Raw genomic sequence first — 57671 nt, 5'->3', positions numbered from 1 at the left:
GAACGGCCTGAACAATGGTTCTGGATGCATAAACGTTGGAAAACCAGACCTGAATAGGTTCTCATACACACAAACAAACGCGCTGGTAGCCATCATGGCTACCAGCGCGTTTGTTTGTGTACGTGTTTGCAGAGGAATGGTTTTGATGATCACTCATCATCCTCATTCTTCCGGAACAGGTCCATGATCAATCCTTCATCCTCGGGGGAAGCCTCCTTGCCCAGATCCTTGGCCTTGCCGAAGCAGGCAAATCCGGTCTCGGTTCGTTTGATGTACCCGGCAGACAGGATGGTCGAATAGGGAATCTGCTTGCGAAGTTCATCATGGGCAATACGGTTGGGAAAGATGATGGGCAGAGGATTTCCGGAAAAATCTTCAAACATGATGTATTTCATGGTGCCTCCTTATGGCAGGGGTTCTGAATATACGTTCATATGGCGGGCAGCGGGAAACAGGCTGGCAGCAGCAACTGGGACGTGAATCCGACGGTGTTACCATCAGAACAGGGGCAAAGGCAGGGAGTGTTCCCTTTTGTGCATGCCTTCGGTCACCGATGCGATACGGGTTCGGGCGGCCTCTTTCTGGCTCTTGCGATCGGATTGCTTGAGTACCGTGGTGTACAAGCGTTTGGCTGTCTCGAAGTTTCCCTGTTGTTCATAGATCAGTCCGGCCCGGTACAGGGCGGTGACCGCCCAGATATTTTGTTTGGGATACGCCCACGCCAGGCGCAGATAGTAGGCAAGGGCCTGGTCAACCTTTCCCTGGGCCTGGGCTCCCTCGCCCAGCCAGAACAGGATCTCGGCCTTGACGGGTTCCTTCAGGTTTGCTCTGCGCTCCCAGAGGGATTCAAGAATGGTCTGGGCCCAGGTCCATTGTTGCTTCTGTTGGCCCAGAAGAGCCAGTTTGAGCTGTTTTTCCGGAGGAATCCGTTCCGGGCGTTCTTGCATCAGCACGGTATAATCCTTGAGGGCGGCATCTTCATAGCCCAGTTCCATTTCCATGCCCGCCCGGGCCAAAAGAAATTCGATGCGATCTTCACTGTCCAGATGGCGTGTTTGAATGGTCTTGAGATAGGACCAGGCCAGGGCGCGATGTCCCTTGTGGTTGGCTGTCTTGGCCAGATGGAGCAGGGCTTTCTGGGCCGCAGGAGACTGGGGATAGAGAAAGGCCAGTTGGACGGATACGGTCCGGTCGGGCCCGGTGGCAACGGCTGTTGCCAGATCCTGGTACTGGGCAAGGTAATCCAGGGGATAGGGGTGTGTGGAGTTGTCCGTGTTCCAGAAATCCGCCATCACCATTCCCGGGTGGTGTAGTCCGGCAGCCGCCAGGAGATAGGCGGTCAGGGTTGCCTGAGGGATCTGTTGGGGTCTGCCAGGGTGACCTCCCAGAACGCTGTAGGCGATGCGCAAGAGAAGGGGAGGGGTGTGCTCCTCCGTATCCAGCCCGGTCCAGGCCTGTTCCAGCTGCTGCAGCGATCCCTGTTCAAGGTTCAGGGCAAAGGCGCACAGGTCCAGGGTTCGGCGAATGGATTCCTGCAGGAACAGGGAATCCCGCTCAGCAGTAACCATCTCCAGTCCCTGCCGGGGGTCCATGGATTGCAATCGTTGGGAAAAGGACGGCCAGACAGGTGCTTCCGGCGGGGTAAGGATCCAATTGGTGTACGCGCGGATGTCCGGTGCAAAAAGGGTGAAAAACGCTTTGATGCGAGGGTTTGTCAGGCTATTGGTACCCTGGGTACGTGCCGGATGACCGATCAACTCGGCAAATCTGTACCAGAAATCAACCACATGGGGCGAGGAAATCTGTTGCAGGAAGTGATCTCCCTGTTCCCAGAATCCCAGGGACCAGGCGGCCAGGGTTTTTCCAATGAGGGTCCTGTCCAAAGGTAGAGAGGCCGACAAGGGGGAGGCTGGAGGAAACAGATCAGTGATGTCGGCAAAAATGGCGGGAACCTGCTTCCAGAAGGTCTGGGTCGGCCAGACTGATTGGCCGATCTGTATCATCTGATCCAGGGTGGGCTTGCGGGTGTCAAAAAGCACGGGATTCTGGGTGAAAAAGGATTCCCAGAACCATTTTTTCCAGACGTTTTCAAAAAGCAGGTCCAGTCCGGACTCTGCTCCCATGACCTTGTGAACATCCTTGCTGTCGGCATTGCGGGCAAAGGCCAGCCAGTTGAAGATGCATGCCTGATAGTCTTCGACCAGCCTGTTGGCCCTGGCGAGCAAGACCAGGCGTTTGTTCTCCTGGGCCTGATCCCCCAAAGCAGTTGCCAGCAACGAGATGACCTTTTCGGGTTTGTTGAGTCTGAGCAATGTTTGGGCCCGATCCAGAATATTGTCCGGACTGCTTGCGCGGGCGGCCAGTTCCTGTTCGTACACGTCCCAGGCATGATAGCTTTCGAGCCAGGCCGCAAAGCTCTGGCTGGAAGCCCTGTTCTGGGCCGCATGGACAGGGGTGCAGCAAAATTCGGCCAGAAGACAGGTTATCATGAATATATGCAGGGTGATACGGAATTGTGGCATGGCATAAAGGGGTTGGTGTGTAATGAAGAAGATGGATGAAGAAGACATCATCGGACAACGATCAGATGAGTGTATCCCGGCGTCTCCAGGGGAGAGTATGAAGCATGCCGGGATACAAAAGTTTACATAATTATCATTATGGGCTTTTCATTCCGGTCGCTTTGCGATGCGCTCACGGAGCAACCGGACCCATCGGACCCGGATGACCGGGTTTGGGGGCTTTTCTGAACCTTTACATCCGTTGGTCGGATCATTGCGACTTGTCTGTCTGCTGTTTCTTCTCCCAGTCAGCCAGAAAGGCCTTGAGACCCTTGTCGGTCAAGGGATGGGCGGTAAGCTGATTCATGATCTTGAATGGGATGGTCACAACGTGGGCACCGAGCATGGCTGCTTCCAGCACATGGGTCATGCTGCGCACACTGGCCACGAGCACCTGGGTGTCGAACATATAATTGTCATAAATGGTCAGGATCTGTGATACCAGTTCCATGCCTTCATGCCCCACATCATCCAGTCTTCCCACAAAGGGACTTACGTAATGGGCACCCGCCTTGGCTGCGGCAAGGGCCTGCAAAGGTGAAAAGACCAGAGTCATATTGGTGGCAATGTTCATGGAATTGAGTTGGCGCACCGCCTTGATGCCTTCCAGGGTCATGGGAATCTTGACCACTACGTTGGGACCAAAACCAACCAGATCCCGGGCTTCACGGATCATGCCCTCGGCGTCCTGGGCAATGACTTCAAGGCTTACCGGGCCGTCGATTTCAGCACAAATGGCTGCGGCCACTTCCCGCCAGTCGCTGGCTTCCCGGGACATAAGGGTCGGATTGGTGGTCACCCCGTCGACCATGCCCAGGGCCTTGGCCTTGCGTATTTCTTCCAGATTTGCCGTATCAATGAAGAATTTCATGGGCTTGTCTCCTTTGCTGTGGTTGGTTACCCAACGGATTTGTTTTCCTGTCCAGCCTGGAGTTGTTCAACATATTTGTCCCGACACTCGTAACTGCAAAAACAATGCACATCCTCGCCGTTCTTGACCCTGATATCCGTATCCTTGGGTACAAAGGTCCCGCAGATGGGATCCTTGACCATGACGCCGTCGGCAGCAAGATCCCTGTTCTTCTGCTGTTGGGTGGCGGCTTTTTTCTTTTTGTCGCCGGTCACCAGTTTGAACAATATATATGCGGCAATGGCCATAATGACAAATTTCAACATAATGATTCCTTTTTTGATGAAGTCCAGATGGTGTTGGAAGAGACAGTATGCGTGGGCAGCCAGGACGATAAAGCGTGTCTTGTTTCACGGCAAGGCAGGAAGGTATGGGTTCATTGGAGGACGTTGCCCATCCTGTCATGAACAGAGCTGCCCTGCTCGTGCCCTGGGCGTCATGGTTCATTTGTCGTCTGCCAGATGGTGTCTCCTTCAATGGTATGGGAAATGGCATCCAAAGCCTGCGATGCCCTGGTCCCGTCAGGCAAAACCAGTTCCGGTTCAATCTCCAGCAGGGGAATGAGTACAAACGCCCTTTCAAGCATCCGCGGATGGGGAAGCGTGACCCGGGGATCATGGCAAACCGTATTGCCAAACAAAAGCAGATCCAGATCAATGACCCTGGGGCCCCATCTTGTGGTTCGCACCCGACCCAGTCTGGTCTCCAGGGCCAGAAGGGAGTGCAGGAGGTCCGAAGGGGTCCACGTGGGGCTGCAGGCCACCTTGATCACCTGATTGGCGAACCAGGGTTGTTCCCTTACCCCCTGGGGTTCGGTCCTATATATTGTTGAAGCCTGCATCAGGGAAAGGCCATCAAGGTTGCTGATGGCATCCAGGGCCTTGTCAAGATGGGCCCGGGTGTCTCCCATGTTCGAACCCAGAGATATGTAGGCAAATGTATGAGGCATGATTACGGGGTCTTGTTGACTCCCCTCTTGCGCCGTTCCATGTGAATGGTCAGAATTTTATTCTTGAGGGTCTCCAGGTCCTGCCCCCTGTCCCGGATGATGTTGATCAGGTTTTGCATCCTGTGGGGTTCCTCTTGTGCAAAGGCGGACAGAACATCGATCTGTTCGGGTGTCAATCCATTTGCCATGGCCTTGTCTCCTTGTTTCACGGTGGTTCACGCGCACGAGGTGATACTCCTTTGAAGGATGCTACCCTTTTCCTCTTGTGCCTGCAAGCATGGAGGTATATATAGGCATGATCATTGTCGAAGTCGAACCCCCTGCCCGACGGAGTGCCCACCGTGTCCCTGCCGCTTTCCGATCAGCAAGACCTGGATCGGTTTCTCGAACATCTCATTGTGGTCAAGGGGCTGGCCGAGAAAACCATTGCTGCCTATCAGACCGATCTGCGCTCCCTGATGCGTTTTCTTCATGTGCATGATATGAACATCCAGGACGTGCGGGAAGACACGCTTCTGGTCTATCTGCGCCATATGTCCAACCGGATCGGATCGGCCAGAACCCTGGCCCGCCATCTTGCCTCGTTGCGTGCCTTTTTCGGATACGCCCATGAGCAGGGACTGATTGCGGACAATCCGACCCTGATTCTGGCCAACCCCAAGATCGCCCGGACCATCCCGGATGTCCTGACCCAGGAAGAAACCTTCCGGCTGCTGGACATGCCAAACCCGAAGACCAAGCTGGGACTCCGGGACAGGGCCATCCTGGAAGTCCTGTACGGGGCCGGTCTGAGGGTTTCCGAACTGACCAGCCTGCGCCCCCAGGATTATGATGCCCAGACGGATATCCTGCGCATCTGGGGCAAAGGGGGCAAGGAACGGATCGTTCCCCTCAATGAAACAGCCGCCCAGGTGCTCACCAGCTACCTGAAACAACGCAATGCCCTTTTTAACCCGCAGCAGGACGCTGTTTTTCTGAACCGTTCAGGCACCCGGCTCACCCGCCAGGGAGTATGGAAGCTCATCAAGCGCTACGGGGTCAAGGCCGGGATCACCAAGACCATCTCCCCCCACACCCTGCGCCATTGTTTTGCCACCCATCTTCTCGAGGGCGGCGCAGATCTGCGTACCGTCCAGATTCTCCTGGGCCACGCCGATATCAGCGCCACAGAGATCTATACCCACGTGCAGACCCAACGTCTCATGGAAATCCACACCATGTATCATCCCCGATCCACGCCATCATGACCAAACAACCAGCCCACACCATTATCACGTCCCACGCCAATGCGGATTTTGACGCGTTAAGCGCCATTGTTGCTGCCGGCAAACTGTATGAAGATGCCGTGCTCATTTTCCCGGGATCCCAGGAACGCAATCTCAAAAATTTTTTCATCCAGAGCGCCACCTACCTGTTCAATTTCAAATCGGCCAAGGAGATCGACCTCTCGTCTGTTCGTCGTCTGGTTCTGGTGGACACGCGTCAGAAGGACCGCATTCTCCATGTGGCTGCTGTGCTGGACAATCCCCATCTGGAAATCCACATCTATGACCATCATCCCGATTCGCCCGAAGATCTGCATGGCCAGCACAACGTGGTCAAGCCGTGGGGATCGGCCACGGCCATCATTGCCCTTATCCTCAGGGAGAAAAAGGTGGTGCTTTCTCCAGACGAAGCCACCATCATGGGGCTTGGGATTTATGAAGACACGGGGAACTTTACCTTTTCCTCGACAACGTTTCACGATCTGGAAGCAGCCGCCTGGCTTGCCCGGCAGGGCATGGATTTCAACATGGTGGCCGATCTGGTCAATCGGGAGCTCAGTGCCGATCAGATCTTCATCCTGAACAGCCTGCTCGAATCAGCCAATACCCACACCATTCACGGCATTGACGTGGTTGTGGCCGATGTTTCCCTGGATCGCTATGTGGGCGATTTCGCCCTGCTGGCCCACAAGCTTTTGGAGATGGAAAACATTCGCGTGCTCTTTGCCCTAGGCAGAATGCAGGATCGGGTTCAGGTGGTGGCCAGGAGCAGGACCGCGGATGTGGACGTGGGAACCATCTGTACCTCCCTGGGCGGAGGCGGCCATCCCTATGCCGCATCTGCCTCCATCAAGGACAGGACTCTTGAGCAGGTCAAGGACGAACTCTTTGCCCTCCTCTACTCCCAGATTACCCCGGACTTTGATGTGCGTTCCCTGTGCTCCACTCCGGCCGTTGTCATTGAAAAGAACAAGACCCTGCACGAGGCTGCCGATCTCATGACCCGCTATGGCCTCAAAGCCATCCCGGTTGTGGAACCGGGTACCTTTACCTGCGTGGGCATCCTGGATCACCAGCTTGCTGAAAAGGCCATTATCCACCATCTGGGAGATGTCCTGGTCAAGGAATACATGCTCCGCGATTTTGCCACTGTTACCCAGGACATGGACCTCTACCCGGTCATGGAGATCATTCTGGGCCAGGGGCAGCGATTGGTACCGGTTCTGGATGACCGGGGCGATTGCTCCGGAGTGATCACCCGCACGGATCTGATCCACACCCTGGTCAGCGAACCGGCCCGCATACCGGAGACCCTGATACCGGAACGACGTCGGGAACGGCAGATCAAGCATCTGCTTCGGGAACGGCTTCCCCGCAAGCTGTTCGATTTTCTGGTCCAGGTCGGTGAGCTGGCCAGAGACAAGGGGGTCAATGTCTATTGTGTGGGGGGATTTGTCAGGGACATTTTGCTCCATCTGCCCAATTTTGACGTGGATTTCGTGGTGGAAGGCGATGCCATTGCCTTTGCCCGGGCCATGGCCCGAACCTTTGGCGGGCGCGTCAGGGAACACCGCAAGTTCAAGACTGCTGTGGTTGTGCTGGAGTCCGGGGAAAAGATCGACGTGGCCACGGCTCGGCTCGAATACTATGAATACCCTGCGGCCTTGCCCACGGTTGAACTCTCGTCCATCAAGATGGATCTCTTTCGCAGAGATTTCACCATCAACGCCCTGGCCGTGCAGGTCAATCCGGATCAATTCGGGCGGCTGGTGGACTTTTTCGGAGGGCAAAAAGACATCAAGAACAAGACCATCCGGGTGCTCCACTCCCTGAGTTTTGTGGAAGATCCCACCCGGATCATCCGGGCCATCCGCTTTGCCCAGCGGTTCGGCTTTTCCATTGGCGGCCAGACCGAACGGTTGATCAAGAACGCCGTGGAGCTGAACATCTTTCACAAACTTTCCGGAAGCCGCATCTTTCATGAAATCCGGCTCATGCTGGCGGAAAACAAGCCCGTGGCCTGCCTGAAGGAAATGGCCCGGTTCAATCTGCTCAAGGCCATCCATCCCATGCTGACCATGGACCCGGCCAAGCAGCAGATCCTCGAGGAAATCGAAAAAGTGGTTGCTTGGTATAGGTTGCTTTATCTTGAGCCCTCTCCCTGTCCCTGGCTGGTGTACCTCCTTGGCCTGTGCGCCGGATTCAATGATGCCCAGGTTCAGGTTCTGGTACGCCGGCTCAATCTGACCAAGAAGCAGGCCTGCCTGCTGACCAGTCTCAGGCATTCAATCCGGAAGGCCATTGAGGATCTGTTTCGTTGGGAACAGGGAAAACAGGCCACAAGCGAACTCTTTTTCATTCTCGAACCCCTGGCCCTTGAAGGAGTTCTCTATCTCATGGCCAGGAGCCGGAAGGAAAGCATGCGCAAGCATATTTCGCTCTTTCTGACCCAGTTGAGAACCCAGACCATCGACATCACGGGCAAGGATCTTCAGGCATTGGGTATTGCTTCAGGACCCATCTACGGCCAGATTCTCAGGGCCGTCACCGCTGCCAAACTGGATAACGACTCCCTGAGCCGGGAGGAACAGCTGCGCATGGCCCGGGAAATGGCTGCCCGCAGCAGGTGATGCCCTGGGTCCGGCTGCCCCGCTTTTCTTGACCTGACCTCCGGAATAACCTAAAAACTCGAATTTTATGCTACTACCATTTTGCGAGGAGGATCGCACCATGATGAAAAAAGCTTTGTTCACGCTGGCTGCTGTCTTGTTTTTGTCCAATGTGGCCGTGGCCAAGACCATTGTTTTTGCTTCCGACGCCACCTGGCCCCCCATGGAGATGGTTGACGCCAACAAGAACATTGTGGGGTTTTGCCCGGATCTGGTCAAAGCCATTGCCAAGGCCGCAGGATTTACTGCCGTGATCAAAAACACGGCCTGGGACGGTATTTTTGCAGGACTGGCCGCTGGAAAGTACGATGCCATTGCCTCCTCAGTGTCCATTACGGACAAGCGCAAACGGGTTATGGATTTCAGTGACCCCTACTTTGAGGTCAAGCAGGGCGTTGTTACCCGGAAAGGCGCGGGCATCAAGAGCATTGACGATCTCAAGGGCAAGAAAATCGGTGCCCAGATCGGAACCACCGGGTATTTCGCCTCCAAGAAGATCAAGGGTGCCAAGCCCGAATCCTATGATGAAGTGGGTCTGGCCATCGAGAATCTGAACAATGGCCGCATCGACGCGGTCATCTGCGATGACGCCGTTGCTGTTGGGTATGCTTTGCAGAACAAGAACTATGTTGATTCCCTGTCCCTGGCCTTTCTGATCGTTCCCGACGAACCCGAATATCTTGGTATTGCCGTGAACAAGGGCAACACAGAGGTTCTTGAACTGATCAACAAGGGCCTCAAGGCCGTCAGGGCCAGTGGAGAGTACGACGCCATCTTCAAGAAATGGTTCCCCACGGAAGAATAATCAAATCGAAGAATTATCAGGAACAGGAAGCCGCAATAGCGGCTTCCTGTCCTTTTTGGCAACGTCCAACGTCTATTACCGCATCACGGTCGATCGTTTCTCATTAAGGCATTCTCATGAGCAAGAAAGAAGTTAACATCCATGTTGGTGACGGTGCAGCCATTCCTTCGAAAAAAGACCGGGGCCTTTTCAGTGCCTGGTGGATTTCCTTTATCGGAGCCGTGGCCATCATTATCTATTTGTGCATGACCGAACCAGATCCCTATCTGGATATTCTCAAGTTCCTTCCGGACGGCATTCTGGTCACCTTCCAGGTAACCATCTACTCCATCCTTCTCTCCCTTGTCATCGGGCTGGTGACAGGACTCGGTCGCCTGTCCCGCAACAGGTTCTTCAACCTGATCGCGTCCACGTATGTGGAGATCATCCGGGGCATCCCCCTGCTGGTCCAGCTTTTCTACATCTATTATGCCCTGGGGAAGTTCGAGCTTTTCAGCAATCTTCCTCCTCTTGCGGCTGCGGTCATTGCCATGGCCATCTGTTACGGGGCTTACATGGGCGAGGTTTTTCGTGCCGGTATCGATTCCATTGATCACGGCCAGACAGAGGCTGCCCGAACCCTTGGATTCAACCGATCCCAGACCATGTTCCTGGTTGTTCTGCCGCAGGCCTGGCGGACCATCCTGCCACCCGTGGGTAATGAGTTCATTGCCCTGCTCAAGGACAGTTCCCTGGTTTCCATCCTTGCTGTTGCCGACATCCTGCGTCGGGGCCGGGAATTTGCCAGTGAATCCTTTTATTATTTCGAAGCCTTTACCATGGTGGCCCTGGTCTACCTGGTCATTACCCTTATTCTTTCAAAGGGCGTAAGCCGCATGGAGCACAAGCTGAACTATTATGAACGCCATTGATCCCATCATCCGCATAGAAAACGTCTACAAATTTTTTGGTACCCTCAAGGCCCTGGACAACGTTTCCCTGTCCGTCAATCCCGGGGAAAAGGTGGTCATCATCGGACCCAGCGGTTCGGGTAAGTCCACCCTGCTGCGATCCATCAATCGTCTCGAATCCATTGATCGCGGCAGGATCATCGTGGATGGCAAGGACGTCAATGCCCGCGAAAATGACATCAATGCCATCCGCCAGGAATTGGGCATGGTTTTTCAGAGCTTCAATCTGTTCCCGCACAAAACCGTACTTCAGAACCTGACCATGGCACCCATACGGTTGAAAAAGATTCCCCAGGCCCAGGCCGAAAAAACCGCCATGACCCTTCTCGACAAGGTCGGTATCCCCGACAAGGCCAACGTCTACCCTGCCATGCTTTCGGGCGGGCAGCAGCAACGTGTGGCCATTGCCCGGGCCCTGGCCATGAATCCCAAGATCATGCTTTTTGACGAACCCACGTCCGCCCTGGATCCGGAAATGATCGGCGAGGTTCTGGACGTCATGGTCAAACTGGCCCGCGAAGGCATGACCATGGTTGTTGTGACCCATGAGATGGGTTTTGCCAAAGAAGTGGCCGACCGGGTCATTTTCATGGACGGGGGAGTGATTGTGGAACAGGGGACTCCCGAGCATTTCTTTGAAAATCCCGAACATCCGCGAACCAAAAAGTTTTTGAGTCAAATTTTGTAGGAGGGCTGCCATGAAAACCTTGTGGGCCCCATGGCGGATCGATTACATCCTTGATGAAAAACCCGACAGTTGCGTGTTCTGCATTCCTCAACACACGCGAGAGGATGCCAAACGGCTTGTTTTGTACCGCGGCGAACATTGTTTCGTGATCATGAACAAATTTCCTTATTCCAGTGGACATCTCATGGTCACTCCGTATAGACACGTAAGCATGCTCACGGATCTGACGGCTGAAGAAGGCCACGAGGCCATGGACCTGCTGCGGGCCACCAGCGATATCCTGACCCGGGTTTTTCACCCCCAGGGAATCAATATGGGCCTCAATCAGGGTGAAGCAGCCGGGGCCGGGATCGAGGAACACCTCCATTTTCACCTTGTTCCCAGGTGGGTGGGTGACCACTCCTTCATGGCGGTCAGCGCGTCCACCATGGTTGTTCCGGAACACCTTGAAACGACCTATGCCAAGTTGCTGCCCCATTTCAAAGTCCTGGGCGGCGGCAAGAGTCAGGCGTAAAAGCTTTTCGGGCAAGGGGCCGCGACGGGGCAATACCCTCACCGCTCCTTCCGGTCAGGGACAAAAGGTAAGCTTTTGCCCTCTCCTTTTCTCCTGCACTCTTTATCCGGATCGCCCTGTGGTGTATCCAGTTTTTTCCCTCTATGTGAACGGCCGTGAACTTGCACGGTCCTGAATACAACAACCGTTTTCAGCAAGGAGTGCTAGCATGCGTTATTTGAAGGTTCTGTGTCTGGTTGTCCTGTTTTTCGTGTCCATGCTTTTTTTCGTGCAGAACACGGACGTTTTGGTCCAGACCCTCATTCTTCAGCTCGGGCTTTTTTCCTGGAGCGTTACCAGTGCACCTGTTCCGCATTATCTCCTCATTCTGCTCGCCTTTGTTGCTGGCGCCATCTTGCCCATGATTTATTTTCTGTGTGAGAAAATCCGCTTGTCCAGGGAATTGCGCACGGCCCGCAAGACCATCAAGCAGCAGGAAGAAGAGCTCAATTCTCTGAGGAACATGCCCATCGAGGAAACCGACTATCAGACCGAAGCCGTTACTGCTGACGTCGAACCCGAACAGGCATAATCCGGCTGTTCCCGGGCGTGCTTTCCCTTTGGGGTGGGTACGTTGTTTTCCAGGCCCTGTTGGTCCTTTTCAAGGGACCACAAGGCAGATTTCTGTTTGTCCAGGCCAATCCCAATCCGGTTGATCCCCGCGCGTGTCCGGGATATTTCCTAACGGAGTTATGAGATCCTATGACGCTGTGGAACACGATTCGCTCCATGTTCAAAGGAAAGCCATCACGCACCAGTGGTTCGCTTTTTCCCCTTGAGCTCGGTGACAGTTTGTCGGACAGGGATACCCTGGCCGCCATTGGCGAGCTCAGTCGGGTCGTCAAGAACAACTCCGACAGCGTAGAAACCTATCTGGCCCTGGGCAATCTGTACCGTTCTCAGGGAGAACTCGAACGGGCCATTCAGATCCGTCAGAATCTGATCATTCGTCCGGGCCTGGACAACGATTTCAAGGGACGGGCCTATCTCGAACTGGGCAAGGATTACAAACGGGCCGGGTTCATGGACCGTTCGCTGGCGGCCCTGGAAGAGGCCCAGAAGCTGTGCGGCAAGGATCCGCGCATTATTCTGGAGCTGGTTGATCTGGCCGCCAAGACCAATGAATTCCAGACCGCTGCCAGACATTGTGCCGCTCTTAAGTTTCCTCAGGGGCAGGCTCATTACCTAGTTTTGCATGCCCGGTCTCTTCTTGCGGACACCACGAATCAGAACCGTGATGAAGCCCTCAAATGGCTGAACAGGGCCATCAAGATCTATTCACCTTCTCCTGAAGCATGGTTGGAACATTTGCTTTGGGAGTATGACCGGAGAGACTGGAAGCGGTTCAGCAAACGCCTTGATGCGGGCTTGAAAAACGTCGCCCGGGAGCTTCGGTTTGTCCTTCTGGAAGGACTGATCCAGCACGGAATCAAAACGGGTTCACCTGATCCGCAACCCCATGTTCATCCCGAGGCCTGTGCCCGGGCCCTCGAGTGCATCGAGCCCTATACCGATGACCTGCTGCTCTATTATTACGGGGCTCTTCTGCATATTCAGGCCGGGGACACCGCGCAGGCCAAAACCTGGCTGGAAAAATCACTGTTTCTTGATCCGGATTTCTGGCCGACCCGCTTGGAGGTTTTGCTTCTGTCCCTGCCAGAGCAATCCCTGAATCCGGTTTTCAGCGTGCAACTGGAGTTTTTTCTCAAGCGGGCGCAGCAGGTCAAACGGTTCGTGTGTTCCCAGTGCGGGCTCAAACGCGAACAGATTTTTTATGTCTGCCCCAGATGCCGGTCCTGGCATTCCATCCGCTTTCGAAAGTCCCTCAACGATTGAATCTTCCGGCATGAGCAAACCCAAACTCACCCCCATGCTTGAGCAGTACCTGCGCATCAAGGAGGAATATCCTGATGCCCTGCTCTTTTACCGCATGGGTGATTTTTACGAACTTTTTTTCGAGGATGCGGAAAAGGCGTCTCGTGAACTGCAAATCGCTCTCACCTCGCGCAATCCCCATGCCGACCATCCCGTGCCCATGTGCGGGGTACCGCATCACGCCAAAAATGAATATCTCAAGCAGCTCCTTGAAAAGGGATTCAAAATTGCCATCTGCGATCAGGTGGAAGACCCCAAGGAAGCCAAGGGGCTTGTCAAACGGGAAGTGACCCGCGTGCTCACTCCCGGAACGGTTGTCGAAGATCTGGTCCATGATCAGGGAGAAAACCAGTTTCTGGCCGCCCTGTTTCTGGATGATCAGTCAGGTGGTGGACTGGCCTGGGCCGACTGCACCACCGGGGAATGGACGGGTTTGGTATCCAGGGACCCTGATGTTCTTTGGCAATGGGTGGGCAAGGTCGCTCCCCGGGAACTGCTGCTTCCCAGGGACTGCCGCATCCCGGCCGGTCAGGGACAGATGACTGCTCGGGTGACGCATGTTCCCATTGCAGGCTATTTTGATCCCAAGGGTGCCCAGGACCGAGTGTTGCGGGCTCAACAGGTTGCCAGCCTCGATGTCCTTGATCTGGCTGACAAGCCTCTGCTCGTTAGGTGCTGCGGGGCCATTGTCGCCTATCTGACCCAGACCCAGAAACAGGATCTGACGTGCCTGGCTCCGTTTTCACCGCTGCATCTTTCCGGTCAGGTCATGCTCGACGAGGTGACCGAACGCAATCTGGAATTGTTCACCCGCATGGATGGGCGCAAGGGCAAAGGCACCCTGCTCCATGTCATGGATCAGACCATGACGCCCATGGGCAAGCGGTTGCTGGGAAAACGTCTGCATCAACCTTTCAAGGATCTGGCGCCCATAGAGGCCAACCAGGAAGTTGTCCGGCTTTTTTTCAATGATCCTGAACTGACCGACAAGGTGCGCGCGGCTCTGGACACGGTGTATGATGTGGAACGGTTGAGCACCCGGATTTATCTCAATCGGTGCACACCCAAGGATTTTGTAGCCCTTCGCCAGAGTCTGTCCCGGTTTCCCCGGTTGCAGGAGCTGCTTCAGGAGGTTGCCCAGCCACCCCGGTTGCTGAAAAAGGTTCTTGCCGGGTGGGACAATCTGGAGGCCCTTGGCGAGCTGCTCCAGCGAGCCCTGCTTGACAATCCCAATCATCTGATCACTGAAGGCGGTCTTTTCAAGCAGGGCTTTGATGCCCAGCTGGACGAACTCATCGAGTTGACCGAACATGGTGAAGCTACCCTGACCAGGCTCAGGGACAAGGAACAGCAGGAAAACCATCTTTCCAAACTCAAACTCGGATTCAACCGGGTTTTCGGATACTATTTCGAACTGAGCAAGGCGAGCAAGGAACCGGTTCCCGAGCATTTCATCCGGCGTCAAACCCTGGTGAACAGCGAACGCTACATCACCCAGGAGCTCAAGGAGCTGGAAGAAAAGCTCCTTTCCGCCGCACAGAAGCGCAAGAGCCGGGAGTATGATTTGTTCACCCGTCTCAGGGAACAGGTCGCTGCCATGCGCGACAGGTTCATGGCCATGGCCGGAATTCTGGCTCAGATTGATTACTGGCAGGGCCTGGGGCATGCGGCTCGCCGATGGTCCTGGGTGGCGCCCCGCCTGCATACAGGGCTGGAATTGTCCATCAAGGGCGGCAGACATCCCGTGGTGGAGGCGGTACAGGGAAGCGCCAGTTACATTCCCAATGACCTGCACATGGGCGAGGACGGCAAGGTGCTCCTGGTTACCGGGCCCAACATGGCTGGCAAGTCCACGGTCCTGCGGCAGACCGCCTTGATCATGATCATGGCCCAGATGGGCTCGCTGGTTCCTGCGGAACAAGCATATCTCGGATTATGCGACCGGATTTTTTCCCGCGTGGGGGCTTCGGACAACCTGGCCCAGGGTCAATCCACCTTCATGGTGGAGATGAGTGAAACAGCAAGAATTCTTCGCCAGGCCGGCAAACGAAGCCTGATCATTCTTGACGAGATCGGCCGCGGCACCTCCACCTTTGACGGGTTGTCCCTGGCCTGGGCCGTTGTGGAAGAGCTGGCCCGACGCCAGGGAGGCATCCGGACCCTGTTTGCCACCCACTATCATGAATTGACTGGGCTGGAGGGGGACATTGATCAGGTCAGGAATCTGAATATCGCGGTCAAGGAATGGAAGGGAGAGATCATTTTTCTGCGTCGTCTCGTACCTGGGCCGGCGGATCGCAGTTACGGCATCGAAGTGGCCCGACTGGCCGGGGTTCCCATGCCGGTGGTGCAACGGGCCAGGGAGATCCTGGAGCAACTGGAGAAATCATCCAAACGCCAGCACGGCCAGGCCGTCCGGGAAATGGTCACCAGAGAGCCCTTGCTGCCGGGATTGGCCGGGACACAGGCCGATGATGCTCCTCATGCGCCCCAGTCCCCTGACCTCCACCCCATTGTCCGGGAGTTGCAGAACATGGATATTGACGGTCTTACTCCCCTGGAGGCCCTGACAATTTTGAGCAAATGGAAACAGCATGTACACAACAGGTAGCAAATACGCATTGTGGGCGTGTATCGCCCTGCTTGGTATCCTTTTGCTGACCACGGGCTGTGGCCTCAAGGTCTGGCCTTCTCCACTGGCCCAAGAGGATGAATTTTCCTGGAAGGAGGTCAGCTTTTCCTTTTCAGACACCTGCCTGACCATCCGGGCCACGGTTGAAGGGGCCTATGACAATCTGGCCCGTGTGGATCTGGAATGGGCTCCCGGCGACGAAGACTGCCCCTCCTGTCCTTTTCAGGCCCGGGAGACCAGGTCCTTTGCTATGAGCGATCCTGAAATCACCCGGCAGGGGCAGACACTGACCCTGCTTTTTTGCCAGCTTCCCCCCCATACGGGATTTCGGTGGAGGATTGTTGGTCACAATGTGCATGCGTCCCTGCAGCCTGTTGCATCGCATGTTATGTATGTGGGAGAGGACGAGTGAGGCAACGGCGTACAATGCGTTGCACCAAGGGTGCTTGAAGCCGGACAGCCTCGGTGCAGGGTATTGGCTGCAATTTTGAAAAATGCATCAAACAAGCATGGAATACATAAACTGCGTACTGCGCATGTGGAGAGAATATCATGAATTATTTCAAGTATAAGGACGGAGAACTCCATGCCGAGGACGTCCGGATCAGGGAACTTGCGGAAAAGTACGGCACGCCTTTGTACGTCTATTCCGCCAAGACATTGCAACGCCATTTCAAGGCCTTTGATTCGGCTTTTGAAGGAATCAATCACCTGATTTGCTATTCGGTCAAGGCCAACTCCAACCTGAGTATTCTGAACCTGCTCAAGCAGGAAGGATCGGGCGTTGACATTGTTTCCGGCGGTGAACTGTTCAGGGCCCTGCGGGCGGGGATCGATCCCAAGAAGATCGTGTATTCCGGTGTGGGCAAGTCGGTGGCCGAAATTCAGGAGGCCCTGTTTGCGGGTATTCTCATGTTCAATGTGGAATCCGAACAGGAACTGGAACGGATCAGCAAGGTGGCCGTGGAATTCGGCTTTGAGGCCCAGGTAAGTCTGCGTATCAATCCTGATGTGGATCCCAAGACCCACCCCTACATTGCCACTGGCCTCAAGAAGAGCAAGTTTGGTATCCCCATGGACCAGGCCCTGCCCATCTATGTGAAGGCCAGGGATCTTCCCGGGGTCAACCCCGTGGGCATTGACTGCCATATCGGTTCCCAGCTCACCACCATTGAGCCCTTTTTGGAAAGCATTGAACGCCTCAAGAAACTTCATGGACAGCTGGCAGAAAAGGGAATCATGATCAAATACCTGGATCTGGGCGGCGGTCTGGGCATCACCTATGACGAAGAGGAACCGCCCCATCCCAGGGAATTTGGAGAGGCCCTGAAAAAGGCCCTTGCGGGCATGGATCTGACCCTGATTCTCGAACCCGGTCGGGTCATTGCCGGCAACGCGGGCATTCTGGTCACCCAGGTCGAGTATATCAAACAGGGAAGCACCAAGGATTTTGTCATTGTGGATGCGGGTATGAACGACTTGATCCGTCCGTCCCTGTATGGCTCATTTCATCGCATTGCCGAGGTCGAGCCCAAGGGGCGTCCGTCCAGAAAGGTGGATGTGGTCGGTCCCATCTGCGAATCCGGCGATTTTTTGGCCCAGGATCGGGAGCTTCCCCAGGTGCAACCTGGCGAACTTCTGGCTGTTCATTCTGCCGGGGCCTATGGGTTTGTCATGTCCTCCCAGTACAATTCCCGCCCCCGGGCTGCCGAAATTCTTGTGGACGGTGCAACAAGCCGGGTGATCAGAAAACGGGAGCAATACCAGACCCTGGTGGCCCTGGAAGAGGATGCCTTGGAAAAGTAGGCACGGTTTGCCATGGAAGATTGTTTGAAAAACCTCGCTCTCATGCATGAGAACGGGGTTTTTCTTTGACTTTTCAGACGGGTTGAAGAAAGAGCCTTTGAGGACTTGTTGGCCCTTTATATCCCCTTTTGCATGCAGGAGATCGGATGAAACTTGATGAACATACCAGTAAACAGCTTTTCGCTCAGGTCGGCATCCCCGTTCCCAGAGGGCATGCCCTCACGACCATAACCGGGAATGAAGACCACATCACTGCCATCGGTTTTCCCATGGTGGTCAAGGCTCAGGTGCTTACCGGTGGTCGGGGCAAGGCCGGCGGTGTTCGCCTTGTCAAGGACATGCAGGAGCTGGAACAGGTCCTTCCCGTCATCTTATCCATGCGCATACGGGATCTTGCCGTCCCTTACGTGCGCATCGAGCCTGCAGCCTCTATCAAGAAAGAATACTACCTGAGCGTGTTTGTACAGCGTGAGACCCGATCCCTTGTCCTGGCCTGCAATGCATGTGGCGGGGTTGATGTGGAAGCATCCTCCAGGGACACCCTCATGACCGCATCAATTGATTTTTTGACCTCCAGTTATGAGCACCGCATCCAGGACGCCTTTTTCCATCTCGGCCTTCCCCGGACAACCTGGTCCACCTTTCACGCCCTGTGCACCTCCCTGATCAATCTGGTCACCACCCACGGGGCCTTGCTGGCGGAAATCAATCCCCTGGCATTGACCGACCAGGGAACCCTGGTGGCCCTGGACGGCAAGGTGGATCTGGATGACAGCAAGATGGCATTGCTCCCCGAGGTCAAAAAGGCTCTCAGCCGTCCAGAACACCAAAGCCCCGACGAAATCAGGGCCCGGACCGCCGGACTGAGCTACCACCGCCTCAAGGGGTCCGTGGGCATGATGGTCAACGGGGCCGGGCTGGCCATGAACACCATGGATATTTTGAACAAAAACGGGCTGGAACCGGCCAATTTTCTGGATCTGGGCGGGGGAGCAGATATCCCCAGGATGCGCACCGGCCTGGAACTGCTTGTGGAAGACGATCGGGTCAAGGTCATTTTTATCAATATTTTCGGGGGAATTCTTTCTTGCGCCCATGTGGCCGAGGCCCTTACCGCCACCCTGGACAAGGTGGAGCTGACCAAGCCCTGTGTGGTCCGGTTCTCCGGCTACATGGCTGATGACGGCCAAAAGATTCTCAAGGCCCTGAACCATCCCCGGCTCTGCCTGGTGGAGAACATGGAATCAGCTCTTGCCGAGCTGGCCGGGATCATCCACCCTTCAGCAGCACGCAAGAATGTGGCCGAGCCAACAACCATCTCCATGCCGGATCAGGTGGTGCAACCGGACGGCAGGGTTTCTCTTCACCCTTCCGGTCCCCTGTCCGCTCTGAACCGGGAAACCCAGGTGCTGGTTCAGGGAATAACCGGCAAGACCGGCAGATTGCACACGGGGCTCATGCGCTCTTTTGGCACCCGGGTTGTTGCCGGCGTGACCCCGTTCAAGGGAGGAACCCGTGTTGACGACATCCCGGTCTATGACACGGTGCGTCAGGCCTGTGCCCATCATGACATCGGCGCCACCGTGATTTTTGTGCCCCCGGCATTTGCACCCGACGCCATTCTTGCGGCTGCCGCCGAAAACATTCCCTGGATCATATGCATCACCGAATCCATTCCCCAGGCGGACATGCTGCGGGTTTTGCACGCCATGTCCTCGTCCACTTCCCGGCTCATCGGCCCCAACACCCCGGGTCTGGTCATCCCTGATGAGATCAAGCTGGGCATCATGCCCGGGATGATTTTCAAACCCGGTCCGGTGGCTGTTTTTTCCCGAAGCGGCACCCTGACCTATGAAACCGTTTACGGCCTGACCCGGGCCGGGATCGGTCAGTCCATCTGTGTCGGCATCGGGGGTGATCCGTTCATCGGGTCGGGCCTTACCGACATGCTGGAACTCATCAGAAATGATGGCACAACCCGGGGCGTTGTTGTGCTGGGAGAAATCGGTGGCAATGAAGAGGAAAAACTGGCCGCGTACATCAGGTCCACGGGGTTTGATCTTCCGGTTGTGGGGTTCATTGCCGGGCAGACCGCTCCTCCCGGCAAGACCTTTGGTCATGCCGGAGCCATTCTGAGTAAGGGGCACGGCGAGATCGACGCCAAACTCACGGCCATGCGCGATGCCGGGATTTTCGTGGCTTCCTCCCTGGAAGACGGGGTCGAGCACATAGCAAAACTGCTGGGGTGATGGATGGCTGGCAGGCACACGCAGAACGGGGCCATGTTGCAGGACGTCAGGCTGGCTTTCAAGCATGTTTTTCAAGCATTCCCTGCTGTTGGATCTGTTTTTGGCATGAAGAAAAGCCCGGGCATGTCCTTTTGGCCTTATCCGAAGAATGCTGCCTGTGCATCAGGATGATCCCCAGATGAAAAACATGTGAAATATTCGCGGCAAACCCATTGCCATTTCATGACGGCTCGGCTACGCGCACACAGGTGGACCACCGGGTATGACCGGGCGGGCGCTAGGCTTTTCCCGCCTCATAACATCAACTTTTCAGTCAGGCAGAGGCATAATCAGATGGCCAAAAGCAAAGGGCAAACCAGGGTGCGGGTCTTTTCCGACTGGTGCAAGGGGTGCGGCTTGTGCGTCGCCTTTTGTCCCGGAAAGGTCTTTGAGATGGGAAAAGACGGCAAGGCATGCGTGGTCAGGGAAGAGGAATGTTTGAATTGCGGGTTTTGCGAGATGCATTGTCCGGATTTTGCGGTTTCCGTGCGTCCCAGGGAAGAATGTAACGGGGCGGTGCATAACGGCTACCCTGCGGGAACCGTTTTCAAGGATGTCTCCGGAATAGCGGCACAGGCAAAGTCTAAGAACGTCAAACAACCGGAAGCAAAACCGGTTGAAGCAGTGTGCACGGAGAGCTGATGTCTTCCAGGAAGAAAAAACACAAGGAATTGTTTGCCCAGGGCAATGAAGCGGTTGTCGAGGGCGCGTTGCTGGCCGGCTGTGATTTTTTCGCCGGATACCCCATCACCCCGTCCACGGAAATCGCCGAGGAAATGTCCCGACGTCTGCCCCTGCTGGAAAACGGGGTTTTTTTGCAGATGGAGGACGAAATCGCCAGCATGGGGGCAATCATCGGTGCTTCCCTGGCCGGGCGCAAGGTGCTCACGGCCACGTCGGGTCCGGGCTTTTCCCTGATGCAGGAGCATATCGGGTATGCCTGCATGGCCGAGGTTCCCCTGGTCATCGTCAATGTCATGCGGGGCGGACCGAGCACCGGGCTGCCCACCAACCCGGCCCAGGGTGACGTCCAGCAGGCCAGATGGGGGACCCATGGCGATCATCCCATCATTGTGCTTTCTGCGGTCAATGTGCGCGAATGTCTTGAAATGACCGTGACCGCGTTCAATTTTGCGGAAAAGTATCGCACTCCGGTGATCCTGCTCATTGACGAGGTCACCGCCCACACCCGGGAAAAGATCACCCTGCCCGATCCATCCACCTTTCAGATTTTTTCACGGGTCGCGCCATCCATGCCCTTTGACTGGTACACGCCCTTTGAGGAGACCATGAAGGGGGTTCCCTGCATGCCGCCCATGGGAACGGGCTACCGGTTTCACACCACCGGCCTGACACATGACAGCCAGGGATTTCCCACTTCCAAGCCCCAGGAAGTGGAAGGACTCATGAATCGGCTTTTCCGCAAGATCGACCAGCATTATTACGATATCCAGATGGTTGACGAGATCCAGTGCGAGGATGCGGAAATCGCCATTGTGGCCTACGGCAGTGTGGCCCGTTCCGCGGAACTGGCTGTTGAACTGGCCCGGGAACAAGGGGTCAGGGCCGGGCTGGTCAAACTCAAGACCCTGTTTCCCTTTCCCCGACGCATTGTGGAACGGGTGGCCCGCCAAAGCAAGACCCTTGTGGTCCCGGAAATGAACATGGGTCAGATCTCCCGGGAGGTAAAACGGGTCAACAACGGCATGGCACGGGTGGTGACCATGAATAGGGTGGATGGCCAGATCATCACCCCGTCCGAGCTCCTCAAAACCGTGCTCGGCAGTGTTTCACGGTAAGCCACCGGGCGGTTCCATAGGCAACTGACGGGTCCGAACACGGACCTGGATCACCCGGCAAGTTCCCCTTGTGCTCGACTCCTTTCCAGGGGGGTGTGAACCACCAATCCTCTTATACCAATGCAGGATACCATGGCAGAGATAACACATATCATTCACGAGTATCTTCGGCATAACAAAAAGTTCCCCCATGTCTACTGTCCCGGATGCGGTCACGGCATTGTTCTCGGTTCCCTGATCCGGTGCGTGCATGGTCTGGGACTTTCCAAGGATGAAGTCGTTCTGGTGGCCGGTATCGGATGTTCCGGTCGCATGGCCGTGTACGTGGACTTCAACACCATCCATACCACCCACGGCCGGGCTCTGACCTTTGCCACGGGCATCAAGATGGCCAATCCCCGCCTCAAGGTCATTGTGGTCATGGGTGATGGCGATGCCCTGGCCATTGGCGGAAACCATCTCATCCATGCGGCCCGGCGGAACATCGGGCTCACCGCACTCATTCTGAACAACAATATCTACGGCATGACCGGAGGCCAGAAATCCCCCACCAGTCCCGAAGGAACCGTGTCGGCAACAACCCCCTACGGCCAGCTGGAACAGGCCTTTGATGTCATTGATCTGGTGCGTGCGGCCGGGGCCCCCTTTGTGGCCCGCAGCACGGTCATGCACGCTCATCTCCTGGACAAACTGCTGGTCAAGGGGCTGACCAATCCCGGGTTCAATCTCATCGAGGTCATGACGCCCTGTCACACCCAGTACGGCCGCAAGAACAAGTTCAAAACCGTGGTCGACATGTACAAATGGTACAGGAAACAGGCCCTTTCCGTTGAAAAGTACAATGCCCTGCCTCCGGACAAGCAACGCGACAGAATACCCATTGGCGTCTTTCAGGACAAACAGATTCCCGGGCTTGAAGAACGGTATGCTGCCATGCGCAACCAGTTGAGGGAGGCACGCGGTGAACAATAACAACCATCTGACACGTTTTGAAATTCGACTCTCCGGTCTGGGGGGCCAGGGCATTTTGACCCTTGGCAAGATCATGGGCCAGGCCCTGGCACTTGATCACGGGTACGAGGTCTGTCAGACCCAAAGCTATGGGCCCGAGGCCCGGGGCGGTGCCAGCCGGTCGGACGTGGTGCTGAGTTCAGATCCCATCAGCTATCCCAAACCCGTGGGACTTGATCTGCTGGTGGCCCTGAGTCAGGAAGCCTGCAACATGTATTACAACTCTCTGAAAATGCATGGCCGGCTGCTTATTGATTCCTCCCTGGTGGATCAATCCCCCTCAAACATTTACTGGGGCCTGCCTTTTACGCAAATGGCCAAGGAAAAGATCGGCGTGGTCCAGACAACCAATGTGATCACCCTGGGAGCCCTGACCCATTTGCTGCCCTTCATGAATGCCCAGGCCGTCAGAAGACGGCTCAAGGCCGCCCTGCCCGCCAAGATCCAGGAGATCAACAAAAAGGCCTACAACCTGGGGCTTCGCGTGGCCCGCAAACAATATCCCGACGCTCCCGCACAAATGGCTGATCTGCTCTGGGGAACCGAGGAAAATTCTGCTTCTCCAGCCTCCGCCGCATCAAACGAATCCCATTGAAACACCCATGGTTTTCAGGGGACGACCACCTGGTCGTCCCCTGAAAACTGTATTGTGCATCCTTCTTGACTGCCCCCAAAAAGGTATTAATCTCATGGAGATCAAGGCACCCCCGCTCTCACGGGAGGGTACGGATACCTTGAAAGGCAAACCATTACCAAGGAGGACATGATGAACATTGAAAAATTGAATCCATGGAATTGGTTTAAGAAAGAAGAAGAGCACGGAAGCACGGTCATTCCTGTTGCACGCGGACGTGTTCAGGAGCATGATTTTGCCCATTCCCTGAATCAATTTCACCAGGAATTTGACCGGCTCTTTGAGCAGGCCCTGCATCGTTTCGGCCTGCCGTTCTGGGGGCAGGAGACTTCTCCGGCCGCACGCCTTTCCGGGGGCATGTTCAAGCCCAGCCTGGATTTGGGTGTCACGGACAAGGAATACTCCATTGCGGTGGAGATTCCCGGAGTGGACGAGAAGGATATCAAGCTGGAGATTGTCAATGATACCCTGATGATCCACGGCGAAAAGAAACAGGTCTCCGAGGACAAGGGCAAGAATTTTTACAGGCTGGAACGGTCCTATGGCTCGTTTCAGCGGATGCTCTCCCTTCCTGAAGATGCGGATCAAAACGGCGTCAAGGCACGTTTCAGCAAAGGAGTATTAACGGTTACCTTCCCCCGCAAATCCGTGCCTGCCTCCCAGGTCAGAGAAATCGAGGTTACAACCTCTGATGATTGATACACCCCCAACGGATGGTTCAGCTCTTATGGATGGTTGAACCATCCGTTTTTGTTGTGGTTTTTCCGTACAACGTTGGTCACAATACCATTCGCAATGATTGTCCCATGCGAATTGATCCCCCCGGCAGTTTCAGCCGTTCTCCACCGCTCTGTTTTTTCCCTTTGGTCAGGATGTGAACCATCCCCTGACCTGCATGCTTTTTCCCTTTTTGAAATGTTTCCCTTTGCAACCCCCATTTGTCTTGAGGAAATACATTGATGATGATTCATGTTGAGCATCTGACCCGGCGTTACGGCGAGTTCATCGCGGTAAACGATGTCAGTTTTTCCATTGGGAAAGGCGAGGTGGTGGGTCTGCTCGGTCATAATGGAGCAGGCAAGACAACCATCATGAAAATGATCACGGGATTTCTCGAACCCACCCAGGGCAGTATCGTCATAGACGGCCTTGGCATTGACACCGACACGGCCGCCATTCAGTCCCGCATAGGCTATCTGCCTGAAAACTGCCCTCTCTGGCCTGAAATGACGGTCATTGATTACCTGATGTACCAGGCAGGGTTGCATGGGGTTTCCCCTCATCTGCGTCAGGATGCCGTTGCCAGGGCAATCCGTCGCACGGCACTGAAGGCCAAGGCAACAGCACCCATTCACACCCTGTCCCGCGGCTACAGACAACGGGTGGGCGTGGCCCAGGCCATTCTTCACGATCCCGACATTGTCATTCTTGATGAGCCTACCAATGGCCTTGACCCCACCCAGATTTTCCACATGCGCAACCTGATCACCGAACTTGCCGAAACAGCCACAGTGTTGGTTTCAACGCATATCCTCCAGGAGGTCCAGGCCGTGTGTGAACGGGTTCTGATTGTGCGCAGCGGCCGGCTTGTGGTGGATGCGGACCTGGACACCCTGCAGCAGAGCCATGCGCTGATTGTGGCGGTCGACGGCGATGCCGGCAACATCCTTTCCGGCATTGAAGGGGTGGCCACCAGCACGGAACTTGGAAGTGAAAACGGACTGTGGCGGTATCGGGTGGCAGCAGAACCAGCAACGGCTCCCCGCATTGCCCATACCCTGATGCAGGCTGGATTTGCCTTGCACCAATTGCAACCGGAACATCAGAATCTTGAAACGGTTTTTGCCCAGGTCAATGAGGAGGTGGCCCATGCGTAACACCCTTGCCGTTGTCCCTTGTGTTGCCCGCAAGGAATTTCGAAGTTTTTTCGCATCCCCTGCTGCCTACCTGTTCCTGGGAGGGTTTCTGGCCACCAATTTGTTCATTTTTTTCTGGGTTGAAACCTATTTTGCCCGCAACATCGCTGATGTGCGTCCCCTGTTCCAGTGGATGCCCATTCTTTTGATTTTTCTTGTGGCCGCTTTGACCATGCGCACCTGGGCCGAGGAACACCGGGGAGGCACCCTGGAAAACCTGCTGACCGCTCCCGTCAACCCCCTGGGCATTGTCCTTGGCAAATTTTGTGCGGTCATGGGACTCATTGTCCTGGCCCTGGTGCTCACTTTGCCCCTTCCCCTGACGGCCTTTGTTCTTGGACCGCTGGACTGGGGACCGGTGCTGGGCGGCTATGTGGCCACTCTTTTTCTTGCAGGGGCCTATGTGGCCATTGGTCTCTACATGAGTGCCCGGACCGATAATCCCATTGTCGCCCTGATGCTCACGTCTGTGGTCTGCGGGGTGTTGTATCTTCTGGGTTCCTCAACCCTGACCCGCCTTTTCGGGTATGACATGGGAAAATGGCTTGCCCTCATTGGTACGGGATCACGATTTGATTCCATTACCCGCGGTGTTCTTGATCTGCGGGATCTCTACTATTATGTTTCCATTGCCGGTGTTTTCCTCTGCCTTAATCTTTTTTCCCTAGAAAGATTGCGCTGGGCAGGCAATCCCCTCACCAAAAGACACCTTGTTTGGGGGTGGATGGTGGGTCTGGCCATGGCCAATTTCGTGGCAGCCAACTTCTGGCTGCAACCTGTCAGTGCCGCCCGCGTGGACATGACCCAGGGCAACATCTATTCCCTTTCCCAGGCCACCAATCATCAATTAAGCCTGCTTCGTGAACCCCTTTTGATTCGCGGGTATTTTTCCGACAGAACGCATCCGTTACTGGCTCCCCTGGTTCCTCGCCTCAAGGATTTGATGGAGGAATATGCCATTGCCGGAAACGGCAAGGTCCGGGTGGAAATGATCGACCCCACGCGCGACAAGAACGCCGAAGAAGAAGCCGCATCCCGGTTTGGTGTTCGCCCCACTCCCTTTCAAACGGCAGACAGATACCAGGCCGCAGTGGTCAATTCCTATTTTGACGTGGTCATTGCCTATGGCGATCAGTATGAAAAGCTCGGGTTCCAGGACCTCATCGAGGTCAAGTTTCGCGGGGAAGAGGATGTGGACGTTGTCCTGAAAAATCCGGAATACGCCATCACCCGGGCCATAAGGAAGGTTGCCGGAGCGTGGCAGGCCGGGGGCAATCCCTTTGAAAACATGCAGGATCCCGTGACCCTGAAGGCATTCATCTCTCCGGACAAACGACTACCCGAAACATTGCGCGCACTGCGGAACGATCTGCATGAGCTTGTTGAGGAATACCGTACCCAGGCCAACGGGAAACTGATCGTCCAGGTGGAAGATCCCGACAGCGGCAACAGCGACCAGGCGGCATCCTTGCGCCAACGCTACGGCATTGGCCCGCACATCGCCAACCTGTTCAACCCCCAGCCGTTCTGGTTTTCCCTGATCCTTGAAGGAAACCATGAAACCGTGCCTGTTCCCCTGCCCGAAACCCTGGACAAGGCAGGCCTTGAAAGGTCCCTGAAGGCAGCATTGCAACGTCTGACCCCGGGCGTCCTCAAGACCATTGCCCTTGTCAAACCGGCCCCTTATGGACCCCATGCCCGCCGGTACACGGATCTGGAAAAGGTCCTGGCCGAAAATGCCCGCTTAAAGGAAACCGATCTCAAGGAGGGTATGGTCCCTGATGACGCGGACCTGCTGCTGGTGCTGGCCCCCAGCAATCTGGATGACAGGCAGGTTTTTGCCATTGATCAGTTTCTCATGCAGGGAGGCAGTGTGATCATGGCCACGTCGCCGTTTGATGTGCGGATCAGCAATACCATCCTTGCCCAGCCCCATGAAGCCGGACTGGAGGATCTTCTTGCCCATTACGGTCTGTCCATGGATAAAAGCATGGTCCTGGACCGGTACAATGCGGCCCTGCCTGTTCCGGTGGAGCGGTATGTGGGCGGCCTGACCCTTCGCGAAATACGGATGCTGCCCTATCCCCACTTTCCTGATTTGCGGGGGACCGAACAGCTGGGGGACAATCCCATCACCTCGTCTCTGGGTCAGCTCACCCTCAATTGGGCTTCTCCCATCACGGTGGACAAGGAAAAGAACAAGGATCGCCATGTAATAGAACTTCTCCACAGTTCACCGGAAAGCTGGACCAGTGATGATCTGGATGTCATGCCCAATTATCGCTTATATCCTCAAACCGGATTTGCCGTGACCGGCACCCCAAGCTCCCATGTACTGGCTGTGGCCATCCAGGGGCGTTTGGATTCCTTTTTCAAGGGCAAAAAATCCCCCCTTCTGGCAACCACCGAGGCAGAAGCCCAGGAGGAAAACCCCAAGGGTGACCAAAAGGGTACCCAAGAGGATGAAGAGAGCCGGCCACGCATCACAAGCATCATCGACCATTCGCCCGGGACTTCGCGTTTGGTACTCATTGCAAGCAATGCCTTTGCTTCGGATACCAGCATTGATCTCATTTCCCAGGGATTGGGCACCCACTATACCAAGCCCTTGGATTTCATCCAGAATGCCGTGGACTGGTCCCTTGAGGATCGCGGCCTTTTGGCCTTGCGGGGTCGAACCCAGCTGGCCCGCACCCTCTACCCCCTGCCCCAGGGAGGGCAGCGGATGTGGGAACTTGGCAACTATTGCTTTGCCCTGTTTGAACTCCTGCTCATCTGGTTGTGGCGCCGGTGGGTGACGGCAAGCGATGGCAAACGGTATGAACAGGTTCTTGCGGAGGTATAATTTCATGAACACGAAGATCAAACTCCTGGCCGTATTGCTTGGTGTGCAGATCCTGCTGGCCCTTGGTTTGGGGTTATCCGATTGGAGATCAACCACCCCGACACAGGCAAGGCTTGTTCAGGGGGTCTTGAGGGACACCATAGACACCATCACCCTGGAAGGGCCGGACAAGGAAAAGATCGTTCTGGCCCGCAAGAACGGTGCGTGGGTCCTTGCCCAGCGTGGTGATTTTCCGGCTGATACCCATCGCGTCAACGCCATGCTGGATCGCCTCCTGGGCCTGCAAACCGGGACCCCGGTTGCAACCACTCGGGAGGCACGAGCCCGATTCAAGGTGGCTGAAACATCCTTTGAAAAACGCATCTCCCTGGCATCAGAGGGTAAGCCCCGAGTAGTCGTGTATCTGGGAACATCTCCTGGTCTGCGTCAGGTTCATGCCAGGGTTGATGATGAAGATGCCATCTATGCCGTGCACATGGCATCATATGATGTGCCCCTTCGCCCGTCCCAATGGGAGGACAAAACCGTCCTGCAGTTTCCTGAAAAGGAAATAGCAGGTGTGCGTCTGGGCGAGGTGCATGTGAGAAAAGAATCCAAAACCATGAGCGGGCAATCTGCTGCCGTCAATGCCACCAATGCTTCTACAGTGACCGTATGGCATCTTGAAGGCGATGAAGATGGGCAGGAGGTCAATGCCACATCCGTGGACAAACTGATCACATGGCTTGCGTCCATCCGTTTTGATGAGGTCTTTGATACGTCCTCCGGACAGGAGGATGCCCTGGAAAAGCCTGTTGTGCAGTTTGAAATTGAGGGGGCACATGGTCAAAACAGAATGTATCGCCTGTTCCATCTTCCGGAACAGAAAACATACGTGATGACCCATTCCGACAGACCCGAGTATTTTCGTCTGTCCACAAACACGGCAGAGCAGCTCATGGAGGCATGCGAGCAGGAAACATGGGTCGTTGATCCGGCCAAGCCATCCCACAAGACGGTGCCTGCTGGCGCGTCTCCCCGGGAAAAGACCACGTAATCGATTCCCTGGTGGCACCATGACTCCTTTGTGCCGGTGCATGACCATGTGAAAAGGTCCCTTGCCGGGTTGCCGGCAAGGGACCTTTTGGGTTTAGCTCAATGACACCAGAAAAGCGTTCTGCAGTCAGCCAGGTTTCTGCACGGCTGGCGCCTATGTTCTCTCATGCACCTCCCAGCTTTCGACTTCACCCTCCTCGACTTCTTCCCACCCGCTGAACATGGCCGCAATATGGGCGGTCAGGGTGTGCCCGGTGGTGGTCATGTAGATGTGGACAATGACAAAGGCCAGAATGGCAAATCCGCACAAAACATGGATGGCCGCAAGCACTCCCAGATCCAGGAACCCGTCGATTCCCCAGGCTTTCCAGTCATTGTACGTATAGTACAAAAAGCCCGTGAGCATCTGCAGGCTGAGCAAGACCGCGGTGAGTCCCAGATAGGTCAGCCGTTGCAAGGGATTGTGCTTGGCTCCTCTGGTTTTTCTGACCGGATGAGGCTGTCCCTTGAATATCCCCGAGGAGTAGTACCGGATGACCTCGAAGAGCTTTTTGGTGGTTGGAACGTATTGCCTCCATTCTCCGGTGGTGAACAACCAGAAGATGAAGAAAATGAACAGGATGATCCAGGTGATGCCCAGGAGGTTGTGCAGGGAGACCGCCTTGGCAAAGCCCATAAGACCAAAGGTCCCATGGATTTCGAAACCGGTCAGCAGGAGCATGAAGATGAAAAGGGCCTGCACCCAGTGCCAGAAACGTTCGAACCGGGTGTACAGATATATTTTTTTCATGGGTTTTCTCGTCATTCAGTCCTCCTTGTTCCGCAGCCGGAACGAAAACATCCGGGCCAGGGCGTGGATGATCACACCCATGATGGATGCCACCACCAGTGTCCATCCGCCCATGTCCAGGGCGGTGATCCGGTCACGACCGGGCATGTAGAATCCGGTCAGATTGGCCAGACGTCCCTTCCGGGCATGGCATTCACCACAGGGCACACTGTCTGTTTTGGGAGCGACCATGTGACTGATGGGAAAGGCATACACGCTGTCCAGAAACCCGTACTCTCCGCTGAAGGGCAGTCCCGTATAGGCCATGCCCGCGGTGATGGCCTTTTGCCAGTCGTATTCCTGCCAGTAGGCCCCGGTTCCCTTGGCCCCGAACAGCTTGGGAATGACCAACGTGTTGTTGATCTTGTCATAGGGTGTCTTGCCCTGATGGACCTTGAAGGGAAAGATGCGCGCATTGTCCATGTTCCGGTCCCCCACGGGCCAGGTCAGCCTGACAGTTCCGGAAGGATCAATGGTTTCTTCAGCACTTACTATATGCATGGCCCCGTTGTACCAGTGGTACTCGGGCACCACGTTCTTTTCCCAGACAAAGGTTCCCTTTTTGGTATCGTAGACATTCTTGCCGTAAGGCCCTTTGACCGTATACGGCTTGCCATCCTTTTTCTGACCCGCTGTGGTCCAGTCCCAGACCATCTTGGTGGGATTGACCCGGGCAAAGGTCGGAATATGGCAGGCCTGACAGGCCACCTTGTCCGTATGGTCGTTGGGCTTGGTCCCCTGTTTGTGGGGCGTGGCACTGTGGCAGGATTCGCACATGATCTTGGCACTCAGGTCATCTTCAAGCAGACTTTTGCGATGCGTGGCCGCCGGGGTGGAATAGACCCGTCCGGCAATATTGTGCAGCCTGGTGGAATGGCACCGGGTGCAGGTGAAATTCTGCCCGTCCAGGCCCATGTGCACGTCGAGTTTCTTGTTGGGTTTTATCAGTGATGAATCCAGATCCCCGTGTTTGACGCCGTCTCCCCCGCCACCATAAAAATGACAGACCCCGCAATTGTTCCGGGACGGACGAGCCACGGACTGGGCGACCTTGTTCCAGTCCGGAGGATAGAAGGTCTGCTTGCCGAATTGTTTGGGCGTCGAGGCGGGATGGCCCGCTCCCGAAGGAAATTTTTTGTACGTTCCTGTCTGCTCATGACACACAAGGCAATCCACAAGGGTGGGATCGCTGAAATCAAAGGTTTTGTCCTTCCATCCGTATCCTGCGTGGCAGGAGGTGCAACGAGCCTCGTTGCTGTTGATGTTGATTCAGAAGTTGTTCAGGGTGATGCCCGCCTTGCCGATCTTGCCGCTGGCGTCACTGGGATCTTTCCAGGTCCAGTGGATGGTCTTGTGGAATTGGACCGCGGCTTCGGTGTGACACCCCAGACAGGCCCGGGTCACTTGGGGACCTGATGCAAAAGGCTGTTGGAGTTGCTTGAATTTGGAATGATCCGCTGTGATCCAGAGTTCATGATCCTCCCGGATCATCTGCTTGGCCAGGGTGCGTCCCGGAGCGTCGGGTTCGTTGGCCGCCCAGATGGTCCCGGCACAACTCCACCAGAGCAGCACCGGAAGCATCAATGCCTTCATGATAAACAAAGGCCAGCACTGTTTGTCCATACCATCTCCTCCATTGCGTTTGCATGGGTGAGCGCAGGTCTGATGCTGGTTCAGGGCCCATGCATGTACGATACGGTTATGAGACCATAACCGTATCCCAGGAGTTCCGGCAAGTATTTTCAGATGCAGCCAGCATGTACGGCCCTCTGACGGGGTGCGCACAAACGGGATGGATGAGGGAAGACATGGGGGGCCATGTCCCTGGGACAGCAGGGGAATGTTTCTACAAAATGGGGGACATCAGGGCAGCCACACGGACCGCAAACCTGAACAGGAAAGAACGGCTCTGATAATCATTCATATCAACCTGTCTGCACCGTGTCAGATCCTGCCTGAGCATGGTTTCGATCTGATTGATGAACGGTCGGCTGAAATTGAGGAGCATGATCTCGAAATTGAGCCGGAACGAGCGGTTGTCCATATTGGCCGTGCCCACGGCAGCAAACGCGTCATCCACCAAAACCACCTTCTGGTGCATGAACCCTTCCTGATACCTGTACAGTTTGATGCCAAGGGGAATGATTTCTTCATACCGGGCAAAGGAGGCCAGATACACGGCCAGATGATCCGGCTTCTGGGGCAACAGGATGCGTATGTCCACGCCCCGCAATGCGGCCAGCTTGAGGGCGGCCAGTACCCGCTGGTCCGGCACGAAATAGGGGCTGGCGATCCATATGCGTTTGCGGGCCCGGTTGATGGCTTCCACAAAAAAGAGTCCGCAGGTATCCACATCATCGGCCGGACCCGAGGCGATACACAGGGTCTGTTCATTGCCGGATTCGGCCCTGGTCATTTCCCAGGACAGTTCCTGGGGGATTTCACCACGTGCCCAGTACCAGTCCTCCACAAAGGAAAACTGGATCGCCTGGACAACAGGCCCTGCAACCCGAACATGGGTATCCCGCCACGAGCCAAAGGTGCAGTGACGGGATACATATTCGTCACCCACATTGTGCCCGCCCACAAAGGCGAGCCGGCCATCTACAATCACGATCTTGCGATGGTTGCGAAAATTGATCTGAAACCGGTTGGCCTTTCCCTTGGTTGTGTGAAAGGGGGCGACAATCACCCCTGCCTGGTGCAGCTTGTTGATATAGGCAGAACTCAGTCCCTGACTGCCGATTTCGTCGTACAGCAGGCAGACCCGGATGTTCTGTCGGGCCTTGGCCATGAGAATATCTGCCAACTGGCGCCCCAGTTCATCGTCCTTGATGATGAAAAACTGGACAAGAATATAGTCTGTTGCCTGTTCCATGGCCGTGAACATGGCCCCAAAGGTCATTTCTCCGTTGATCAGGAGCTCGCACTTGTTGTGTCGCATGACCGGCATATCCGACAAGCGGACCAGGGTCTTCCATTGTTGGCCAAGCCCCTCGTCAATGTATCCTTCGCTGCGGGCCTGGGTGGCCAGTTGTTCGCGCATATGATGGACGGCTCTGTCCCTGGAGGTACGAAGACGCACGTATCCGTTGAACTTGTTGCGTCCGAAAACAGCATACAGGGGCAGACTCACCCAGGGAAAGGTAACCAGGGAAATGGCCCAGGCGATGGCCCCCTGGGAAGTACGCGTCCGCATGACAGCGTGGGCGGCTGTGACAATGCCCAGGATTTCCACAAGGGTGACCAGCCAGGCAAACAGGGCCAGAATGTCTCGTTCAAACATGTTCCATCTCCTCTGTCACCCCTGCACTACCTTTTGCAAGGCATGGGGAGAGATTCCCGCATGGGTGCACCGCACCTTGATAACCAACATGGCAGCAAACCGGAGCCTGGGGGTTGGTCTCCCGAGTCGCACCCAGGATGGGCTTGGGGGATGGATAGCGGATTGCGGATTCATGATCATGGTTATACTCTATCAGGGCGCAGCAACGGCATTTCGCGTCTTTTGGGGAGTGAACCAGCGCAGTCGCAGACCGTTGCCGACCACGGAAACCGAACTCATGGCCATGGCGGCCCCCGCAATCATGGGGTTCAGGGTTGGGCCGCCAAATACGTGGAAGATCCCGGCGGCAAAGGGGATGCCAATAACATTGTAGGCAAAGGCCCAGAAAAGATTCTGCCTGATGTTGCGCATGGTTGCCCGACTGAGCTCCAGGGCCGTGAGTACGCCGAAAAGTCCCTGGCGCATGAGGACGATATCCCCGGATTCAATGGCCACGTCGATACCCGATCCCATGGCCATGCCCAGATCCGCTCCGGCCAGGGCAGGCGCGTCATTGATGCCGTCTCCCACCATGGCCACTCTCTTTCCCTGTTGCTTGAGTTCCCGGATGGCCGCCACCTTGCTGTCCGGCAGGACCTCGGCGATCACCTGGCTGATGCCGGCTTGTCGGGCAATGGCTTGGGCCGTGGTCTTGTTGTCTCCGGTGAGCATGATCACTTCAATACCCCTGCGGTTCAATGCGGCCACCACCTCGGGGGTTTCGGGCCTGATCCTGTCGGCAATGGCGATGATTCCCCGCAATCGGCCGTCCATGGCCATCAGGACCGGGGTTTTGCCCTGCTCGGCCATTTTCCTGATGCGTCCGCCCGCTTTTTCCATACCCGCAAGATCAAGGGACTTCATGTAGGCGACATGGCCTATGTGGATCTCGCGGCCCTGAACACGAGCCCGGACACCTTTGCCGGGCAGAGCCTCAAAGGATTCCACCCCATGGGTGGCGATCCCCCGGGATCTGGCTGCTTCCACCACGGCCTGGGCCAGGGGATGTTCGGACGAGCCTTCCACCGAGGCAGCCAGCCCCAGGATCTCTTCCTCATCGCCCTGGTCGTCCACGACCAGAATATCTGTCACACTGGGTTTACCCACGGTGAGGGTGCCTGTCTTGTCAAAGACAATGGTCCTGATGCGTTCCGCCATCTGCAGGGCCCCACCGCTTTTGACAAGCACCCCGAGCCGCGCTCCCCGGCCGGTGGCCACCATGATGGAAATGGGGGTGGCCAGTCCCATGGCGCAGGGACAGGCAATAACCATGACCGCCACAAAAATGCGCAGACTGAAGGAAAGGCTCTCCCCGCCGATGGTCAACCAGGAGACTCCGGCCACCAGGGCCACAACCATGACTGCGGGCACGAAATAAAGACTGATCCGGTCGGCCAGATTGGCAATGGGTGCCTTGGAGCCCTGGGCCTCCTGAACCAGGCGGATGATGCGGGCGAGCATGGAATCCTGCCCCACCCGGGTAGCCCTGATGGTCAAGGAACCGGTTGCGTTGACGGTTCCCCCGACAACTTTGTCTCCAGGGCGTTTGGCAACAGGCAAGGATTCGCCCGTGAGCATGGATTCGTCCACGCTCGATTCGCCCGCAATCACATCGGCATCCGCCGGGATGCGTTCTCCCGGCTTGACCAGCAGCACGTCACCGGGCTCGATTTCCTGGGTGGGAATCAGCACCTGTTCCTCGCCGTTTTGGCCCTGTCTGACAAGGATGGCCTTGTCAGGTGTCAGCTTGATCAGGGACCCGATGGCCTCGGAAGTCTTGAGCTTGGACCGGGCCTCGAAATACTTGCCCAGAGAGATCAGGGCAATGAGCATGGCCGCGGATTCGAAATACAGATCCATGGCCTTTTGTTGGGGTGTTATGCCCATCCCGATCTCCACCAGATTCCAGGTGGAATAGAGGACGGCAGCGCCGGTTCCCATGGCCACCAGGGAATCCATATTGGGCGCACCACGCAAAAAAGCCGGAATGCCGCTGGTATAGAAACGTCTTCCTGCCCAGAGGACCGGCACAAGGAGCAGAGCCTGTACCAGGGCAAAGGTGAAAGGGGCATGCAGGGGATCGAGAAAGGCGGGCAGGGGCAGGCCCACCATGTGCCCCATGGACAAAAGAATGATCGGAAGGGCAAAGCCAAAGGCCGGGATAAGGTCCCTGCGCAAGGCCGCAAGATTGGCCAGGTTCTTTGCCTGGCGTTCTTTGTACATGCTGGCCCCTGCTGTTGCCACCGTGCTGGAGAAACCGAGATCCTCTATGGCATGCCTGATGTCCCGGAGTTTTACCCTGGTCGGATCAAAGGCAAAGGTGCCTGATTCCGAGGCCAGATTCACCCTGGCCTCATAGATGCCGTCTTGTGAACCCAGTACACGCTCAATGCGCGATGAACAGGACGCACAATGCATGCCCTGGATGGACAGGGATATTTTTTGGGCTTCTGCGGGGGGCGCGGTCCGATCTGATGAGGTCGATGAGGAGGGCATGGTACCACCTTGTTTGCGTTGGAGAAGGGATACTCGTGTCGGTCTGGCAAGGCGCTGTTGCCGTCAACCAGACACGAATATCGAGTATAATGTCCGCAATCGGGACAAGCAAGACCCGATCCGTGCAGGGTGCGCTATCCAGCCTGCCCTTTTTTCATGCGGATTGGAAGCCGTCGGATGATATTTCTCTGATCGCATCAGCAGCCCATGTCCGCTGATTTCAGGTCTCTGTATCGTACATCCCGCTAGGTTTCCCATCAACGTGGGCAGTCTGTTTAATCATGGGCGTGGGGTGGAATTCCCGGGTGATCAAAAAGCCCGGATGGATGAATGTGATCTGCCCATGGACAAATCTGTCTCATGATCTTATTGGGTTACATTGTCTGCCCAGGACGGGATCCATGATTGTCCCTGTTTTCGCGTTCCGATCTTGTGTGGTATCGTCATCTTTGCTGCATGTGCTGTCACTTCACCTTTGCCTAAGGAACAAGCTTTGAATCTGCAATTCACACCCATTTCCCTGACTGAACAATCAACATATCTCACGCTGTTGACCCAATGCCCTCAAATCACCTCGGATTACAGCTTCATCAATCTCTGGGGCTGGCAGGAGGAGTATGGGCTTTCCTGGGCGTTCACGCGTGATGCCGTGTTCATCAGGCAGCAATATCCTGTCCCCTGCATCTGGGCCCCCGTGGGCAACTGGCATGCCATGGATTGGCAGGCGTACAAAGAGATTCTTGCCAAGTATGCCCCCATGGTCAGGGTTCCCCAAGAGCTCAAGGATACCTTTGTCCGTCTCTGGCCCCATCTCCCGGTGGACGAGGCCAGGGGGCAGTGGGATTATCTCTATTCCATTCCCGAACTCATTGAACTTGCCGGGCGCAAGTATCACAAGAAAAAGAACCTGTTGAACCAGTTTATCAAGAAATATGATTACGAGTACGTGACGCTGGATGCCAGAAAGATCGAACAGGCCCTGACCCTGCAGACCGAATGGTTCCTGTGGAAAAATTCCGAGTCCGATTCCACGCTGGACAAGGAAAATCGGGCCATCGTCAAGATCATGCGTGACTGGGACTGTCTCCAGCACATTCTTGGAGCCGGTATTGTGGCTGACGGGAAAATGATTGCCTACACCATTGCCGAACTTGCCCCCAATGATCAGATGATCATTCATTTTGAAAAGGGCTGCCCCAACTACAAGGGCGTCTACCAGGCCATGAATCAGCTTTTTCTCAAACATACCTGTTGCGAGAAAGCCATTGTCAACCGGGAACAGGACCTGGATGATCCGGGTCTGCGCAAGGCCAAGGAATCGTATCATCCCGTCGGATTCATGAAAAAATACGAGATCGACGGTTTCGGGCTTTAGGTGCGGCCAAAAGGTCGTGGGCGCCTTGGAAGAAGAGGCCGTGCATTGTCCCTGCATCGTTCTGCCAAGGCAAGGGGCCGTCTTGTTTCGGTGAATTGCAGCTAACACTCCTGACCCTTTTTTCAATCCTCTTCAAGGAGGCAACACCATGCGCTTTCTCGTCATCCTGGTCATCCTCCTGCTGATTACCCTTTTCCTGAATCCGTCCAGGCTCAGGAAATTTTTCCTTGTTTATGCCCTGAGTATTGGAATCATCGGCGTTCTGGTTTACGAGGGGAACAAGTACGTGGATATCCGGACCACATCCAGGATCCTTCCCTCACAGGTTGTGATCGAAAATGTTCGCCTGGATCCGACTCTGCAGCTTTTTCTCAAGGGGCGGCTCATCAACAAGGCCCCTGAAGGCACGATCAGGGAAATCAAGTTGCGCTTGACTGTCTATAAAGACACGGCATCAGACCATGATCTTGGCAATGCCGCCGGAAAGGACGTCCTCGGCACGCAGGAATTCACGGTTTTCACCCGGATGGGCCCGGGACAAGACCAGGAGATCATCCAGAAGGTATCTGTTCCCGGGCTGGACCCGGGCAAGCACCCGGCTTGGGAGCTTGAGGTCGTATCCGTGAAAACATTTTTGTGGGAGTAAGGGAGGCACGGGCATGCTTGATTGGCTGATCATCGGCGGAGGCATCCATGGAAACCATATGGCCAACGTCCTTGTCCAGGAAGCCGGCGTGGATCACGACCAGATCAGGATCGTTGATCCTTTTGAACGTCCCCTGCACAGATGGCGTCAGAACACGGCCAATTGCGGCATGCAGTATCTGCGTTCCCCGTCGGTGCACAATCTGGATATTCCCATTCTCTCCTTGTACCAGTTTTCCAAGACCTGGAAGGGCGAGGCTGATCCCCTGTTTATCCCCAAATACTACCGCCCTGCCCTCTCCCTGTTCAACGATCATTGTGATCATGTGATCAGAACAAACAGACTCGATACCATCCGGATCACGGGACGGGCCACGTCCATCACACCTGAACAGGATCACCTCATGGTTGCGACAACCGCGGGTGATCTTGTCTCCAGACATGTTCTCCTGTGTCTGGGCAATTCCGATCAGCCCTGCTGGCCTTCCTGGGCCACCAATCTGTTTGATGCCACCTCAATGGTCCATCATGTGTTCGACCCGCATTTTGATCGGACAGTCCTGGCCGATGTGGGGCACACCATGGTGGTTGGCGGCGGTATCACCGCGGTTCAGCTGGCCCTGACCCTGAGCCGTGATCTGTCAGGCAGGGTCACCCTGTGTTCACGCCATCCCCTCAGGCCTCATGATCTGGATTTTGATCCCTGCTGGGTCGGGCCCAAATGCCTGGACGGATTCAATCGAACCCCCTATTCCCAACGACGCGAGATGATCCGGCAGGCCCGCCATCGGGGATCGGTTCCCCGGGAAATCCGCGCACAGCTGAACACGGAAGTGGCCAAGGGCCGACTTCACTTCATCCAGGCCCGGATCGCCAAATCATGGATGCATGACGGCTCCATTGTACTTACCGGACGGGACAAGACCCTCACATGCGATCAGCTTGTACTGGCCACGGGGTTCGAGGAGTCCCGTCCCGGCGGTGATCTGGTGGATGGTCTTGTCCGGGATCATGGTCTGCCCACGGCAGCATGTGGCTATCCGGTCCTGGAGCACAAGATTCTCTGGGGCAGCAACATCTTTGTCACGGGTCCTCTTGCCGAACTGGGATTGGGGCCGTGTGCCCGGAACATCATTGGTGCCCGGCGGGCAGGAAAGGAACTTCTCGCGTATCTTGGGACAACGCAAACGGAGTAGGTCATGAAGCGATTCAAAAATATCCTTCTGGTGCTCACGGACAATGACGATGAAAAGATTCTGCACCGTGCCTCGTCCATCATCCGGGCAAACAAGGGGCGTCTGACCATGGTCCGGGTGCTCGCCAAGATCCCGGACAAGATTCTCGCCCGGCTCAATTCCAGTTATCGCATTGATATCAGCGAGCTTGCAGCCGTGGAGTTTCAAAAGTCCATGAACCAGCTTCTTGATCCCCTTCGTGACGAGGGGCTTGATGTCCATGGAAGGTTTCTGTTCGGTTCAGCGTTTCTGGAAATCATCAGGCAGGTCCTGCGCGAAGGCCACGACCTGGTCATGACCACGGCCGAAGAACACGGGTTTCCGAGAACCGCCCTTTTTGGCAGCACCACCATGCATCTGTTGCGCGAATGTCCCTGTCCCGTATGGGTGGAAAAGCCTACCCGGGGAACCACCTATTCCAAGATCATGGCTGCGGTTGATCCGGACACGGAAGATGCCACCAGACATGGTCTGAACGGCAACATCCTGGATCTTTCCCTGTCCATTGCTCATGACGAACAATGTGAGCTTCACGTGATCCATTGCTGGCGGCTTCCCATGGAAGGCACCTTGCGGGCCAGGCAGGAATTTTCCTCCGATATTGTGGACTCTTTGATCGTGGAGATGCGTGACGAGCACAAGAAACAGCTGCAAACCGTTCTGGACGAGCAGGATTTCCGGGGGATCACGCCCCATGTCCATCTGCTCAAGGGAAAGGCCGGGGATTTGATTCCCCGCAAGGCCATGGAGGAACAGATTGATCTGGTGGTCATGGGAACGGTCTGCCGAACCGGTATTGCGGGATTTTTCATCGGCAATACCGCTGAAAAGGTGCTGCAGGAGATTGACTGTTCGGTATTGGCCATCAAGCCCGAGGGGTTTGAAACTCCCGTGACCCTGGAGTAGATGCCTCATGGCCATTGCTGTTATTTCCGACATCCACGCCAATCTCGAGGCCCTGGAAGCCGTGCTTGCCGATATTGACCAGCGCGGTCTCTCCCGGATCATCTGTCTGGGTGATCTGGTGGGATATGGTCCCAATCCCCAGGAGGTTGTCCAGCGGGTTCGTCAGCGTTCCATTCTCTCGGTTGCAGGGAACCACGAAATGGGCGTGTTAAGTGACCGCTCCCTGTTCTGGTTCAACCCCAAGACCAGGGCCAATGTCCTGCGCATGCGGGAGATGCTTTCAGAAGACGCCATATCCTTTCTGGCCACCCTGCCCAGAAGCCTGGTTGTGGACGACGCCCTTTTTGTGCACGGTTTTCCCCCCAGGTCACCGTTCGTGTACCTCTTTCAGATTCAGGGAGAAACCCTGGCCAAACGCCTGGCAGGCTTGAGCCATACCCCCTCTTTTGTGGGCCATACCCACGAGCTTGTTCTGGAAGGACTTCATCAGGGGAGTGTCGAGTCGCGCATCCTGCACAAGGGGATCCTTTCCCTGGACTGGGAACAATGTATCGTCAATGTCGGCAGCGTGGGCCAGCCTCGAGACGGTGATCCCAGTGCCAAATATGTCATTTGGGACAAGGAGAACGCCACCATCGAGGTCTGTTTTGTTCCGTATGATGCCCGCAGGACAGCCGCCAAAATCAATGCCCTGGGATTTCCTGCCTATTACGGGGAACGGCTTTTGGGGTAAATCAACTCCCTTTGGAGAACGTGTCGGCCGCTGCTGTTCTGCCTGCCGAGTGCTCAGAATAGGCCGGTAAAGGCCATTCCAGGGTGGCCGTTTGGGTGCAACCATCAGGCCCTTGTCACGGTTGGACGACAGGGCCTTTATTCTGTGCCAGCTCATCATGAAATACATCAATCAGTATCAGATCATCGGACTTCTCGGTCGTGGCGGCATGGGCCGGGTTTACAAGGTTCTCCGGCCCGAGCTGGGCAAGATCATGGCCCTCAAGCTGCTGGATCCCAACGACATGCTCGAGGACCTCATGGGCCGGGAAGAAATCGAGCGCCAGTTCATCCACGAAGCCAGGATCATGGGCCGCCTGTCCCATCCGAACATTGCCTCGGTGTGGGACACGGGGCGGGATGACCAGGGACGGCTGTTCATGGTCATGGAGTACTTCTGCCAGAATCTGGGGACCATCATCGGAGAGACCCATCGGGTGGAAGACCCTTGTCGCCCCCTGCCCCCTTCCCGGGTCTTTCATTACGCCATGGACATGCTCGATGCCCTGGCCCGCCTTCATTATGCCGGGATCATTCACAGGGACATCAAACCCTTCAACATGATGATTACCGGTGAGGACCGGATCAAGCTCATTGACTTCGGATTGTCCCGGCTCCGGGGAGAACCGCATCACAAGGGACCGTCCAACCTGAAAATCGGTTCCCCCTACTACACCTCTCCGGAACAGGAAGCCGATCCTTCCAGGGCCGACCATCGTTCGGACATCTATTCCGCAGGCATGGTCATTTTCCGCATGCTCACGGGGCGACTGCCCATGCATCCCGAAGACCGGGATCTCAACGGCCTCATGCTGGACAATATCTGGGACGATTTTTTCTCCCGTTGTCTGCACCCGGATCCAGACAAGCGGTTTGCATCGGCCATGGATATGAAAAAGGCTCTTGAACAGCTTCGTCAGTCATGGGAAACAAGTCAGCAGGCTATCTGTCGTCTTCTTCCTGAATCCTTTTCCCCACCCAGGCCAGGCCTGCCAGCCTCTCCTCGCCGTGTGCCAGTGCGCACGGGTCCGGTTGCCGCCAGCAAGGTCTTTCCCGTTGATGCCCTAGCCCGTCCCCAGCACCATGTGCTCAATGTCTTTGAGGCTCAGGGGCAGGATGGATGGAAGGATGGGGCCACCGGTTTGACCTGGTCGAAGTCCCCCTCCCCTTTTCCCCTGACCTGGGAGGAAGCCCGGACATATCTTGATGGTCTCAATCAGGGTGCTCACCAGACCTGGCGGCTTCCCACTGTGGATGAATTGATCACCCTGATTCAACCCAAGGCCCATCCCGAAGATCTGTGCACGCCCACCATTGTGGATACCGGGAGAAAATGGTTTTGGAGCGCTGATACCCGGACGTTTACCCAGGCCTGGTTTGTGGATCTGGAAAACGGGTATGTGGCCGGCCAGGACAGAACCTGCCTTTTTCATGTTCTGGCGGTGCGCGCATGAAAAACCCACCAGGACAGCCGGGTATCCTGGTGGGCGATGAAGAAGGTTTCCCGTTTATGGAGGGAGGCGTGTGCGGCATTACCGCGAGGGAAACCTGAGGGTAAACGTTGTTCCTGTTCCCTGCTGGCTGCTGACTTCCATGGTTCCGCCCATGTTTTCCACGAGCCCGAAACACACGGACAGACCGAGTCCGGTCCCCTTGCCAACAGGTTTGGTGGTAAAAAACGGGGAAAATATTTTTTTCTGATTTTCCGGGCTGATGCCCCCGCCATTGTCCTGAACTCGGATCTCCACAAGTCCTTCGTCCGTACGGGTGCCTGTTATGCCAAGACGCCCTCCTTCGCTGCCATGGCGTTCAACAATGGCATAAATGGCATTGTTGAAAAGATTGAGCAGTACCTGCTGCATATGCCCTGGGTCAGCATGGATTGTCAGAGGTTGTTCAGGCAACGTGCTTGTCAGCTCAATCCCGTTGACCGAGGCCTTTTTGGCTATCATGGACACCACCTCCGGCATGAAGGTGGTCAGATCGATTTTTTTGTATTCGGGTTTGCCCTGGCGACCAAAACGCAGAATCGATTGGGTGATCCTGGCACAACGACGGATCTGCTTTTTGATCTGACCCAGAGCCTGCTCCAGTTCCTGACTGTCCTCCCCTTCCCTGAAATCCCCCTTTTGTTTCATATCTTCGAGAATCAGCGCTATATAGGCATGATCGCTTTCCATGACCTGCAAAGGGTTGTTGATCTCGTGGGCGAATCCGGCGGCCATCTCGCCGAGCTCGGCCAGCCGGGTGGCACGAATGAGCTGGTCCTGCAGGGATGCCTTTTCCTTGTCCGTGATGCGAAGCCGTTTTTCGATGCGTTTGCTCAAGACAATGGCCAGAAAAATCATGCCCATGCCACTGACAACAGCAATGACAAGACTCATCCATGCCGCCTTATTGAGCGCGGCAAAGGCGTCATTTTTGTCCTGACGAACCACGAGCAGCCATTTGTGGGGAATGATCCAGGTGGTGGCGTAGAGAAAGGTCATATCCCTGTGGTCTTTCTGGACGTAGGTCCGGATTCCGTTGGGTCGATCGGGATAGTGAAGTTGTTCGCCTGCATGTTCCAGAAACCTGCCGCCTGATCTTCTCTGGGTCTGAAATATACCGGATTTGTTGACGATATAGGCTTCGCCGGTTCGACCGATGCGGATGCTTTCCACAATTTCGCTGAACCGATACGTGTCAATGGTCGCCCTGATGACCCAGGGCTGTTGTTCATGATTGCCGGACAGGGCAATGACAAAATGGGGAATGTTCCGAAATCCCAGAAAAACATCGCTTTGAAAAAAGCCCTTGTTCATGACTTCCCGGAACCAGGTTGTCTCCTTGTACACCTTGCCACTCAATTTGTACGGTCCCACGTAGGCCACAAGGACGCCCTGGGGATCGAAAATGCCCAAATCCACAAAGGTGGGTGATTCCTTTTGCAGATGAGTAAACACCGTCGAGAGTATCTCGGGGTTTTGCAGCTCCTGGAATCCGTGTTCGGCAAGAACAAAGGCAAGATCGGCCCGGCGTTCTCTGAGAAAGGAGGCAACCATGTCCCGATGGTCCCGGACAATCCGCTCCATGGAGGCAATGGTGTTTTCCTTGATGGACGTGGAAAAATGATAATACCCGACTCCGATGATCAGCAGAAAGGGAATCACCGGAACAAGGATCATCCCGGTTAGAATCTGCTTGCGCAGTGTCGTGTAGTATCGTTCTCCCATGACCGTCTGATATCCTTGCGGTTAAACCAGAAACTGACGCAGATACATGAGCACGGGGCTCATGGAGGCGAGCATGACCAGGAGGATGATCACCCCGAGAACAATGGAGGTGATGGCCTGCATCCATGAAAAGGAACACCATTTGACCAGGCCCACTGCCACCAGAATGAATCTCCAGGGCTCGGTAAAGATTTCCGTGGTCGGCAGCCAGGAGACCATCATGGTCACGCCGGTGGCATAGGCATAGATGATGGCCACATGCCGGTAGGAGGCCAGTCTTCCGAAAAACAGCCCCATGATCATGAAGGTGAATCCGGCCAAGACAAAGGGCATGCCCATGGCGTTGATTCCCAGGGTGAACGCCTGAAACAGGGAGTGATCGGAAAAATACACATAGCGCAGACTGGCCCAGAAAAGCCCTGAAATGGCAAGAAAGATCAGGGCATTTTTATACCCGGTATCCTGGGGCAATTGGGCAAAAAAGAGACGCGGAGAGGTGATGAGGGCAACAATGGTCTGAAAATAGGTCTGCTTGGGGCTTGTGTTCCCCACGCCCTGATGTTCCATTTCCTGTACGGGTAATGTTTCTGTGGTCATGATTGCTCCCTGGTCCAAGAAGGAGTTGAAAGAACGCTATTGGCCCAGATAGGCCTGCACTTTTTCCCAGAGCCCCCATCCCAGCATGAGCAGGGTCATGATGAAAAAGAGGGTCCGCTCGAAATGCTTGGTAAAATAGGTGACACTCCCCTTGTGGACGATTTGTTTTCTGGATTCCTTGTTCATGACAACCTTCCCTGGTTAGTGTTCCTGAATCAGGAGGATGAACCTCATCAACAGATGCTTTATGCTTGCAGTGGGACAGGGCTCGACCTGCTGCTCCCGGACTGTCCCCTGCGGGGGGTACCCCCGCAGGAAGACAGGTTGAAATTATGTGGGCTAGTAGGCGGGCAATCCCGGAAATCCCATGATACCCCAGAGCAGGGCGGTACACAGGAGAATGACGATATTGGCGACAAACCACATGGGAATACCCACACGCAGGTAGTCCTTGGGCTCCAGATATCCACTGGCGTACACAATGGCGTTGGGAGGCGTGCCAATGATCAGACAGTAGGCAAAGGATGAGGCCACAGCCGTGCTCATGGCCATGAACGGGAGGAAAGTCGTGCCAGGATGCACCAGGCCGGCCATGTTCAGGGTGATGGGACCAACAGCAGCTGCTGCAGGGCCATCGGCCATGAGGTTGGTCAGAATGGCGGTCAGACCGTTGGCCGTGGCCATGAGGGGCAGACCCTGATCCATGCCAAAGGGGGCCAGAAAGTCGATGACCGACTTGGCCAGCCAATAGGCGGCACCGGTTTTATCTAGGGTTCGACCGAAGATGATGGCTCCGGCGTACAACCAGACAACACCCCAATCGACCTTTTCCTGATAATCGCGCCAGTTGACCACTCCGGCCATGATGTAGGCTACGGCACCGGCAACAGCTATGACACCGATACCCAGACGCACGGGGTAGATGCCGATGTTGTAGAAGATCTTTTCCGTAAACCATCCAAAGACCATGACCACGAAGATGACAACGGCCCAGATCTGCTTTTTGTTCCACTTGCCCATCTTGCCGATTTCCTTTTCAAGATGCTGCATGGCCGGCTTGAGGGACTTGATGCGTGGCTTGAAGCGCCAGTTGACCATGAACCAGGTGATGGGGATCATGACGATGATAAACGGAAAACAGTAAGTACACCACTGGAAGTACCCGATATCAAAACCGAACATGTCGTTCAGGTAGGTCATCATGATGACGTTTCGGGCACCACCAGACGGGGCACCGGGACCACCGATGTTACAGGCCATGGCAATGGCAATCATGAGCATCTTGGCCAGTTCCTTGTCCTCGGGGATCTCATCGGTCAGGCTGTTCTGATAAAGGAGCATGCCGATGGGCAGGAACATGGCGGCCAGGGCGTGGTCGGAAATGAACGCGGCCAACGGGGTGATAATCAAAAAGAAGATCAGGGTGATCCATCTGGCATCGGGTACGGCCAGCTTCTTGAACATCATCATACACACGCGTTTGTCCACGCCTGTTTTGACAAAGGCCGCAGCGAACATCAAACTACCCATGATAAACCAGCATGCGTCGGACCAGTAGAGCATGGCCACTTCCTTCCTGGTGATCACGTTGCAAAAGACCAGGATCAGCCCGATGCAGAAGGCCACTGCAGGCAGGGGGATGCATTCGGTGACAAAGCAGAGAACAACAAAGGTCATCATGGCAATGGAAACCTTGATGGCCCAGATGCCCTTGTCAGCAGCTTTCTTATCACTTTCGGAGAGTTTGTTGTAATCCAGGACATTGATGCGGTAATCATAGGCCTTTTCCATAAGTGCCCGGTACTGCTGATCGTCCAGATTATCATTGATAAATGCATGAGCTTTCTTGAAATTGACGCTGGTGCAGGGGATCTTGTACTTCTTGCACCATTTGGTATTACGTTTCATGAATCGAGCCTTGCTCAGGGCGCCCATGCGCATGTTCCGCTCCATCATCTGGGCGGTGAGAAGCTGCCATTGTTCCACATGCGAACTGTCTTTTTGAAACAGTTCCTGGGTCAGCATATTCACAACGGCCTTGGGGCCCACCGTGTACTGCGTACCCACCCTGGTCATGCTGTTGGGTATTGGCAGGGCAAGTATGATGAAAAAGAGCGCAACCGGAATGATGAAAATCTTCCAGTCCACATACTTGTCGTATCCTGTGGCCTTTTTCTTTTCCTGTGTCATATATACCTCTACTGGTTTGCAAATGGGGATAAAAGTATGTCAGGTCATCCTGCCAGAATGATTTTCGAGATTTCGTAGAACAATTCCTGTTCGCGGATCACACCGATGATCTGTTGACCATCTTCCACCATCACGCGTCTGCGCCGTTGGGTGTACATGGTGTCGGCCACTTCCATGAGATTGGCCTCTTCATTCACCACGGGAGGACATTCCCGCATCACGTCACGGATCTTTCTGTCCTTGAGTTTCTTGACCTGGCTGGAGAACAGACCGCTCCAGAACATGGTTGAATACTGCATGGATTCAGCCATGGACGGTTTGGGCGCGGAAAGATACTCGGGACGGATGGCTTCGAGCAATTTCTGCATGGTCAGCACGCCAACCACCTCGTTGCCGTCAAAGACAATGATGGCCCGATGCCCGCTTTCCATGACCTTGTCCGTGGATAAAAAGGCCTCATAGGCGTCCTTGAGCTTTTCAATGCCTTCTCTGACCGTGCTGTCGGCCTGCACCGATGTATACTCCCCAATGGGAATCATGATCTCGGCAGCTGTTTTTTCCTTGGGAATGCGCGTATGCACGGACATGTACGCATCATTGATCCTGGCGGACAACAGATCAATGTCGCAGGGTTTGTTCAGGTAGTCGAAGGCCCCCTTGGTCAGGGATTTCTGGGCCGACTCCATGCCCCCGTGCCCCGTGAGCATGATGACCTGAATGTCCGCGTCGATTTCCTTGATCCTGGGAAGGGCTTCTTCGCCGCTGAGTCCGGGCATCTTGATATCCAGAACCACAACGTCATGGGTGGTCCTTTTCAGGATATCAAGGGCCTCCTCTGCGCTTGCGGCCATGGAAACCTCATACCCTTTCCGTTCCAGGATCTTGGATGTTGTCGAGCGGAACCGCTCTTCATCATCAACCATCAACACCTTGATTTTCTTCGCCATTACCTACCTCCTTTTGGTCGAACCGTGGTAAAGATGCCTATTGGTGTCATGTATTTCCAAATGCCGTAGTCGGATGATCAACGATGACCACAGGCTTTTTTGGCTTTGTCTAGAAGTTCGTCCAGATCCGCGGGTTTGACCACATACCCTGCTGCCCCGTGCTGCATTCCCTGGGCAGCCGATTCCATGGTGGCGTGTCCCGTGAGCAGGATCACTCTGGTTTCGGGATGACTGGCCGTTATCCGCTCCAGGGTCTTGATCCCGTCAAGGCCGGGCATTTTGACATCCAAAATGACCACGTCCACAGGATTTGCAGCCAGAATGTCCAGGGCACTGCTTCCTCTGGTTGCCGTCAGAACCTTGATCCCCTTGCGCCGGAAAACCTTGGCCGCACTTTCCAGAAAGGCGGTTTCGTCATCCACAAGAAGAAGGCGCAGACCCTGCTCATCCCTGTTCACGGCTAGCTCCGGCTCCGGGTTTTGATCCATGCCTGACGGATTTTCTCCAGTAGTTCGTCAATGGAAACAGGCTTCATCATGTAGTCAAAGGCACCCAGGGCCATGCCCCGCTCGCCGGAACGGACCGAGGCATGACCGGTGAGCATGAGTACCTGGACAAACGGATGCATTTTTCTGATTTCCTCAAGGATTTCCAGCCCATCTCTTCCGGGCATTTTAACGTCCAGAACAACCACATCTGTCTTGTTGGTGCGCAGGTATTCCAGACATTTTTCACCATTATCCACGCCCGTGACCTCCAGTCCCCGTCTGTTCAACCGTTTCACCATGGTCTCGAGCAAATCCGGTTCGTCATCGACTATGAGTACGCGAATGGCATCCATGAAACTATCCTTCCTGAGGGGTCAGAGGTAGGGTTATGATGAACGAAGCACCTTTGTTCCGGGCATTTTCAAGGCGCAAGGTACCGCCGAGCTTGTCAATAATGCTGTAACTGATGGCCAGACCGAGCCCGGTTCCCTTGCCCACCTGTTTGGTGGTGAAAAAGGGATCAAAGATCTTTTTCTCGATGTCCCGGGGAATGCCCGGACCGCTGTCGGTAATGGTCACGTGAAGCTCCTTGGTTCGCAGATCGGCCTGGGTGCTGATGGAGATGTCACCACCCTTGCCAATGGCGTCGATGGCGTTGTTCAGGATATTCAGAAAAACCTGCTGCAACTGGGAGGTATCGCTGAGAATGCGCGGGAGATTCTGCTGCATGCTGGTGGTGATGCTGATATTGCGGTATTTGGCCTCGTTTTCCAGAAAGGAGAGGGTCTGTTCAAGAACCGCATTCACATCCACTTTTTCGCGCAGGGGTTCCATCCTCCGGGCAAACCCGAGCAACCGGTGAACAACTTTTTTGGCGCGATCCACGTGGGTTTCAATTTTGTCCACGGAATCTCTGAATTCCTGGAAATTTTCGCTATTTTTGACATCTTCCTCTTCCAGAAGATCGCGAATCCAGCCGGCCTTTTCCTTGATCACGGCCAGGGGATTGTTCACTTCGTGGGCAACACCGGCAGCCATCTTGCCCAGGGCGGCCATCTTGCTGGACTGCAGCAGACTCTCGTCGAGCAGGGCCTTTTCCTGTTCAGCACGCATGAGCTGACGGATCATGAGCCGGGTCAGGATCAGGGTCCCCATGAGGATGATCAGCATGCCCGCAAGTCCGGTGGCGAGGACATAATGCTGGGTACGCAGCAAAGGAGAGAGTTCCTCCTTGGGGTCTTCGCGAACAATGAGCATCCAGTCCTTGCGTTGGAGCCATTGCAGTCCGAAAAGGCTGTCTCCCGAGGGGGAAGAGGTTGCAATGATGCGTGGACCGGAAAAACGGGAAGGTGTGCCAAGATGATCCTTGAGGGAAGATGTCAGACCGAATCGGGGTGTGGTTTGAAACTGCATGGCTGCATTGACCAGATAGGCGTCCCCATGGGTACCCTGCTGGATGGAGCGAACCAGGGATTCGAAAACTCCCGAGTCAATGGTTGCCCGCAGTATCCAGCTGGTGTTTCCCTCCCGATACATGACCGCGATGATCAGATGGGGAAATTTTCGAAAACCCATGAAGACATCACTCACGTACACTCCTCTGGCCATGACTTCGTGGAACCACTTTTCGTTTTTGTAATTGATTCCCTGGAGATTGTAGGGACCGCAATAGGCGACGTGGTTGCCCTGCTGATCAATGACACCCAGATCAATGAACGATTCCGATCCCTGCCGGATGATCCGGAGGATGTCTTCCAGATGTTCGGCCTGACTGACCTTGGCATAGGGTTGGGTTCCGGCAATGATCCTGAGTTGGGCGATCCTTTCATCCAGAAAGAGATCCAGGGCCCGTGCCTTGTTGGTTACCAGGGTAGCCAGGTTCTCGGTGATCTTGGCCGTGTAGGTTTTGCTGAACTGATAATAGATGGTAATGCCGAGAAGCAGCAGGGGAATGACCGAGAACCCCACGGTAAGCCCGGTGATTTTGGCTCCGAGTTTTCTGAATTGGTTGTTTTCCATGGCCTAATCGTCATCCCGTGCTGTCTGAACATGATTTGTGAAAAGCGGAACAATTCGCTCCATAATGAGCAACCGGTATGCCAAGACCGGGAGTCCAGCTGGCCAATGGATGCAAGAGATCGCAGGGATCATTCTATCCATACGAAATACATGTTTTTTCGTACGACACTCCCTTTTGTTTTTTTTCGAAAAAGCGTTGGAGATCGTTTCCCAAACGGAAAGAGGCAATGCTCGCCACGAGGCTCAACAGGGAACACAAAAGGCGTCACACAGGGCTGGACGCCAGGCAGGACAGGGAATAATGCCAGGAAGAGGTGGAAACATGTCTTGACAATCACCCTTGCAAAGGGGCTTTTTTCGGTTTTACAGACTGTAAAGATAGCTGACAGAATCATTCAAGGGGTGATGACACATCCAGGCGGGTCTGCAGCCCGGCAAGACAGGCCCTGGATTGCTGCTCGTAATCGTACCCTCCTTGTTTCTCGCACGGCATGAAAATGGAAGGGTTGTGCTGTGTTGTTTTATTTTTTGCAACGCTTTTGAGAAACCTGACCTATCCATGCAATCACTTAATGCCTTTATGCGGCGCATAGCCGCCCTTTTGACCCGGAGATCACGGGACCCCAAGGATGTTCCGGACGAAGAATCCCAGGCCCATGTGTTCAAGACCCGGTATCATGCCTTCAGGCAGCTGCTGGCGGCCAACAACAAGACCCTGGAGCTGATGACGGACATGGAAGAGGCCCTGCAAGGCAACCGTCCCTTTGGCATGTCCTTTATCAGATCCCGATGTACGGCCATTTCAACCAATGTCTATCGGATCATTCACAACCTGTGCGAGCTCAATCCGGAGGACTATCAGGGGCTGAAAATCGTTTTCAAGGAGATTCAGCACAAGGTGTCAGGACACTTGATGTCTGCCGGGCCTGTTGCCGGTGACCGGCTCATCCTGAAGTTTTCCGAAATCACCAAGGAATCGGCCGATCAGGTGGGAAGCAAGATGGCCAATCTCGGTGAGCTCAAAAACCGCCTGCACCTGCGTGTTCCCGATGGATTCGTGGTCACCACGCGCGGGTACCATCTTTTCATGAACCATCAGGGTCTTCAGGATCGGGTCAATTGCCTCATCCAGGCCACTCCCATTGATGCTGTTGGTGGCAACGACGAGCAGGATGATGGTGCCTCCAGGGCATGTCTGGCGGATGGCAACCCGACCAATCTGTTCGAGGTCAGCGCTCAGATACAGGGGCTCATTGCCAGGGCATCCGTTCCCGAGGAATTGGAATCGGCGATCCTGGATGCCTATGATCATCTTTGCGAGAAGGTCGGCACTCCCAGCCGGGTTTCCCTGCGTTCCAGTGCATTGGGCGAGGACATGGCCGATACATCCTTTGCCGGTCAGTACCGGTCCGAACTCAATGTGGAACGGGAAAACATCATTCAGGCCTACAAGGATATCGTGGCCAGCAAGTACTCCCTCAGGGCCCTTACCTATCGATACAATCGGGGCATCAGAGACGAGGACGTTCCCATGTGTGTCGGGTGCATGGTCATGGTTCCCGCACGCGCCGGAGGGGTCATGTACACGAGAAACCCCTTGGATATCAGGGATAAAAACGTGTACATCAATTCGGTCTGGGGACTGGGTAAATCCGTGGTCGACGGTTCCGTGGCAACGGATCAGCTTGTTGTGGACAAAATCCCCCCCCACCCGGTTCTGCACAAGGACATCCGGGCCCAGAATCAGAAATTGTCCTGTGACGAAGGCGAAGGCGTTCGCCGCGAAGATCTTGATGACGTTACCTGCTCCCTCCAATCCGTTTCCGATGATGAAGCAAGCGAGCTGGCACGTCTGGCCGATCTCATTGAGTCGCATTACGGACAACCCCAGGATGTGGAATGGTCCATTGATACAGAAGATCGGATTTTCCTGCTCCAAAGCCGTCCCCTCAAGCAGCATGCGTCTTCCCCAGCCGTTTCCGAAGCAGCAAGGATCTCTCCGGGAGTGGAACCCCTTTGCACCGGCGGGAGCACGGCCAGTGTCGGCGTGAGCAGCGGCAAGGTGTTCATCGTTCACAAGGACGTGGACATCCTGCTTTTTCCGGAGAATGCCGTGCTGGTTTCCTCTCGCTCACTGCCCAGATGGGCCTCGGTTCTGGGCAAGGCTCGGGGAGTGATTACCGAACACGGCAGCGTGGCCGGTCACTTGGCCAATGTGGCCCGGGAGTTTGGCGTCCCCGCGTTGTTCGGGGTCAAGGACGCCACCTCCATTCTTCAAAACGGTCAGGAAATCACCCTGGATGCCGACGGCCGGACCATTTATCCGGGAAGGGTTGAAGCCCTGCTCAAGGACCGCGTGCCCCATGCCTCCCTGATGCAGGGCAGCCCGGTCTACAACACCCTCAAGAATGTCTCCCGGCATATCCTGCCCCTGCATCTTCTTGATCCTGACTCCCTTGATTTCAAACCGTCCTCATGCCGGACCTATCATGACATCACCCGGTTTGCTCATGAAAAATCCGTCCAGGAGATGTTCGATTTCGGCAAGGCCAACCCATTTTCTCCCCGTTCGAGCAAACAGCTGAAGGCAAAGGTGCCCCTGCAATGGTGGATCATCAACCTGGATGACGGATTCAAGCATGAAGTTCGCGGGAAATACGTGGATTTGGACAATATTGCTTCCATTCCCATGCTGGCCATCTGGAAGGGTTGTGTGGCCATTCCCTGGGAAGGTCCTCCCAGCCTGGATCGAAAGGGATTCATGAACGTGATGATGCAATCAGCCACCAACCCACAGCTCAATCCGGCCGTTGCCTCGGATTTTACCAATCGCAATTATTTCATGATTTCCAAGCACTTTTGCAATCTGCAGTCGCGATTCGGATATCATTTTACCAGCATCGAGGGGTTGGTGGGAGAACGGGTTCGGGAAAACTATCTCCGATTCCAGTTCAAGGGAGGGGCTGCTGATCATGCAAGAAAAGTCCGGCGGGCTGCCTTTATCGGAGAAATTCTGGAGCGCTACGATTTTCGGACAAGAGTCCGGGAAGACGCCCTGTTCGCGCGCATGGACGATTACGAACAGTCGTTTCTTGAAACCCGGTTGATGATTCTCGGCTACCTGCTCCTGCATACCCGACAATTGGACATGATCATGTCTAATGAAACCGTTGTTGCCCAGTATCGGGAGAAGATCCTTCAAGATATTGAAACGGTGCTTGAGATGTACCGGGAAAAGGCCCCCTCGGGGACGGAAGGCAAAGCACGAGACGCGTCAGAGAGACGGTCCTGACGTATCTGGACACGGCCCTTGGGATGCTCTAGGAATGATATGCGTTTTCTGCTTGATGGATGCGAATGTTTTTCATGCCTTGTACACATTATCAGGACTGAATCATGCAACAAAATAACGAACTTGGTCAGGCTGTCATGCGCGGTCTTCTTCTGGGCGGTTCCATCGGTCTTATTGCCGGATGGTTCGGCATGCATCCCCTGCGCGCCCTGCTGACGGGTTTTGTGTGCGGTATTCTGGCCGGAGTAACCAAATACCGTTTGGACAACCGGAAACCATGACCCCGTGACCTGATCCAAGAGCTCTGACCATGACCGACACGATGAACACGAACAGCATGGGCAAAAACGATTTCTGTTTGTGGGAAATTGAAGACTTTGAATTTCGTATCGGTCTTCTGGGGACCGGTGCCGGATTCACAACCATCCTTGATCTCATAGCGTCCAAGGAATATCAGGACTTTCTCCCTCCCTTGCGTCTTGTGGCCATTACCCTTGCCAGCCAGGATAATGCCCCGTCAAAACGCTCCTATGTGCAGAGTCTCAATGTTCCCCTGTATACTTCATGGGAAACCATGCTGGACAAACATCCCGACATCAACCTGCTGGTGGATGTTTCCGGATTCAAGTTCAAGTCCTCCCAGATACGCAAGGCTCTGCCGGACAGTGTTTCCTTTCTGGACCATGACACGTCCATTTTCTTTTGCGGTTTGCACAACATGTTTCAGACGGCTTCCCACTGCAAGGTGGATCTGAATCGTCATCAGACCCTGCTGGACGCCATCATCGGGAACATCCGGGAGGACATCCTTCTGCTGGACAAGGATTATCGGATAGTGGACCTCAATGACAATGTTGCCCACAGGATCAGGAAGAGCAAGGAAGATATTGTGGGCAAGCATTGCTGGGATGCCCAATCATTACCCGGGGGCAGTCCCTTTTGCTCCAGAAGGGATCCCCAATGTCCGGTGGCAACCACCCTGTTCACCAAGCAGAAAGCCGAATCCCTCATTACCCGTGTGAGTGAGGATGGGCACCTGCTGTATTATCGCGTCTATTCCTATCCCATGTTCAATGCCCAGGGAGAGCTGGCCCAGGTCCTGGTCATGCGCAGGGACATTACCTCGCGCACGCACAAGGAAAAGCAGGCCCAGGAAAAGGAAAAACTGTCCATCATGGCCTCCATGTCCATGTATCTGGCCCATGAAATCCGCAATCCCCTGTGCGTTATTGGGGGGTTTACCAAATCCCTTCTCAAATCCCCCCATCTTTCGGAAAAGGAACGCTCCAAAATCCGGATCATTGATGAAGAAACGGGCAAGCTTGATGCCGTGCTCCAGAATATCCTCAATTTCACCCGCCGGGATGCCAAGGAATTCGGAGAAGTGGACATGAACGAGGTGGTCAAGGAAACCCTGGAATTGATTGACATCGGCTACAACCTGCGGGGACATACCTTTCATGTGGAACTCAAGGATGATATCCCCATGCTCAAGGGTAAGATGGATATTCTCAAGCAATGCATCTTGAATATTGTCAAAAATGCCATGGAGGCAACACCGGATGGGGCAAGGATCGATATCACCACCGGCTTTGACCAGGACAAGGTGTTTGTGGTGATAGCCGACAAGGGCGTGGGCATGTCCGAAGATGAGATCGAAATGGCGTTCAGCCCTTTTCATACCACCAAATCCAAGGGATATGGTCTGGGGCTTCCCATGATCCGCAAGGCAGTGGAAGAGTTCGGAGGAACCATTGACCTGCAAAGCCAGAAGGGAGTGGGAACCACTGTCACCCTGGCCTTTTCCCCCATACTGGAGCTGGACGAATCCCCATCCATTCTGTCCGTCTGATACAGATACCTTGATGCTAGCAGGGAATACCCCGACCAGATCAGGCCGGGGTATTCCTGTACCCCCGGTTCGGGTGGACAGCTGACACCTTCTTGACCACATCATCCATTGGGTCCGCTTCCCAAATGTTCAGGCCTCGCATCCGATTATTGGCAACCGGATGCGAGGCCTGAACATTTGGCCGTCTGGGTGCTGATGCGCGATCAACGAGCCGGCCACACTGCAGGGTCAGCAGCCAGACATGGTGACTTTTGCAAATATGGTGATCATCCGGATCAGCGCACCCCCAAAACAGACAAAATGCGCATGACAACCATCCTGTTTTGGGGTGGAAAAATCATGCGTCTCTCCCAGGTCTGTGCAAAAACATAAAGTAAAGAATGAACAAAAAAGGTTTATGAAATTTCAAGTAAAAGATTGGGTTTTCAATCGGGACAATGTCACCAACAGATACCGGAGACAAGAAATGGAGGCACAATACAGATAAGCGTTGTACCAGGGTGAGTCACAAGCAAAGCGTGTCAAGAAAAATATATTTCTATTTCAAGATGTTAGTTTTTTGAATCCATGACTGCAACATACCTGATCCTGCGCAACACAACCACGGAGACGGCAGGCTGTTTGTCCATGCGCTGTCAGAGAAAAGTGGAAAGCTCAGGGAAAACCCTGTTAAATCAGGATTTTTGGGTTAACTAATCGAGATTAAATTAAGTTAATATCTCAGGATTGATTAACTCATACAAGCAGTTTAAGTTAATAAGATTAACAAGGCTGTTGGATATACGCTTTTCAACCGGAACATGGACTTGGTAATCAAGCCTCTATCAGTACCCCGTGTCTTTTGCCAATGGCAATCTGCCAGCAGAAAATCGGCATGTTTCGGGGAAATACTTTCAAAAAGTTCAAGGAACAGGTAAACAGATAAACTTAAAGCATCAGGTTGAGTTTTCCATTAACCCACCCGAATACCTGTGCAAGGCAAGGCACTGGAAAATGCTGTGAACCAGGACATGTACCACCTGATTCATTGTATGGGAGATCCATTGACTGGCAGACAGATGGTCGGTCATCAACCTGGAGCACCAGACGCTTTGGTGTTTCTGTCAAGGCAGACCGCTACGGACAAACAGACCGAATTAAGTTAATCAACCATCCTGTCCCAGGTTAAATTCATGCGCTGAATTAACTATTTCCAGTCTCCACAGATAAATCATATTTTTAAGTTGATAAAGTTAACTTTTTGAGATAGACAAACGCCACTTATCCGTGATTGCATTTGTGCACTTCTCCTTTAGCTCTCTGGCAGTACCATGACCAATACTTCCTTTTATCAGACCTGGCAGCGGATGCTTGGGGCCATTAATGCCCAAACCGATTCAGCCCTGGCGAAATTTCTTGCCATCACACCTGCCGGCGTGAGCAGCGTGAAAAAGAAACAAAAAATTCCTGAATCCTGGTTTGAGAAGATCTGTCGGGAAACAGGAGTGTCCCGCGCCTGGCTGGTTGGCTCGGAACCGGTCCAGCAGGCCGACGACCCACTGCCCTCTCCTCCCTCGCGGACATCTGGGGGACGGGCCGCGCGAATCCCACGCCACCCTGCTCCCAAGCCACGTTCCTTTGATGTGGCTGCCATTATTTCCCAGGCCATTGAAATCCTCGAGTCCCAAACCGAGTATGCCGAATCCCTGGAAAACATTATCAATGCGCTGCACCGAGCCATGCTCACGGAAAAGCAGATGGATTCCCTGAGCAGCGAAATGCTGGAAACATTTGCGGCCTTTCAAAAGCGCCAGGCAAAGGGTGAACGGGTTGGATGACACCAGATTGTGTGTTAGCATCATTGATCTGTGTGGTACGTACCGACGTTGGATATCTGGCAGCATCCGGTAGACGGGGCTGTGACGAACACCAGGGGGCTCCTTTTGTGTTCCAGTTTAAGACTCATGCAGCACGTGCAGGTACCTGCAGCCGGTTTGGGGCGCACCGTAATTTTTAGATCTTTTTTGACGAAATGATGATCAGCCACAAAATATTTTCAATTATTCATTTAATACTTTAGGTTTTAAATCTTCATGAAAGACTTGAGATTTCCGAGTTCTCATTTTTTATCGCATTGAAATGGTTATAAATATTTTGAGTCGCCCTGTTCACCTATTTCGTGCCTATCCTATTGGCGATGTGCTTAGGCCGCCCGGTCCTGACCACAAACATGTGCCAAAACCACTGCAGTCGGTTCTGTCTCTAGGCTGCGGAGGCTAATAATGATTTACATTGATGATCGGTTCCTCTAAATGATTG

The 57671-nt window shown here is 54.8% G+C and carries 49 protein-coding genes (1 of these 49 only partly in view); 31 read left to right on the top strand and 18 right to left on the bottom strand.

Features of this window, described 5'->3' with window-relative positions:
* Positions 1–57: the final stretch of a lysophospholipid acyltransferase family protein gene (locus DPF_RS10015; RefSeq protein ID WP_069859534.1), read on the top strand. 822 nt of this gene lie to the left of the window's left edge; the window shows 57 of its 879 coding nt (coding positions 823–879); the start codon falls outside the window, past its left edge; its stop codon occupies positions 55–57.
* A 92-nt stretch (positions 58–149) separates the two neighbouring features.
* On the opposite strand, the gene DPF_RS10010 is transcribed toward DPF_RS10015, so the two are convergent.
* From DPF_RS10010 to DPF_RS09985, 6 genes are all read right to left on the bottom strand, one after another.
* A complete protein-coding gene (locus tag DPF_RS10010; protein WP_069859533.1) occupies positions 150–395 on the bottom strand; it encodes a hypothetical protein in 246 nt (81 codons plus the stop codon).
* Positions 396–497: 102 nt separating this feature from the next.
* A complete protein-coding gene (locus tag DPF_RS10005; protein WP_176724230.1) occupies positions 498–2489 on the bottom strand; it encodes a tetratricopeptide repeat protein in 1992 nt (663 codons plus the stop codon).
* A gap of 283 nt (positions 2490–2772) precedes the next feature.
* Positions 2773–3432, bottom strand: a complete 660-nt coding sequence (gene fsa, locus DPF_RS10000) for a fructose-6-phosphate aldolase (protein WP_069859531.1) — start codon at positions 3430–3432, stop codon at positions 2773–2775.
* A gap of 26 nt (positions 3433–3458) precedes the next feature.
* On the bottom strand, positions 3459–3737 hold the full coding sequence (locus DPF_RS09995) for a transcriptional regulator (protein ID WP_069859530.1): 279 nt from the start codon (positions 3735–3737) through the stop codon (positions 3459–3461).
* Positions 3738–3907: 170 nt separating this feature from the next.
* Positions 3908–4420 (bottom strand): 2-amino-4-hydroxy-6-hydroxymethyldihydropteridine diphosphokinase, encoded by a 513-nt coding sequence (gene folK, locus DPF_RS09990; protein ID WP_069859529.1) that lies wholly within the window; start codon positions 4418–4420, stop codon positions 3908–3910.
* Positions 4421–4422: 2 nt separating this feature from the next.
* On the bottom strand, positions 4423–4608 hold the full coding sequence (locus tag DPF_RS09985) for a hypothetical protein (protein WP_069859528.1): 186 nt from the start codon (positions 4606–4608) through the stop codon (positions 4423–4425).
* Between the two features lie 114 nt (positions 4609–4722).
* On the opposite strand from DPF_RS09985, the gene xerD reads away from it, so the two are divergent.
* From xerD to DPF_RS09885, 20 genes are all read left to right on the top strand, one after another.
* A complete protein-coding gene (xerD, locus tag DPF_RS09980) occupies positions 4723–5667 on the top strand; it encodes a site-specific tyrosine recombinase XerD (protein ID WP_369689592.1) in 945 nt (314 codons plus the stop codon).
* The gene (locus tag DPF_RS09975; protein ID WP_069859526.1) at positions 5664–8315 is read left to right on the top strand and encodes a CBS domain-containing protein; all 2652 of its coding nucleotides are present in this window, start codon (positions 5664–5666) and stop codon (positions 8313–8315) included. The genes xerD and DPF_RS09975 overlap by 4 nt, the downstream gene beginning before the upstream one ends.
* A 100-nt stretch (positions 8316–8415) precedes the next feature.
* The gene (locus tag DPF_RS09970) at positions 8416–9159 is read left to right on the top strand and encodes a basic amino acid ABC transporter substrate-binding protein (RefSeq protein ID WP_069859525.1); all 744 of its coding nucleotides are present in this window, start codon (positions 8416–8418) and stop codon (positions 9157–9159) included.
* A gap of 116 nt (positions 9160–9275) precedes the next feature.
* The gene (locus DPF_RS09965; protein ID WP_069859524.1) at positions 9276–10070 is read left to right on the top strand and encodes an amino acid ABC transporter permease; all 795 of its coding nucleotides are present in this window, start codon (positions 9276–9278) and stop codon (positions 10068–10070) included.
* A complete protein-coding gene (locus DPF_RS09960; RefSeq protein ID WP_069859523.1) occupies positions 10057–10797 on the top strand; it encodes an amino acid ABC transporter ATP-binding protein in 741 nt (246 codons plus the stop codon). The genes DPF_RS09965 and DPF_RS09960 overlap by 14 nt, the downstream gene beginning before the upstream one ends.
* 10 nt (positions 10798–10807) lie before the next feature.
* Positions 10808–11311, top strand: coding sequence for an HIT family protein (locus tag DPF_RS09955; RefSeq protein ID WP_069859522.1), 504 nt, complete (start codon positions 10808–10810; stop codon positions 11309–11311).
* A gap of 208 nt (positions 11312–11519) precedes the next feature.
* Complete coding sequence (locus DPF_RS09950; protein ID WP_069859521.1) at positions 11520–11882, top strand: LapA family protein; 363 nt, start codon at positions 11520–11522, stop codon at positions 11880–11882.
* Positions 11883–12079: 197 nt separating this feature from the next.
* Positions 12080–13186 carry a tetratricopeptide repeat protein gene (locus DPF_RS09945; RefSeq protein ID WP_083254628.1) on the top strand — a complete coding sequence of 369 codons (1107 nt, stop codon included), beginning with the start codon at positions 12080–12082 and terminating at the stop codon, positions 13184–13186.
* A gap of 10 nt (positions 13187–13196) precedes the next feature.
* Complete coding sequence (mutS, locus tag DPF_RS09940) at positions 13197–15836, top strand: DNA mismatch repair protein MutS (protein WP_069859519.1); 2640 nt, start codon at positions 13197–13199, stop codon at positions 15834–15836.
* Complete coding sequence (locus DPF_RS09935) at positions 15820–16269, top strand: hypothetical protein (RefSeq protein WP_069859518.1); 450 nt, start codon at positions 15820–15822, stop codon at positions 16267–16269. Before mutS ends, DPF_RS09935 begins: the two co-directional genes overlap by 17 nt.
* Before the next feature lie 140 nt (positions 16270–16409).
* Complete coding sequence (lysA, locus tag DPF_RS09930) at positions 16410–17663, top strand: diaminopimelate decarboxylase (RefSeq protein WP_069859517.1); 1254 nt, start codon at positions 16410–16412, stop codon at positions 17661–17663.
* Positions 17664–17809: 146 nt separating this feature from the next.
* Positions 17810–19912 carry a succinate--CoA ligase subunit alpha gene (gene sucD, locus DPF_RS09925; RefSeq protein ID WP_069859516.1) on the top strand — a complete coding sequence of 701 codons (2103 nt, stop codon included), beginning with the start codon at positions 17810–17812 and terminating at the stop codon, positions 19910–19912.
* 333 nt (positions 19913–20245) lie between these two features.
* Entirely contained in the window at positions 20246–20593 is a 348-nt protein-coding gene (locus tag DPF_RS09920; RefSeq protein ID WP_069859515.1) for a 4Fe-4S dicluster domain-containing protein, read from the top strand.
* Positions 20593–21750, top strand: a complete 1158-nt coding sequence (locus tag DPF_RS09915; protein ID WP_069859514.1) for a 2-oxoacid:acceptor oxidoreductase subunit alpha — start codon at positions 20593–20595, stop codon at positions 21748–21750. The genes DPF_RS09920 and DPF_RS09915 overlap by 1 nt, the downstream gene beginning before the upstream one ends.
* A 132-nt stretch (positions 21751–21882) precedes the next feature.
* On the top strand, positions 21883–22722 hold the full coding sequence (locus tag DPF_RS09910) for a 2-oxoacid:ferredoxin oxidoreductase subunit beta (protein ID WP_069859786.1): 840 nt from the start codon (positions 21883–21885) through the stop codon (positions 22720–22722).
* Positions 22712–23356 carry a 2-oxoacid:acceptor oxidoreductase family protein gene (locus DPF_RS09905; protein ID WP_069859513.1) on the top strand — a complete coding sequence of 215 codons (645 nt, stop codon included), beginning with the start codon at positions 22712–22714 and terminating at the stop codon, positions 23354–23356. The genes DPF_RS09910 and DPF_RS09905 overlap by 11 nt, the downstream gene beginning before the upstream one ends.
* 171 nt (positions 23357–23527) lie before the next feature.
* Positions 23528–24094, top strand: a complete 567-nt coding sequence (locus tag DPF_RS09900; protein ID WP_069859512.1) for an Hsp20/alpha crystallin family protein — start codon at positions 23528–23530, stop codon at positions 24092–24094.
* A gap of 260 nt (positions 24095–24354) precedes the next feature.
* Entirely contained in the window at positions 24355–25272 is a 918-nt protein-coding gene (locus DPF_RS09895; RefSeq protein WP_231702168.1) for an ABC transporter ATP-binding protein, read from the top strand.
* A complete protein-coding gene (locus tag DPF_RS09890; protein WP_069859511.1) occupies positions 25265–28156 on the top strand; it encodes a Gldg family protein in 2892 nt (963 codons plus the stop codon). Before DPF_RS09895 ends, DPF_RS09890 begins: the two co-directional genes overlap by 8 nt.
* A 4-nt stretch (positions 28157–28160) precedes the next feature.
* On the top strand, positions 28161–29192 hold the full coding sequence (locus DPF_RS09885; RefSeq protein ID WP_069859510.1) for a DUF4340 domain-containing protein: 1032 nt from the start codon (positions 28161–28163) through the stop codon (positions 29190–29192).
* A gap of 153 nt (positions 29193–29345) precedes the next feature.
* Here the strand turns inward: DPF_RS09885 and DPF_RS09880 are convergent, their stop codons facing one another.
* From DPF_RS09880 to DPF_RS09865, 4 genes are all read right to left on the bottom strand, one after another.
* On the bottom strand, positions 29346–29981 hold the full coding sequence (locus DPF_RS09880) for a cytochrome b/b6 domain-containing protein (protein WP_439951203.1): 636 nt from the start codon (positions 29979–29981) through the stop codon (positions 29346–29348).
* Positions 29982–29996: 15 nt separating this feature from the next.
* The gene (locus DPF_RS09875; protein WP_176724253.1) at positions 29997–31613 is read right to left on the bottom strand and encodes a tetrathionate reductase family octaheme c-type cytochrome; all 1617 of its coding nucleotides are present in this window, start codon (positions 31611–31613) and stop codon (positions 29997–29999) included.
* 253 nt (positions 31614–31866) lie between these two features.
* Positions 31867–33306 carry a cardiolipin synthase gene (gene cls / locus DPF_RS09870; RefSeq protein WP_083254626.1) on the bottom strand — a complete coding sequence of 480 codons (1440 nt, stop codon included), beginning with the start codon at positions 33304–33306 and terminating at the stop codon, positions 31867–31869.
* 192 nt (positions 33307–33498) lie between these two features.
* Positions 33499–35841: a heavy metal translocating P-type ATPase gene (locus tag DPF_RS09865; protein WP_069859508.1), complete on the bottom strand. Its 2343-nt coding sequence runs from the start codon at positions 35839–35841 to the stop codon at positions 33499–33501.
* 493 nt (positions 35842–36334) lie between these two features.
* Between DPF_RS09865 and DPF_RS09860 the strand changes: the two genes are divergently transcribed.
* From DPF_RS09860 to DPF_RS09835, 6 genes are all read left to right on the top strand, one after another.
* The gene (locus DPF_RS09860) at positions 36335–37216 is read left to right on the top strand and encodes a DUF2156 domain-containing protein (RefSeq protein WP_069859507.1); all 882 of its coding nucleotides are present in this window, start codon (positions 36335–36337) and stop codon (positions 37214–37216) included.
* A gap of 148 nt (positions 37217–37364) precedes the next feature.
* Positions 37365–37862 carry a hypothetical protein gene (locus DPF_RS09855; RefSeq protein WP_069859506.1) on the top strand — a complete coding sequence of 166 codons (498 nt, stop codon included), beginning with the start codon at positions 37365–37367 and terminating at the stop codon, positions 37860–37862.
* 13 nt (positions 37863–37875) lie between these two features.
* Positions 37876–39057 carry an NAD(P)/FAD-dependent oxidoreductase gene (locus tag DPF_RS09850; RefSeq protein ID WP_069859505.1) on the top strand — a complete coding sequence of 394 codons (1182 nt, stop codon included), beginning with the start codon at positions 37876–37878 and terminating at the stop codon, positions 39055–39057.
* Positions 39058–39060: 3 nt separating this feature from the next.
* Positions 39061–40002, top strand: a complete 942-nt coding sequence (locus DPF_RS09845; RefSeq protein ID WP_069859504.1) for a universal stress protein — start codon at positions 39061–39063, stop codon at positions 40000–40002.
* A gap of 7 nt (positions 40003–40009) precedes the next feature.
* On the top strand, positions 40010–40735 hold the full coding sequence (locus tag DPF_RS09840; RefSeq protein ID WP_069859503.1) for a metallophosphoesterase family protein: 726 nt from the start codon (positions 40010–40012) through the stop codon (positions 40733–40735).
* Positions 40736–40892: 157 nt separating this feature from the next.
* Entirely contained in the window at positions 40893–42227 is a 1335-nt protein-coding gene (locus DPF_RS09835) for a protein kinase domain-containing protein (RefSeq protein WP_069859783.1), read from the top strand.
* 78 nt (positions 42228–42305) lie between these two features.
* Here DPF_RS09835 and DPF_RS09830 read toward each other — a convergent pair whose 3' ends face one another.
* The 8 genes from DPF_RS09830 to DPF_RS09800 all read right to left on the bottom strand — a co-directional run bounded on the left by DPF_RS09830 (position 42306) and on the right by DPF_RS09800 (position 50229).
* Positions 42306–43988, bottom strand: a complete 1683-nt coding sequence (locus DPF_RS09830) for a sensor histidine kinase (protein WP_069859502.1) — start codon at positions 43986–43988, stop codon at positions 42306–42308.
* Positions 43989–44009: 21 nt separating this feature from the next.
* On the bottom strand, positions 44010–44585 hold the full coding sequence (locus DPF_RS09825; protein WP_069859501.1) for a YIP1 family protein: 576 nt from the start codon (positions 44583–44585) through the stop codon (positions 44010–44012).
* 36 nt (positions 44586–44621) lie between these two features.
* Positions 44622–44771 (bottom strand): hypothetical protein, encoded by a 150-nt coding sequence (locus DPF_RS14100; protein WP_176724229.1) that lies wholly within the window; start codon positions 44769–44771, stop codon positions 44622–44624.
* A gap of 153 nt (positions 44772–44924) precedes the next feature.
* Positions 44925–46775, bottom strand: coding sequence for an SLC13 family permease (locus DPF_RS09820; protein ID WP_069859500.1), 1851 nt, complete (start codon positions 46773–46775; stop codon positions 44925–44927).
* A gap of 44 nt (positions 46776–46819) precedes the next feature.
* Positions 46820–47722: a CBS domain-containing protein gene (locus tag DPF_RS09815; protein ID WP_069859499.1), complete on the bottom strand. Its 903-nt coding sequence runs from the start codon at positions 47720–47722 to the stop codon at positions 46820–46822.
* A gap of 77 nt (positions 47723–47799) precedes the next feature.
* Positions 47800–48210: a response regulator gene (locus tag DPF_RS09810; protein WP_069859498.1), complete on the bottom strand. Its 411-nt coding sequence runs from the start codon at positions 48208–48210 to the stop codon at positions 47800–47802.
* A complete protein-coding gene (locus DPF_RS09805; RefSeq protein ID WP_069859497.1) occupies positions 48183–48563 on the bottom strand; it encodes a response regulator in 381 nt (126 codons plus the stop codon). The genes DPF_RS09810 and DPF_RS09805 overlap by 28 nt, the downstream gene beginning before the upstream one ends.
* 4 nt (positions 48564–48567) lie before the next feature.
* The gene (locus tag DPF_RS09800; RefSeq protein WP_069859496.1) at positions 48568–50229 is read right to left on the bottom strand and encodes an ATP-binding protein; all 1662 of its coding nucleotides are present in this window, start codon (positions 50227–50229) and stop codon (positions 48568–48570) included.
* Between the two features lie 559 nt (positions 50230–50788).
* Here DPF_RS09800 and DPF_RS09790 point away from each other — a divergent pair.
* From DPF_RS09790 to DPF_RS09780, 4 genes are all read left to right on the top strand, one after another.
* The gene (locus DPF_RS09790) at positions 50789–53521 is read left to right on the top strand and encodes a PEP/pyruvate-binding domain-containing protein (RefSeq protein WP_069859782.1); all 2733 of its coding nucleotides are present in this window, start codon (positions 50789–50791) and stop codon (positions 53519–53521) included.
* A 104-nt stretch (positions 53522–53625) separates the two neighbouring features.
* A complete protein-coding gene (locus DPF_RS14095) occupies positions 53626–53802 on the top strand; it encodes a hypothetical protein (RefSeq protein WP_176724228.1) in 177 nt (58 codons plus the stop codon).
* 29 nt (positions 53803–53831) lie between these two features.
* Positions 53832–55373, top strand: a complete 1542-nt coding sequence (locus DPF_RS09785) for a two-component system sensor histidine kinase NtrB (RefSeq protein ID WP_083254624.1) — start codon at positions 53832–53834, stop codon at positions 55371–55373.
* A gap of 1310 nt (positions 55374–56683) precedes the next feature.
* Positions 56684–57190, top strand: coding sequence for a helix-turn-helix domain-containing protein (locus DPF_RS09780; RefSeq protein WP_069859494.1), 507 nt, complete (start codon positions 56684–56686; stop codon positions 57188–57190).
* The last annotated feature ends 481 nt before the right edge of the window (positions 57191–57671 follow it).

Source organism: Desulfoplanes formicivorans, from assembly GCF_001748225.1.
Lineage (GTDB): Bacteria > Desulfobacterota > Desulfovibrionia > Desulfovibrionales > Desulfomicrobiaceae > Desulfoplanes > Desulfoplanes formicivorans.
The sequence above is the reverse complement of the archived record's forward strand: the minus strand, read 5'-3'. Positions and strand labels throughout refer to the sequence as shown.

Excerpts from the sequence above, each read along its gene's own strand:
- DPF_RS10010 (WP_069859533.1), bottom strand. The coding sequence starts at position 395 with ATGAAATACATCATGTTTGAAGATTTTTCCGGAAATCCTCTGCCCATC.
- DPF_RS10005 (WP_176724230.1), bottom strand. The coding sequence starts at position 2,489 with ATGATAACCTGTCTTCTGGCCGAATTTTGCTGCACCCCTGTCCATGCG.
- fsa (WP_069859531.1), bottom strand. The coding sequence starts at position 3,432 with ATGAAATTCTTCATTGATACGGCAAATCTGGAAGAAATACGCAAGGCC.
- DPF_RS09995 (WP_069859530.1), bottom strand. The coding sequence starts at position 3,737 with ATGTTGAAATTTGTCATTATGGCCATTGCCGCATATATATTGTTCAAA.
- folK (WP_069859529.1), bottom strand. The coding sequence starts at position 4,420 with ATGCCTCATACATTTGCCTACATATCTCTGGGTTCGAACATGGGAGAC.
- DPF_RS09985 (WP_069859528.1), bottom strand. The coding sequence starts at position 4,608 with ATGGCAAATGGATTGACACCCGAACAGATCGATGTTCTGTCCGCCTTT.
- DPF_RS09975 (WP_069859526.1), top strand. The coding sequence starts at position 5,664 with ATGACCAAACAACCAGCCCACACCATTATCACGTCCCACGCCAATGCG.
- DPF_RS09970 (WP_069859525.1), top strand. The coding sequence starts at position 8,416 with ATGATGAAAAAAGCTTTGTTCACGCTGGCTGCTGTCTTGTTTTTGTCC.
- DPF_RS09965 (WP_069859524.1), top strand. The coding sequence starts at position 9,276 with ATGAGCAAGAAAGAAGTTAACATCCATGTTGGTGACGGTGCAGCCATT.
- DPF_RS09960 (WP_069859523.1), top strand. The coding sequence starts at position 10,057 with ATGAACGCCATTGATCCCATCATCCGCATAGAAAACGTCTACAAATTT.
- DPF_RS09955 (WP_069859522.1), top strand. The coding sequence starts at position 10,808 with ATGAAAACCTTGTGGGCCCCATGGCGGATCGATTACATCCTTGATGAA.
- DPF_RS09950 (WP_069859521.1), top strand. The coding sequence starts at position 11,520 with ATGCGTTATTTGAAGGTTCTGTGTCTGGTTGTCCTGTTTTTCGTGTCC.
- DPF_RS09945 (WP_083254628.1), top strand. The coding sequence starts at position 12,080 with ATGTTCAAAGGAAAGCCATCACGCACCAGTGGTTCGCTTTTTCCCCTT.
- mutS (WP_069859519.1), top strand. The coding sequence starts at position 13,197 with ATGAGCAAACCCAAACTCACCCCCATGCTTGAGCAGTACCTGCGCATC.
- DPF_RS09935 (WP_069859518.1), top strand. The coding sequence starts at position 15,820 with ATGTACACAACAGGTAGCAAATACGCATTGTGGGCGTGTATCGCCCTG.
- lysA (WP_069859517.1), top strand. The coding sequence starts at position 16,410 with ATGAATTATTTCAAGTATAAGGACGGAGAACTCCATGCCGAGGACGTC.
- sucD (WP_069859516.1), top strand. The coding sequence starts at position 17,810 with ATGAAACTTGATGAACATACCAGTAAACAGCTTTTCGCTCAGGTCGGC.
- DPF_RS09920 (WP_069859515.1), top strand. The coding sequence starts at position 20,246 with ATGGCCAAAAGCAAAGGGCAAACCAGGGTGCGGGTCTTTTCCGACTGG.
- DPF_RS09915 (WP_069859514.1), top strand. The coding sequence starts at position 20,593 with ATGTCTTCCAGGAAGAAAAAACACAAGGAATTGTTTGCCCAGGGCAAT.
- DPF_RS09910 (WP_069859786.1), top strand. The coding sequence starts at position 21,883 with ATGGCAGAGATAACACATATCATTCACGAGTATCTTCGGCATAACAAA.
- DPF_RS09900 (WP_069859512.1), top strand. The coding sequence starts at position 23,528 with ATGAACATTGAAAAATTGAATCCATGGAATTGGTTTAAGAAAGAAGAA.
- DPF_RS09895 (WP_231702168.1), top strand. The coding sequence starts at position 24,355 with ATGATGATTCATGTTGAGCATCTGACCCGGCGTTACGGCGAGTTCATC.
- DPF_RS09890 (WP_069859511.1), top strand. The coding sequence starts at position 25,265 with ATGCGTAACACCCTTGCCGTTGTCCCTTGTGTTGCCCGCAAGGAATTT.
- DPF_RS09885 (WP_069859510.1), top strand. The coding sequence starts at position 28,161 with ATGAACACGAAGATCAAACTCCTGGCCGTATTGCTTGGTGTGCAGATC.
- DPF_RS09880 (WP_439951203.1), bottom strand. The coding sequence starts at position 29,981 with ATGAAAAAAATATATCTGTACACCCGGTTCGAACGTTTCTGGCACTGG.
- cls (WP_083254626.1), bottom strand. The coding sequence starts at position 33,306 with ATGTTTGAACGAGACATTCTGGCCCTGTTTGCCTGGCTGGTCACCCTT.
- DPF_RS09865 (WP_069859508.1), bottom strand. The coding sequence starts at position 35,841 with ATGCCCTCCTCATCGACCTCATCAGATCGGACCGCGCCCCCCGCAGAA.
- DPF_RS09855 (WP_069859506.1), top strand. The coding sequence starts at position 37,365 with ATGCGCTTTCTCGTCATCCTGGTCATCCTCCTGCTGATTACCCTTTTC.
- DPF_RS09850 (WP_069859505.1), top strand. The coding sequence starts at position 37,876 with ATGCTTGATTGGCTGATCATCGGCGGAGGCATCCATGGAAACCATATG.
- DPF_RS09845 (WP_069859504.1), top strand. The coding sequence starts at position 39,061 with ATGAAGCGATTCAAAAATATCCTTCTGGTGCTCACGGACAATGACGAT.
- DPF_RS09840 (WP_069859503.1), top strand. The coding sequence starts at position 40,010 with ATGGCCATTGCTGTTATTTCCGACATCCACGCCAATCTCGAGGCCCTG.
- DPF_RS09835 (WP_069859783.1), top strand. The coding sequence starts at position 40,893 with ATGAAATACATCAATCAGTATCAGATCATCGGACTTCTCGGTCGTGGC.
- DPF_RS09830 (WP_069859502.1), bottom strand. The coding sequence starts at position 43,988 with ATGGGAGAACGATACTACACGACACTGCGCAAGCAGATTCTAACCGGG.
- DPF_RS09825 (WP_069859501.1), bottom strand. The coding sequence starts at position 44,585 with ATGACCACAGAAACATTACCCGTACAGGAAATGGAACATCAGGGCGTG.
- DPF_RS14100 (WP_176724229.1), bottom strand. The coding sequence starts at position 44,771 with ATGAACAAGGAATCCAGAAAACAAATCGTCCACAAGGGGAGTGTCACC.
- DPF_RS09820 (WP_069859500.1), bottom strand. The coding sequence starts at position 46,775 with ATGACACAGGAAAAGAAAAAGGCCACAGGATACGACAAGTATGTGGAC.
- DPF_RS09815 (WP_069859499.1), bottom strand. The coding sequence starts at position 47,722 with ATGGCGAAGAAAATCAAGGTGTTGATGGTTGATGATGAAGAGCGGTTC.
- DPF_RS09810 (WP_069859498.1), bottom strand. The coding sequence starts at position 48,210 with ATGGATCAAAACCCGGAGCCGGAGCTAGCCGTGAACAGGGATGAGCAG.
- DPF_RS09805 (WP_069859497.1), bottom strand. The coding sequence starts at position 48,563 with ATGGATGCCATTCGCGTACTCATAGTCGATGACGAACCGGATTTGCTC.
- DPF_RS09800 (WP_069859496.1), bottom strand. The coding sequence starts at position 50,229 with ATGGAAAACAACCAATTCAGAAAACTCGGAGCCAAAATCACCGGGCTT.
- DPF_RS09790 (WP_069859782.1), top strand. The coding sequence starts at position 50,789 with ATGCAATCACTTAATGCCTTTATGCGGCGCATAGCCGCCCTTTTGACC.
- DPF_RS14095 (WP_176724228.1), top strand. The coding sequence starts at position 53,626 with ATGCAACAAAATAACGAACTTGGTCAGGCTGTCATGCGCGGTCTTCTT.
- DPF_RS09785 (WP_083254624.1), top strand. The coding sequence starts at position 53,832 with ATGACCGACACGATGAACACGAACAGCATGGGCAAAAACGATTTCTGT.
- DPF_RS09780 (WP_069859494.1), top strand. The coding sequence starts at position 56,684 with ATGACCAATACTTCCTTTTATCAGACCTGGCAGCGGATGCTTGGGGCC.